Origin of the sequence: Paenibacillus sp. N3.4 (genome assembly GCF_008017805.1) — a bacterium.
Taxonomy (GTDB): domain Bacteria; phylum Bacillota; class Bacilli; order Paenibacillales; family NBRC-103111; genus Paenibacillus_E.
In genome coordinates this window covers 1-50,449 of the sequence record NZ_VRTT01000054.1, presented here as the reverse complement: position 1 = coordinate 50,449, position 50,449 = coordinate 1, and the positions used below count along the sequence as shown (strand labels likewise).

Below are 50,449 nucleotides of genomic sequence, written 5' to 3'. Positions count from 1 at the left end.
GGATCTTTGGTTGAAGACCAAAGTCACTCCTGTCTAACGCGGTTGCTCTTCAGTAAGAGAGTCAATGCTTGTTCCCAGAGACTCCAGCTTAAATCTAGCTACTTGCTCATCCAATACATAAGGTACATTTACAACCGTCTTGCCAAGTTTTTTATATTCGTCGTTTACATATTTCAGAGACATAGCTTGCAGAGCGAAAGTCATATCCATGATTTCAGCTGGATGACCGTCTCCTGCAGCTAAATTGACCAGACGTCCTTCGGCTAGGATATAAATTTTGCGGCCATCGGTCAATTGATACTCCTCAATGTTGCGACGAACGGTACGTTTGGAAGAAGATTGTGCCTCAAGCTCCGGTTTGTTAACTTCCACATCAAAGTGGCCGGCATTGGAAAGGATCGCACCATCCTTCATAACTTTATAATGCTCGCCGCGAATGACATCGCGGTTCCCTGTTACGGTAACGAAGAAATCGCCTAGTTTCGCTGCTTCAAGCATCGGCATAACGGAAAACCCATCCATATAAGCCTCGACACCTTTGATTGCATCAATTTCTGTGACAATGACATTTGCGCCTAAACCTTTTGCACGCATAGCTACACCTTTACCACACCAGCCGTACCCAACAACAACTACTGTTTTACCCGCAACTACTAAGTTTGTTGTCCGGTTAATGCCGTCCCATACGGATTGACCCGTTCCGTAACGGTTATCAAATAAATACTTACAGAACGCATCATTGACGGCAACCATAGGGAATTCAAGCTTTCCTTCTTTTTCCATGGCTTTTAGACGAAGGATTCCCGTTGTTGTTTCTTCCGCTCCACCGCGCACTTGCACAGCCAAATCTTTACGTTCGGAATGGAGAATAGATACCAAGTCCCCACCGTCATCAATAATCAGGTCAGGCTTCGTTTCCAACGCTTTAATAAGCAATTCCTTATACTCTTCTGGGCTGGGATTGTATTTAGCAAATACCGTGATACCATCTTCAACCAGCGCCGCGCAGACGTCGTCTTGCGTGGACAACGGGTTGCTTCCTGTGATGGTCACCTCAGCTCCACCGGCTTTTACAACCTTAGCCAGATAGGCTGTTTTAGCTTCCAAGTGTAAGGAAATAGCTACTTTTAACCCTTTGAAAGGTTGTTCCTTCTCGAATTGCTCTCGAATGCGGTTGAGAACAGGCATGTGCGCCTGTACCCAATCAATTTTCAAGTGACCCTCCGGGGCTAACGACATATCAGCTACTATACTTTTATCTACAATTGTCATTTTCTTCTTTCCCTCCTATAAATAATAAATGCGATGCATACCGTCTACGGGAATTGGGGTTTCGACTAATTCTCGAATCCAATCATCCCCATATCGATTCATATAAGCACACCAATTATACACTCTTTCTTGCGACTTTGCTAACGGTAGAATCGTGAGGCGAATTCGTTCAAGCTGTCTGATGGCTGAATCAAACTGTGTTTTATAAGCTTCGCCCGCCTTATTTTGCAAAAATTCAATTTGCTCCATAATTTTAATCAAGTTGGTGTCTCCCAAGTTCTTCACACCAGGGTTAATCGCAGCAAGCGATTCCACAAGGGGGGCATAGCTTTCACGGAATTCCAATTTCACAGCGTCAAAACGTTCTTTCAATTGGAGTGTGTCTTGCTCATCTAACCACGCTTGTTTTTTCAGTTCGAAACGTTCCAAAACATCTTCAAAGGTAAAGTCGTATTTATTCATTTGCTTATGAACCGTACCTTCAATCAAAGTGAATTCAAGCCGCGGTGAAAGAATCGGCATTTTCATTCCAAATTGTTCAAAAGCACGTTTGGTTAGCGCCCAATAAGCAATCTCGCTAGGGCCTAGGACAGTAGCAAGCACTGGGAAAAGAAACTCTTGCATGAGCGGACGCGACATGACATTATTACTTAAACTCTCCGGCGAAGTCACTGCTAGATCGTGGAGCTTCTCCGGCGAGAAAATAAATTCATGTTTTTTATCAACAAATTGTTGACCATCCCGATGTAAAAGCAAGCGCTGTCCGCCGGCATAAACGAACAAATTTGCGCCATCCTTACTAATATCAGCTTGAGCTTCATAACCAGCTTGCTCTACCTCAGCCTTTGACGTCAGCAATGAACCGGAAAGCTTCTCGTTCTGTACAACAAGCTGCTCAAACAAAGGAGCTTCCAGCGCACGCAGAGAGGGCTCATCCGAGTCAATAAAGACCAGGCCATACTCCCCGAACAATTCGACCATCCATTTTGCGAAAGCCTCGGAAAGCGTCTCCTTGTTGGCTGCAGTCCGCTGCAATTTGGCCAGCAAGGATGTCTTAAACTCCGAATCCATTAAAGATTGATCTAAAGCAAGCAGGGCTTCCTGCCAAGCTTCAGGCTCTATAGGCAGTCTGGCAACAGAAGTGCGCTGTCCTGTAGGATGCTCAATTTTAATCTTTTCGATTTGCTGAACTTGCGTTAACGCGTACAAATGGTTGGCTTCATCGAAATCGTGATCCTCGCCTGCAATCCAGAAAATCGGCACTACAGTCCGCTGCAGCTTGCCGCTCCATTCCCGTGCTAACTGAATAACCGTAATCGCTTTATAAAGGACAAGCAAAGGACCACCGAACAATCCAGCTTGTTGACCTCCGACAATCGTTAGAGCATCCTTTTGGGCTAATGCCCCGATATGATCAGCGGCTGCCTGCGAATTCCCGATTTTTTGGTTGTACGCATACAAAACGTCAACCAATCGTTTCCGATCCACTCGCAGAGCAGTTGATTCTCTATCTAACCATAGCGCTCGCGCCTCCCAATCAGATTGGTTAGCGTAATGATAAGGAAATAAAGCGTTGGCTCGATCATTTCGAGCTATGTAATCTTCAGTTAAAGTCTGATTTTTTTTCCAATGAAAAGTTTCCATTTGCATAGCGACTTGTGTCTCCTCTTCGCACCAAATAAAACAGCTATTCTTTGATTGTACACGGATGATCGGCAATCGTCAAAACTGTATATTTAAAAATTACAATTACCTCACAAAAAATGAGAAAAACCGCCCCAAAGGGACGGTTTTACAACTTAATACAAATGACAAGCAACAAAGTGATTCGGTTCCACTTCTTTGGTCGGCGGCATCGATTCTGCACATTTTGCCATTGCTTGCGGACAACGCGTACGGAACGGACATCCGCTTGGTGGGTTTAGCGGACTAGGTACGTCCCCTTGAAGAATGATCCGCTCACGCGTGCGCTCAATCTCCGGATCTGGAATGGGAATAGCAGAAAGCAAAGATTGGGTATACGGATGAAGCGGTTTGGCATACAAATCGTCCGAAGTCGTTACTTCTACGAGGTTACCCAAGTACATAACGCCAATTCGATCCGAAATATGTTTAACCATCGCTAAATCATGCGCAATAAACAGATATGTCAATCCGTGTTCTTTCTGTAATCTCTTAAACAGATTCACGACCTGAGCTTGTACGGAAACGTCTAATGCCGAGATCGGCTCATCTGCGATAATGAATTTTGGTTCAATCGCCAATGCCCGGGCAATCCCGATCCGCTGACGTTGTCCTCCGGAAAATTCATGCGGAAAGCGACTGGCATGCTCATCATTCAAACCAACCGCGCGAAGCAATTCCATTACGCGTTCCTTGCGTTTCGCACCTTTATAAAGACCGTGAATATCAATACCCTCGGCAATGATATTTCCTACAGTCATACGAGGGTTTAAAGAAGCGTAGGGATCTTGGAACACCATCTGCATATTACGGTTAAATTCTTTTAGCTTCTTGCCTTTTAACTTGTGAACATCCTCGCCTTCGAACAGGACTTCGCCTTCGGTTGCCTCATAAAGATTAATAATGGTTCTTCCCGCTGTGGACTTCCCACAACCGGATTCACCGACAAGGCCGAATGTTTCACCACGATTAATTTCTATAGAAAAATTGTCAACAGCTTTCAATATTTTGCCGTTGCCAAGATTAAAATGCTTTTTCATGTTGCTGATTTTTAAAATAGGTTGATTAGCCATGATGTGCACCTCCCACGCCTACTGGTCGTTCGACTTTTGGAGCATCCGGGTGCAGCAGCCAACAAGCTGAGCTGTGCGTCTCTGATAAAGTTGTATGGTCAGGATCTTCTCCTAAGCAAACTTGCATCGCATACGGACATCTTGCTGCAAACGCGCAGCCTTTTGGTGGCGCGAATAAATCAGGCGGCGTTCCCGGAATAGGAACCAATTCCTCATTACTTTTCGTATCCAGCCTTGGGACGGAACGCAACAACCCCCACGTATACGGATGCTGCGGATCATAGAAAATTTCGTCAACCGTTCCTTGCTCGACGATTTTCCCCGCGTACATAACGACCACACGGTCAGCCATATCGGCAACAACGCCAAGATCATGCGTGATTAAGATAATAGATGAATCCATTTTTTTGGAGATCGTCTTCATCAAATCAATAATTTGCGCTTGAATCGTCACATCGAGTGCTGTAGTCGGCTCATCCGCAATCAATAGTTTAGGCGAGCAAGCAAGCGCAATTGCAATCATAACCCGTTGACGCATGCCCCCGGAAAGTTCATGCGGATATTGATGAATACGCCCTTCAGGCGAGTTAATGCCTACTAATTTAAGAATTTCAATAGCTTTCTCTGTAGCCGCTTTTTTACTGAGGCCTTCGTGCTTAATTAAGCCTTCCGTAATTTGATCGCCCACTTTCATGGTCGGATTCAAGGAAGTCATCGGATCTTGGAAAATCATGCCCATTTCCGATCCACGAATTTTCTCCATCTGCTTGTTGGATAGCTTGGTAATATCCGTTTTTCCGTCAAACATAATCGAGCCACTCTTTATATAGCTGGGCGGTGAAGGAATTAAACGCATGAGCGTTTGTGCCGTTACAGATTTCCCGCAACCGGATTCACCCACAATCGCCAGTACTTCACCTTTTTCCAAAGTAAAGGAAACGCCGCGAACAGCTTGAACCTCTCCAGCATAGGTCTGGAAAGAAACTTTCAAATCTTTTACTTCTAGCAAATTTTTTATGGTGCTCATCATTATTCACCCCTTTACTTGCGCATTTTAGGATCAAGCGCATCACGAAGTCCATCACCCAGTTGATTAAAGCTTATGAGGATCAAACTAAATACAACAGTCGGAATAATTAGCCGATAAGCATATAACCGGATGTTGTTAGCCCCTTCAGATAATAAATTACCAAGTGAAGCAAGAGGCGGCTTAACGCCAAGACCAATAAAGCTTAGGAAAGCTTCTGTGAAAATGGCAGAAGGAACCACAAACGTAATTTGTACAATAATGATCCCAAGCGCATTCGGTATTAAGCTGCGCATAATAATTCTCATTGGGGAGGCGCCAAGCGTGCGGGAAGCAAGGACAAACTCTTGTTCTTTGAGCGTAAGCATTTGACCACGCACCAAACGCGCCATCGGAACCCAACCGGTAATACTATAAGCAATGATGATCGATGAAATACCGGATCCAATAACCATAATCAACAGGATCGCGATAAGCAGGAATGGGATGGCATAAACGATTTCAATGGAACGCTGCATCACTTCGTCTACTTTTCCGCCATAGTACGCAGAAATACCACCGTAAATAACACCGACAACCAAATCAATTAAAGCCGCTGTGATACCGATGAAAAGAGAAATACGTGTCCCCACCCATACCCTTGTCCAGATATCACGACCGAAATCATCTGTTCCAAACCAATGCTGTCCACTCGGCCAAGCATTTTTTATCTTCAAATTTTGCGTCTGATAATCGTAGCTTGAAACCAATGGCGCAATGATTGCAAGTACAATCAGAACAACCAATATAATTAAGCCAGCCATAGCCAGTCTATTTTTCTTAAGTCGTCTCCATGCGTCCTGCCAATAATTGAGCGAAGGCCTTACAATTCTTTCGCCAGTCAAAGCTGTACTTGCAACGGGAGCAAACTTGTTAGCTATCTCAGTTGCGTCTGTTTTAGTTTGCGTCATAATTATTTCCCGCCTTTCCCAAGACGAATTCTAGGGTCTACAAAACCATACAGTACATCGGTAATAAAAATCACCAGAATTAGAATACTCGAATAGAAAATCGTTAAACCAGAGATCATCGTATAGTCATTCGAATAAACAGCTTGCACAAAGTGCTTACCTAAACCAGGAACGGAGAAAATTTGTTCAATTACCAGTGTACCCGTGATGACGTTTACAAATATTGGTCCTATAATTGTGATAACAGGTAAGATCGCATTTCGTACGGTATGCTTAAAAACAACCGTCATATTGGTTAAACCCTTGGATTTAGCTGTTTTAATATAATCTTGATTCAATACGTCCAACATGGAAGTACGCATCAAGCGCGCCAAGATCGCCATTGTTCCAAACGAAAGAGCAAGCGCGGGCAGAATCCGATAACTCGGTCCTTTCCACAAACCAGCGGGAAGTATCCCCCACTTCACACCAACATAATAGGAGAGCAATGGACCAAGAACAAAGGATGGAATAGAAACACCGAGTATAGCAATAAACATTGCAGTATAATCGCCTGCTTTATTATGTTTCAAGGCGGCAATAATACCTAGTGTAAGCCCCACAATAATAGCGAAGACAATTGCTATTAAACCAAGTTCGAGAGAAGAAGGAAACGCTTGTTTAATAATATCTGTTACTTTATGAGCAGGGAATTGATAGGAAGCTCCTAGATCGCCATGGATAATATTGTTCATGAATGTCAAATATTGCTCCCATAAAGGCTTATCTAGACCGTATTGCTTCAACAACATCTCTTTCGTAGCTTTAGGAATCCGTTCTGAACCTTCTCCCAGCGGATCGCCCGGTAAGTTTTTCATCAATACGAATGTAAAAGATGCAATGAGCCATAACGTAATAAGCGCATATAAGAAACGGCGAAGAATGAACTTAACCATAATGCTCCTCCTTATTTGAAATTAAAAGCCGAGAAATTTAGAAGAGGCCGCTCCTAAGAGAAACGAACGGCCTCTTCTCATATACCACCTGTATGCGTCTTGCTATTACTTACTTAACAGTTACCCATTTCAGTTCCCATTCTTTCCCAAATGGAGGAAGAATCAAACCTTCGATATTAGGCTTTTTCAAATAAGCGGTTGTACGGAAGTAAAGCGGAGTCACACCTTGATCATCCATCAGAATTTTCTCAGCATCGACCATCGCTTTAGAACGTTTGGTAGCGTCAACTTCCGTTTGAGCTGATTTGATTAAAGCATCATATTGAGGATTGCTATAGTCGCCTTCATCAAACTCTCCACCAGTTATCCACATATCCAAGAACGTCATCGGATCGTTATAGTCCGCGCCCCATAGAGCAAGTGTGATATCAAAGTCATGCTTGGAACCCAACTCGACACGCAGTGCATGCGGAAGCGGGTTAGCTTCAGCAACGTAGCCGAGGTTTTGTTGCCATTGAGCAAGGATGAACTCCAATGATTTTTTAGCAGAGTCTGTGTCATCCGCATTGATTTTCATTTTAGGCAGTGCAGTTAAGCCCGCTTCTTTCAGACCTTCAGCAAGTAATTGTTTCGCTTTTGCTGCATCAAATGGCGCTTGTGTGTCGCCCGCTGTTTTACGGAACTCGCCGCCTGCACCATCTGAAGTTCCACCTGGCACAAGTCCTTTGGAAGCAACGGAACCATTAGCAAACACGGTATCTACATAAGCTTGACGATCAATGGCCATACCAAGGGCTTGACGAATCTTTTTGTTACCCAGAGCTGGAACCTTTTTCGTTTGATACATCAAGTAGGAATTTACCAATTCCGGTTTAGCTGCATTATCCGGTTTGCCCGCATACAATTTCAATTGATCACGAGTGATAATTGTCAAATCGGCCGCGTCTGTTTCGTAAAGGTTAAGACCTGTGTTAGGATCTTTAACGATATTGATAGTCGCTTTCGTTAATTTTACATTAGCGGCATCCCAATACTTTTCATTTTTTACAAGTTCAAGCGTTTGACCATGATCCCATTTGCTAAGAATGAAAGGTCCGGCACCGATGACTTTGTCCACTTCTGCGCCATACTTATCTCCTGCTTTAGTCACAACATCTTCTCTTTGTGGGAAAAATGTGTTGAAAGCAAGCAATTGCGTAAAGAAACCAATTGGTTTTTCAAGTTTAATTTCAAGTTGCTTGTCACTGATTGCTTTTACGCCTAGAGCGTCTTGTGCTGCTTTGATTGCCTCAGGTGTTTTCGCCTTTGTAACGGCTTCTCCGCCTTTGATCCAAGCAACCATGAAGCTGTATTGAGCTTTCGTATTGGGATCAAGCGTACGCTTGTAGGAATAGATGAAATCTTGAGCCTTAACTGGCTGACCGTCAGACCAAGTCGCGTTATCGCGAATATCAATGGTATAAGTTAAACCGTCTGGAGAAACTTTTGGGAAATCTTTAGCAAGAGCAGGAGTCGCTTTACCGTCTTTATCTGTGCGATACAAGCCTTCGTTAAATGCATTCATAATTGTAGATGCAGCATTCGCTGTATTTTTGGAAGTATCCATAATAGGCGGTTCTGCCGAGAAGTTGATTTTAATTTCTTGCGGTTTGTTAGAAGTTGCTGGAGCAGCCGATCCTTTAGCATCCCCTGGTGATGCAGATGGCTCCCCAGTTTTCGAACAACCGATAGCTACGCTCCCCATTAATGTAAGCGCTACCGCTGTTGTAACCCATTTTGTCGCTTTCATATAATTCCTCCTTTAAAATATGTATCTAATCATCTATGGCTAGGTGTTTTAGATAGTTTATTTTACATATACCTAACACCAAATACCCAATAAAACGAAAATCCCCATTAATGCGTAATATAATCTATCACAAATATATGGTAAGAAAATTTACTATACATTACGTAAGGAATTATAACATATAACGAAGTATTGTCCAGATTTAATTTACCATTGTTAAATTAATGTGAACAAAAAAAGGTGGTACGGTCTCTAATTATACAACCATCGGTCAATAAAATCTAGACGAATTTCATTGTTATTTTCTACAAATATCAAAAAAATATTACAAACAACTCATAAAAAATGATTTTCACCTAAATTAAAGATAGATTATGATGGAAAAAAATAGTTTTTTCCGATATGCAAAAGAAATAACACAATGTAAAGTCCTGAAAGTCCAAGAAAAGCAAGTCTCCAGACAACCCTCGCTACCTTGACGAGGTCCGCCTTTCCCTTAAGATGTGTCTGATAACCGCCGATCATGCCAAAGGCAATAAGCATAATAAGCATAATAAACCAAAACCCGAATGTGGTATGGAACAATCGATTCCACATCAACGATACCGAACCTAGCAGAAATACAGTTGTCACATCCATCGTTAATCGTGTCGTCATCTTCTTCTCTTTAAGAAACAAGTAAAAGAGAAACCAAAAAGCAACGAACGTAATAAAGGGAGCAACAGCAAATACGGCATATAGGGTTGATCCAATGTTTATCAGACTAGTCATCTTAACCATCACCTACTATTCAAGGGCTTTTACGAGTTGGTAGACCGTTGCATGTGTAGAGAGCTCAATGCCAAGCTCTCTCGCAATTTCCAACAAGCTTCCGTTCATGTAATCGATTTCTGTATATCTGGATTTCAAAATATCCTGCAGCATCGAGGAGTGATTTTGACTCGTGGCTTCACAAACCTTTATAATGGTGTCCCAAAGATCATCTTCGATAGGAACGCACTTCGCTTTGGCTACCTGTGCCGCTTCACAGTAAAGAGCATGCATCAGCGTACGGCTCCAGGAAGATTGCAATAACTTTCCATTGGGCACCCGTAAAATCGCGCTGAGCGGATTAATCACAGCATTAATGATCAGTTTATTCCAAATCCTTGTTTCCATATTTTTCGACACTTTTGTTCGAAATCCTGCCTCCTCTAACTGCTTGGCCAACAAAAAATGTTGCGCTTCAACAATTTCCTGCCCTTGAGCCGCGGTACCGATATAAGTGACTCCATTTCCAGTATGAGAAACTGTCGTAAGCCCCTCTTTTCTGGCCCCTTCTGTCGTTACGGCAAACAGCAATCGCGCCCAACCCAATTGTTTGGCCAGCTTCTCTTCGTGTCCAATTCCATTTTGGAAACATACTACAAGCGTTTGAGGAGACATATTGGCGTTCAAGAAAGCAATAAGTTTCGGTGTGATCGCGGTTTGCTTAACCATAAGAAAAATGTAATCAGGATTGCTCATTGGCAAACGTTCAGCACTGTCAGTTCCTTCTATATAATAATCATATTCTATCCGTCCATTATTTGTATGAAAATACCTTTGTTCATTCCCCGTTATTCCAATACCTTCCTCACATAGAGCAACTGCTTGTTTGTCTGTTCTTGTCACTACCGTCATTTGTTCACAGCGGGATGACAACATCGCAGCGAATAGGAGGCCTAAGGAGCCGGCACCCACGATCATGATCCTCATAACTACTCCCCCTTATATACAGAAACCATTATACAACAAAAAACCTCAGTCCAAAGATTTCTCTTTGTTCTGAAGCTTAAAGGTTTGAACACGAGGATAATAATTACTTATTCTACTCTTTCTAGATTACCGTTTGCGTCCATCTTGAACCGCGGCCGTTCCTCTTCTTCTTCTTCAACGAGAAAGGCCATTTTTCTTGCGCGATCCATAATTTGAATTAATGCTTTGTAGTCGTCATTCACGACACGATAATCAGTTTCAACAGCGTTGACCTGCTTGTTTAATTTATCATTTTCCCTGCCGATTCTATCTAATTCCTCTTCCTTGTCTTGCAGCTCTTTCTCCAAGCTTTTAATATGACGATTCATATCTTGGTATGTGCTGCGCCACTGTCTTAGAAAACGGATTACAGCATCAATCGAGAGCGTTTCTTCTGTAAATGTTTCTGTTTTTCCCAAACCAAGCTCAGGGCCATCAAGTAGACCAATGGATGAGCTCGAAATAGAAACCGCCGCGTGTTTCTTAAGCTGTGTCCGCTTCTGCCGCTGCGCTTTCGCTATTTGTATAGCAGCTTCATACTTCTTTCGAACAAAGCTATTCCAGCGAAATCCACAAGCTGCTGCTGTACGTCCAATGCGCTCTCCGACTTCCTCAAACGCAGATAATTGTGTACTTCCTTCTCGTATGTGACGCAGCGTCACCTCCGCCAAAATCAAATCGTCTTCATCGCTCCAAGCATCTTGTCTAATTGCCGACATAAGGTCAATCCTCCTAACGTAATGTGCAGATGCAGCTTTACGGAAAATCAGGCTTTAGTTCTCAAGCCCAGCCTCCGAATCATAAAGAGAATCAATTTCGAAGAGAGTTATAAATTGATTCGTACCATTATTACTATTTCTATGCCCATACTAGAGTTCATAGAATCTATTTGATACTAAATGGTATTGCCAAATTTTTTGACACTCATACATGGAATTCAGATAAAACGGCATACTAGCTCTATCTGATGAAATGTTTTCAATTTCGTCACCGTTTGACGGTTTACACTCATCACTTCAAAAGGTATAATGTGTTGTAGTTAAAGTGCAGCGTGGTACGAGAGGGGGATGTAACGAGAAATGGATCGCATGTTTCGGGTTCTAGGTTTTTGGACACTTGTTATTGCACTGATGAGCTTGGCTGGAGATATGATACCAATGTCTCTGATTTTCTTTTTCCAAACAGCCGTATTCGTCATTCTAGGCTATATGCGCTTGTCTGAACGTACTTACATATTGTTGTTCTGGGGATATATGATTATTTCCTTCGGTGGATTTACGTACTGGTCATTTTTCAAAATGTCTGTCTAGTCCCCATCAACCTAACAACAAACAAAAAGGTGAGCCGACTGTTAACCAGCCGATCACCTTTTTTTCGTTGCTATACATACTTTAAACAGCTCGCTCATTTGATCGCTTAGCAGCAATTGTCGAATAGCACGGTTTCTTTTGGACACTTCGCTGAAAGGATTTGGATCATAGTGGTCTTGAAGTTTTTGGAGAATACCTTGCTCCACCAGGAATTCACGTTGTGTTTGCAGCTTGCATACCGTAAAGCCATGATTTATGGCAGCATCCTGACAACCAGTGAAATTTACATGAGCAGTGATATCCTGTTCTCCTTGATAAACAAATGGGTTGTCGCCGGCTTGATGATTGCGATAGCACATCAGGGTACCTAACTGACGATGAGCCGCATACAATTCCTCTTCCACATCACCATAATCAATAATTAAACAGCTCCCGCTAAGGATTTGCCCCGCAATTTGACCCATCCACACTTCTGCTTCGAGATTTAGTTCGGCTATTTGGCCATTCATCCATTGAACTTCCGTTCGATCCAAGAAGTCTAATATACGTTCTGAGCGTATAGGCAGCCATATTTCTTGAAAACACTGCGTTTCTCCTTGCCAAACGACATAAGACTCATGAAATTGACCTGCTTCGTACCGAATGCGATGTACAGGAAAAGCGTCCAAAAGCTCATTCGCAAGAACATATATTTGTTCCACTGCCTGCTCAGCAAACCACATTGTATCATTTAAAAAACGAATGCGGTCAACATGACCTTCCAGTTTAGCTTGCTGTTGATTGCGATGATATGAGCTGGATTCTATAATCGTGTAAATCAAGCGTTCGTAAACTTCAGGTGCAGATCGTTGAATTTCATCAATCAGGTGCAGCGCAAGACTCCCGTTGCCCCCACCCCACTCTACGATGTGAACAGGTCCCTTTTCATCCGCGCTGCTTATTTGGGCATTAATCTCTTTGCAAATAAATGCCGCTACCATTTCACCCATTACAGTGCCGATAGAGGAACTTGTGTAGAAATCACCTTTTTTCCCAATTTTGGGATTTGCATTTCGATAGTAGCCATTCGGTTCGTTGTATAAGCAAATTTCCATATAGTCCCGAAATGAAATAGCCTGTTCCTCTTTGGTTTGAATTGCCTCTATTAATACATTGACGATATCAGGGTGGACAAGCTGCCTATTCATTAGACCCCTCCATTTCTTTACTTGAAGACAAAAGACTAGGAAACCTTTATAATGAAGATGGATTTATGGGAGGAGAGACAGAATCGCATGGCAAAAAAGTGGATAACCTTATCTATGGTAACGGCTGTTAGCTTAGTATCTCTGACAGCATGTACCGATAATACCAAAATTAAAGAAGCACTCGATCAGTCTTTGATTAAACAAAAAGAAATGAAATCTTATACCTTTGACGGAAGCACTACGCTTGCCATCAGTGACGCATGGATGAAATCTCCGAATCCGTTAACTAACGGGTTGTTATCTTTACTCCGAGAAAGCACAATAGATTGGAAGGGCATTAGCAATGTTGAACCACTTACGTTCCAAACGGACCTGAAAATAACGCCCAAGGGATCAACATCCCCTTTTGAGATTCCAATTCTCATTAAAGATAGCAAATTGTATTTTAACATGCCAGCATTAAATAAAACAGCTGACGAATACTATGCCGTTGATTTACAAAAAATGAGCCAAACAGGCAAAAGCCCACTGACCGTAGATAGCTTGAAAAATACATCTCAGTTATCAACAGCACTTGGCAGCCTCCTATTTGGAGGCATCGACGCCAAATGGTACAAGCAGGAGAAAGAGCCTTTTAAGTTAAAAGACGGTTCTGCAGCCAAAACAATCAGTGTTGAGCTTACCAGCAAAAATGAAAAAGAGATCAACACCCTACTTCAAACCAAACTGCCAGAGTTTCTTGGCATCTTACAAAACAATGGGTTTCTTGCTGCCGATAAGGTTGAGCAGTTAAAGACTTCAGGATCCATGTCCATTCAGCTCCACGCTCCTGGCAAAATGGCCGTAGCTATTGATGATCAAGGCTTTATCCGCGACCAAACGATTGATATGAACTTTTCACTAGCCGCCGTTGATGGCAAAAAACAGGACAATCACATCCTTCTTCATCAAACCTATGACGCTATTAACCAGTCCACCCCTTTAACAAAGGAAGTGCCGAAGAACGTCAAAAATTTTGATGACATTTTAAAGCTAATAACCCCAGCCAAAAAATAGATGTTAAGCTCGAATACTTACCTCTTCCCCAGAGGTAAGTATTTTTTTGTGCTTCTATTAATAGAAATATGATAATCTGTTCATAGGGGGAGAACTTGTTAAATGAAATATAAACTAACAGCTGCTGTATTGTCATTCCTACTTGCCGTACAATTAGCTTTACCCATTCAACGGGCATCTGCTGAAGAAAAGAATACACCACCAGACGAAACGAAAGCACTCATCCAAAAAGGGCTTACCATTTATGAAATTGATAAGGAAGTTGGCCGTTTGAATGAACAAGATGCTCAAATAGGCATTCAAATTAAACAAAATGAGCAAGATATTGTTAAACAAAACGGTCATGTGGACGATACTCGAAAACATGCAGGCAAAGTTCTGCGCGCCTACTACACAGGAGATCGCGATTCCATCTGGATGCTGCTGTTCACGGTCAACTCCTTTGCCGATGCTATGCGAATGTTTGAATATTTGCAAATGATTATCAGTAATGATCATCGCGCTTTGTCTACGTTCACGGAATCCTATAATAAATTAAAAAACTTGCGTACGGAATTAGAGTCTTCTAAAACCAAACTTCAAAAAACGAAAGACAACTATTTATTGCAGCGGGAGAAACTCGTTAAGCTTCAAGATGAATTAGACAAACAACTTGCCGTTAGCGCACAAGCTAAAGTGATTGAGTCACAAATTAAAAACTTAAATGACCAATGGCAGGAGCAAGGCATTCCTTTGTTCCGTGAATATTTAAACAATCTATCTACAGCTTTCCGAGAGCTTCCGCAATATGTAACCAAGGAAAATAAATTTATCGATTTATCCAATATTAAAAATCCCGTAATCACGATAACCGACGCGGACTTTAATACCTATATACATACCAAAAATGAACTATTGCAAAATCTCAATTTTGAGTTTACGGACAAAGCTATTATTGCAAAGGGGCAAAAAGGATCGGTTAACATGGTCATCCAAGGAAGATTTGTGTTAAAAGAAAACCCCACTATGAATGAAGTTCGCTTCATTGTGGATAAACTGGAATTCAACGGATTTCAGCTTCCGAACACCACCATTGATGATTTCATGAAAGAATTCCAACTCGGGTTCGTCCCAAAGAAAATAGTCAACTATCTCGATGTCGTGAGTGTTGAAATGAAAACAGGCACCGCTGTTGTCAAACTTAAATTATCTCTATAATCTTACATAGGACCACAAAAGAGAAGTGAGGAATATATCTATGGAACCCAAGATTGGTTTACTGATGGATCTGCCTGAAGGCAAATTACCCGGCTTTTACGCGCAAATTGTCAAAACTCTGGCCGGAAAAGCGGAGCTGTTTGATCGAGATAAGGAAATGCTTATTGTCAGCAATGAGGAGCAGCGCCTTGTCGTGCTGGACATTATGGCGGAATATAAGATCGAAACCGACACCATGAAGCTGAGCCTGCTGCCTGATGACGCAGATCTGACGGATTTGTTTAGCGATTACGGATTTACGAGTCGCGCTGAGCATAACTATTTATATGAAAAGATAGTCGTTCCGTTTCGCTTCACATCAGATAGTCCTGAGGCTGAAGTCGACCAAGCCGTCCTTCAGATTGAAGAACATTTAGTCGCTCAATACAAGGAACAAAATCGCGATATTTTCGTCGTAGACCGTCAGCTTGAAGAACTCATGCAAGGCATCGCCAAGGCATATCGGTGTAAAATCGAAATTTTGTAGCTTGCGATTACTTCTTCGTTATTTTGGCAGCAGAAAGAGCCCCCATCCATCGATGAGGGCTCTTCCCATTGCCTATTAGAGCAAGTCGGCTGCCAACTGCGCCAGGTGCGAACGCTCGCCGCGCTCCAGCGTAATATGACCGCTAATGCCTTCCTGTTTGAAACGTTCAACTACGTACGTCAAACCATTGCTGGACGCATCCAGATAAGGATGATCGATTTGATCCGGGTCACCGAGAAGTACAATTTTACTGCCTTCCCCTACACGCGAAACAATCGTTTTTACTTCGTGCTTGGATAAATTTTGCGCTTCATCAATAATGATGAATTGACCGGGGATGGAACGACCTCGAATATAGGTCAAGGCTTCTACTTGAATGCTGCCTAGACCTGCCAGTATTTTCTCAATATCACCCGGTTTTTTTGTATCAAACAAATATTCCAAATTATCATAGATCGGCTGCATCCAAGGACGCAGCTTTTCATCTTTTTCACCTGGCAGGTAACCAATATCCTTACCCATGGGCACAACAGGTCGAGCAATCAACAGCTTCTTATATTTTCGTTCATCTTCTATCTTCATAAGACCCGCAGCTAACGTGAGCAGCGTCTTTCCTGTTCCCGCTTTCCCTGTTAGGGTGACGAGCGGAATGTCGTCATTGAGCAATAGCTCAAGGGCCATGCGCTGTTGCGCATTGCGCGCTGCGATCCCCCAGATGGGATCATTGCTCATGTAGAGCGGTTCCAGCTTCTTCGCTTCGGCATTTACTTTCAATAAAGCGGATTTAGAAGAACCTAATTCATCCCGCAATATCACGAACTCATGGGGATGAAGCATGTAGCTCAAATTAAGCGAAGTTACGGTCAGAAAACGATAGGAGTAAAATTCATCAATAACTGACGGATGGACAAAAAGCGTGACATACCCCGTGTACATATCCGTCTGAGCGACAATGCGATCCGTTAAATAGTCTTGAGCTGTCAACCCAAGCACATCCGCCTTAATCCTAACCAATGTATCTTTACTCACAATAACCACAGGTCTTGGGTAGTCGCTGTCCTGTTCCTCCAGATGATAGTTTAGCGCTACAGCTAGAATGCGGTTATCATTCGTTAATTCAGCAAATGTTTCTTGCAGCTTGGCAAAGCTGCGATGATTGAGTTCTACTTTGATGCTGCCCCCTTGTTCAAGGGTTATCCCATCCGATAAATTGCCTTTCGTCCGCAAGCCATCCAGCAGTCTAGACACATGTCTTGCATTTCGGCCAATCTCATCTGCATTGCGCTTCTTCGAATCGATTTCTTCCAACACCACGGCGGGTATGACTACTTCATTATCTTCGAAGGCAAATAAAGCATTAGGGTCCTGAAGCAGTACATTCGTATCCAACACGTAAATTTTTTTCATTGGTGTGTCCCCTCCCAGATTTGGCGTTAGATCATTGGTTATATTTTTAATACATACAACCTAGCTATGCAGGACAAACTAAACGCGAGATGCAAGGAAAAGAAAGGAACGATTCTAATGAGACTATTCTGCGTATTTTCGTTGGTACTGATCCTCGTGACTGGCTGTAGTCAAGCGCCAAAAAATGGTGCCTCCCCTCAAAATACGAGTCAAAATCAGGTGAAAGTTCAACAAATCGCTCCGCAAAAACTCGAAATAAAAGACTCCAAAGCAGTTGCCGAACGTTTGGAAAACCTGGCTGCCAGCATTCCACAGGTCGAAAGCGCTCATTGCGTAGTCTTCGGCAATACGGCAGTCGTTGGCATCAACGTTAACAAAGAGATGGACCGATCCAGAGTCGGTACGGTGAAGTATTCCGTCGCAGAAGCTCTCAAAAAAGATCCTTACGGTGTTAATGCCATCGTGACAGCAGATATGGACTTAGATCAACGCTTACGCGACATTCGGGACAACATCAAAGAAGGAAGACCAATTACCGGTTTTGCAGAGCAAATGGCAGATATCATGGGCCGAATAATGCCTCAACTGCCTCGTGATATTCGTAATCCAACTATCAATTCAGGACCCAATGACACGAATCAGGTCGGAAATCCGAATCTCTAATCCGTGGAAAGATAACAAAAAGCCTGACTGCATGCATGCAGATCTAGGCTTTTTTTATCGCATCAAAAACTTGTCCGAATGGCTCTGAATCTGCTCGGTCAGCACAAGTTTTTTCATATTCAGGCTTGTTGATAAGATGGGCGCCATCAAGCAATTGCTCCGTTAAAACTGTAAAGTGTTCGGCCATATCGGTTGCGCCTCCTACTAGATGGTTGAAAACGCTGCTTACATTTACAGTATAGCATAGCGGGTGGCAAGCGTTCCACCCTTATTACCTTATTGTACGTCCATTTAAAAAAGTTATGTCGCAGGATGCGCAGTTATTGATTATTGTAGATCGGATTGGAATTAATATCATCGAGCAGCTTTTCAGCCGCTTCACGATCAAAGCTCATCTGTTTCATTGTTCCTTCTTGTTCATAGGCTATATTGATCTTCATCAGATCCACTTCATTGACAATGTGAAAATTACTAACGGCATGATCTTCACGTATTATCAGCGCAAAAAAATCGTATGTTTCTGAGGCAGCCTCATCTAGGGGTCTAGCTTCGTGAACAATATGCATTTGCAGCCAATTGAAAAAGGCGTCTTGAAGCTTCAAATCAACGTCCATCCTCTCTAAGTAAAATAACATCATAACCGGATTTCAGCCAATGATGCCATTGTTTTCTCCAAGCTTGCGCATTAGCCTGAGGAGTGAATTCGCTCAGATCCATGGATGAAACAAATTCAGATGCTTGTTGCGGCTTTAGCAAACGATCGAGAAAGGCTTCTGCGCAATGAGATAGATAATAAGGGTTACCGTTAAACACGATGGCCTTCTCGTCCAGTAAATCAAGTTCTGCGAGCTCTGAACCACATACATCTTCATCATCGCTGAGAAGCAGATTGGATTTAAACATGGGCAGCAGTCTGGGATGGCTTTTATGAGCTAGCTCACGAAATGCCTCCAGCTCCGACAAGGGCGCACACTCAATACGCTCGGCCCCAAGTGTAAACGGCGTGGTGTCTATGATGGGAGTTAACCAATAGCGTGCCATATGCCCCTCCTTGAACCTTCCATTATGTAGGCTTGTTACCGCTTCTTTTCTCAATAAAATAACGGATTCGCACAAGAAACATCAGTGAAATTGCTACAGCCAAACATAAAACAATGGGAAGTCCCACAACCTGAAAAACGAGCAGCATGACCGAACCAAGGGCCATAAGCAAATAAACGACAGCCGTCTTGAGAATCGGTAATTTTCGGGTACGGAATACTTTGTTATACACATAAGACATGAAAACAAAGATCAGCAAATAAGTCATGTAGATATGGTTACCAAACCATTCGTTCAAGGCAGTCAACGACATACACTCCATTTCATTCAAAAGTTAAGTCAAAGTCCATTATCCCTCATATGGAGAAATAAATAAAGGGAAATGCAGCACGAAGGCCAACATTTCCCTTATTGCGAAGACGATTAGAATTAAACGTTAGCTTCCGCAGTTTTGCGGTGTTTCTCCGCACGCTCGCGCTCGCTTTTGTTCAATAGTTTCTTACGAATACGAACCGATTTCGGTGTAATTTCACAATATTCATCATCGTTCAAATACTCTAGAGCTTGCTCTAAAGAGTACATGCGCGGTGTTTTCATTTTGACTGTTTCTTCTTTGTTCGCAGAACGGATATTGTTTACCGCTTTTTCTTTACAGATGTTAACGATAATATCATTGTCACGTGTGTGCTCACCAACAACCATACCTTCGTAAACTTCTGTTTGCGGGTGAACGAACAGAATACCGCGATCTTCGACTGAAAGAATGCCATAAAGCGTAGAAACGCCGGACTCACTGGCAACAAGTACACCTTCATGACGTCCGCCAACGCCCGCTCCTTGATATGGACCATAGCTGTCAAACGCATGGTTCATAATTCCGTAGCCGCGAGTTAGCGTCAAGAAGTTTGTTCTGTAACCGATCAAGCCACGTGCAGGAATCAGGAACTCAAGACGAACGTTACCGCTGCCGTTATTAATCATGTTGACCATCTCAGCTTTACGGGAACCCAAGCTTTCCATGACTGAACCCATGCTGTCTTCTGGGACATCGATAATCAAACGCTCAATAGGCTCCATCTTTTGCCCATCAATTTGACGAATGATAACTTCTGGCTTAGAAACTTGTAATTCAAAGCCTTCACGGCGCATGTTTTCAATCAAAATACCAAGGTGAAGCTCCCCGCGGCCTGATACGACGAATGCATCCGGGCTGTCCGTATCTTCCACGCGTAAGCTTACGTCTGTTTCTAACTCTTTGTACAGACGCTCACGAATTTTACGGGAAGTTACCCACTTACCTTCGCGACCAGCAAATGGCGAGTTGTTAACAACGAAAGTCATTTGCAGCGTTGGCTCATCAATTTTCAGAACTGGCAATGCTTCCGGATTAGCAGGATCTGCAACTGTTTCACCGATATTGATATCTTTGATACCGGCAATCGCAATAATATCGCCTGCTGCCGCTTCTTCAATCTCAATACGCTTCAAACCTGTGAAGCCGAACAATTTATCGATTCTTGCTTGCTTCATTCCGCCTTCACGCGTCATAACCGCAACGGTTTGACCTTGACGAATTTTACCACGGTTCACACGGCCAACGCCGATCCGACCCAGGTATTCATTATAATCCATCAATGTAACAAGGAACTGAAGCGGTTGATCAACATCTTCTGTAGGAGCCGGAATGTGGCTTACAATGGTTTCATAGATAGCTTCCATGTTCGCATCTTGTTTTTCTGCATCAAGGCTAGACGTACCTTGAAGCGCAGAAGCATAGACGACGTGGAAATCAAGCTGCTCGTCAGTTGCGCCAAGTTCAATGAACAGGTCAAGAACTTCATCCACAACTTCTTGAGGACGAGCGTTTGGACGGTCAATTTTGTTAACAACAACAACTGGGGAAAGATTGCTCTCAAGCGCTTTACGCAAAACGAACTTGGTTTGCGGCATTGTACCTTCGAAAGCATCTACAACAAGTAAAACACCGTCTACCATCTTCATGATACGCTCTACTTCGCCACCGAAGTCAGCATGTCCAGGGGTGTCAACGATGTTGATTAAATAATCTTTATAATTAATTGCCGTATTCTTTGCGAGAATAGTAATCCCACGTTCTCTTTCAAGATCATTGGAATCCATTGCTCTTTCTTGAACAGCCTCGTTGTCGCGGAATGTACCGGATTGTTGAAGCAATTTATCTACGAGTGTTGTTTTGCCATGGTCAACGTGCGCGATAATAGCAATATTGCGAATCTTGTCTCTTGCGTGCATGATGTCAAACCCTCTCTACCCTATAATTTTCGTCTCTGTTCATAAAACAAGCGTCGGACAAAAGCGCCGACGCTTGACATTTACACTTATTATACGCAGTTTCTCGACATTATGCAAGATAAAACCGAATCAACATAAAACTTTTACATATGACTGTCTTTACTTACCAAATATTTCGCCTGCGGTAAATCAATATAATACCAGCAAGTATGAGCAGTAAAGCGATGATATAAATACCCAATTTCAGCAATAGAGTTAACCCAAACAAAGCCAGAGAAACAATGCCTAATACCATTGCTGCGATTCGAACCCCAGGGTCTCCGGCACGATCGAATAGATAAAGTTCATATAAACCGATTGCCACACCCAGTATAAAGCCCGGCCATAAATAGCTCATGGCATGCCAGCCAAACACATTGCAGAAAAAGAACATCAGCCCATACGTGGTTAAAATACCACCTGGCACCAATACGCCTGACGGCAGCGTTCGATTGAAAAACAGAAACTGGAACAGCAGCCCGGGTACGAGCACAAATAGCGGCCAAAAAAAGGAAAGAACAAGATGGAAAAAGCCTAATTTCCCAAGTAGTAAAACAACGGCCAAACCAATCAATAGGATACCGATGGAGTAGCTATTTCTAGCCAAACGAACCCCCCCTAATTCAATCTGGAATAAGGTGTCCTCTTCGACAACCTTCTACAAATAGTGTATCGCAACTGTTCTAAAAATACTAGATCATATAGCTGCGCTATTTGCGGATTCTCCGTTTGGCTTCCAACAAACGGCTCATTGCATCCGGCGGCGTCTGCGCGGCAGCCGGAGGTGGCGAGGCAGCCGCGCTGCGCGCCGGCTGCTCGGCCTTTGGCCGCTGCAGCGCATCTGCGGCCGCGGGTACGGGCTGAGCGCCGCCTGCGGTCGCCGCTCAGCCTTGCGCTGCAGCTTATGCTCCGCAAGCTGCTTGCGCTCGCGGAGACGCGCCAGCGGCGTCTCCGCCTGCTGAGGCGGGACTGCCGAGGCAGCCCGCCGCAAAGCCCCGACCGACCGCGCCCACAGGCCGGTCGTCAAGGCAACACGCCGCACTGCGATATCCATCAGCAGCAGCGCGAGTGCAGCCATCAGCAGATACCTGCTGATGGGGGTCAATCGCTTCTGCGCAGCGGAAGCGAAGGCATAAACCTCTTCCGGATGCTCCAGAGATAGCATCCGGCCGCCCGTGAGCTCAGCAAGCTGCTTTAGCTTGCTGAGGCCTTGTCCATCCGTGATCCGATATTCCGGGGAATATGGAATAACGAAACCGGATGTCGAGCTGCCAATGACGCGTTCCTCCTTACTCGCTTCACTCTCCGGCGCAACCCATTCGGTCCTAGCCATATAGACGCCAGACTTATCCACAGATAACTGTGCTGTATATTCGCCTGGTGCTGTTGCTGTGAAACTGACGTCTTGTTTGCCCAAATCCTCATCTGTCACAATCGCTCGAAGCTCATATGGCTGAGCTTCACCCCCGCCATCCAAGCTGCCGTTTTTCGCTTCCAGCATCAATTCATTGCCGGCTAAATGCCCACTCAGTTCCAGCGGAGAAGACTGAAATTGCGGAAATGTCCATTTGATCATTTGGGTGATCACTTGTGAAAACGAAGGCCATGCTACCCATTGGGATGACCATGCGCCGGTCACATCGCTAGTCCAAGCTACAGAACGCCCTGCTCCATACTGCCATCTGGCCAGAATCGGATCCGGTTCTGGACTCGTAAGGATGACTTCAGCCGCTTCCTTCGGCGTTGTAGCAATATATCCATTCAAAGTCGGAAGGCCTTGTCCCAATATGCCCTGCCAATCAGTGCCTCCTTTTAAAAGAGGAACAAAAGGCTGATTAACCACATAGGTACGCGAAATCAAAACAGCTTCCCGACTGAAAATAGCCGGTATCGTCGTTTGATCAACCGCTGCATAATACCTCCCCTTCGCGAATTCCGCGAGCTGTTTCAGCAGAACCTGATCTGCATCCGTACCGATAGCCACGGTGGACATGGTCATATGTTCCTTTTGCATCTCGGCGGTCAGAGCTTCGTAACTCTGATTCGTTGCTGACTGACCGTCCGTTAATAAAATGATATGCTTGCGCTGGGCATCTACTTTTGCGAGTCTGTTGTAAGCTTCCTCAACTGCGGTATAGATCTCCGTTCCACCATCAGCCGGAATGGCATTAATCTTGTTGATAATCCCCGATTTGTCAGCCAGTTTTTGAGGTTCCACATACCAATGGGGGGAACTATCAAAACCGAGTACGCCCAAGGTATCCTTATCTCGCAACAAATCCACCGTCCGAGACGCGGCTTCCTGCGCCAGCTTCATTTTGTCTCCCGCCATGCTGCCTGATTTATCTATCACGAGCACAATGCCCAGAGAAGGAATTTCCCGTTTGCCGCGCAAATCCATGTATACAGGAAGCGCACGTTCAATCGGCGTTTTGAAATAACCGCCCAGACCATAGCTGTCCTCGCCGCCCAACATGACAAGTCCTACACGATAATCCCGAACCGCCTGTTCAATCATTTCCATTTTCCTTTGTGGCATCTGCGTTGCTGCCACATTATTCACTACGATGCTCTCATAACGGGTATAGTTAACAAAATCATTGGAGAGCATCTCCGGAGCTATCGTGTCATAGGGAATGAGCGCGGATTCGAGAGCCGCCTCAACGTTTTTGGAAATACCTGCTTTTCCTTCTACGATAAGTACTTTCGGAGGACCTTGCACTTTACTGAAAGCGTAATCCATATTATTGGCCGATTGCTCATCGCCTTCCAAAAAAATTTCGGCTCTGTACTTATGAAAGCCGGATTCTTTGGCAAGCGACTGAATGGCAAAGCGATTCTCGCCTTTATTTAGCGTAACCGTCTGTGCCGTTAGTTCCCGGTTATCTTCAAATATCCGCAGTTGTGCTGGTCCCGCAGCTGTAGAACGAATGACAACTTCAATGGTGTAGGCTTCCGCTTGGTATAAGTGCTCCGGAACCCTTAATGCTTCCACTGCGGCGTCTTTGCGTTCTTTGGCAGGAATGGGTACTACATCCACCTTCACACCACGATCACGCAATAACATTCCCTGCCGCATCAAATCCCCTACATTTTCCTCGCCATCGGACATTAATACGATCCGCCCTGAATTCCCCTGCGGTAAAAGACTGGATGCAAGCTGCAAACCCGATGCCACATCGGAGAAAAGCGGATTCAATTGTGAGTTAAATTGAAATCCGTCCATTATCCTGGTATCCAGCGGCTTTTCAATAGAAGCTTTGAGCCCCATGGAGACGACACCCGCTTCATCTTGATCCGTGGAGCGTCCTTTTACTGCATCACGAACCCACTCAGCTTCCTTCATATCCTGCTTGACACTATCTGAACGATCTACCGCGAAAACAACGCTTTTACGATGGAGCTGTGTAAACCATTGTGTGCCGGCTAAAGAAAGCACGAGTAAAATGAGCGCTGTACTGCGAAAAGCAACAGCCCATTGCTTACGTCCACTTTGGAGACGATACAATGTGCTCCACATCCACCAGATGTAAAAGGGAAACAAGAGCAAAACCCACAAAACGGATGGATGATCAAACTGCATGCCCACGTCGATACACCTCCCATTCCAGCAAAATGACCAAGAGCAGAATGACGATGATCCAAGGAATCAACGAAATATGACTTTGTTGTCCATCAAGACTGCTTTCTTCATGCGATAAAACACTTTTAATAAAAGTTAATTTACCGGCCATTTTCGCATTCACATTAGACTCCCGACCATCCATCACGACCTCAAGCCAGCGTGACTGCAGCAGAAGGCCATTTGCATTGTACTCCTTCAACTGATAGAGACCAGGACGTGCTGGCGCTGTCTGCAAATTCGCTAGTAAGCTTCCAGTGTGCTCAACCTGTTGCTCGCTGACACCCTCGATATCCGTTTGCCAAACAGCCTTGCTGGCTTCCGGATGGAACGCGATCTCTTTTCTTTCTCCGGCTGTGAAACGACCTAAGTTGCCGCCTTTATGTTCGGTCAACCAGCCCACGGCATTTTGAACTAAAATCGGAAATTCAGAACGCAGGGCCAGATCAGAATCCTGAAGCGAGAAAGCAAAGGTTAGTCGCGGCATCCCGTTTTCATCCCCTGCCATAAGGAGCGGCAGCGTTCCCGACGAAACAATCGGCTTTTCCCATGGCTCCATAGGCCGAGTTTTCACCTGTGCAACAGTCGCATCCAGCAAACGAACATACCGAGTGACGGGATGATCCGCTATCGTGAAAGGAGTAACCTCTGCTTCTTTACGATCCGATGAGGATGTCTTCGATGAAGCAGCAATTCTCCAAATTGGTGTTGAAGTCGCAAGCTTTCGCCACTGTACTGTTTGTAAGAAAGCTTCATTCACGCCATCTAGGATAAGAAGATCAGGTCTCTGTCCCAGTGGTACAGGATAAGTGCCATCTGGGCTTTTTTGAATATTCAGCACTTCTGTTTTAGCCAAAATCAGCGCTTTTTCCAGAAAAAGATTACCATCCCCTACATAAGCTACTTTTCGCTGTGCGCTGCCTTCCGGGAATGCGTACGCTGTATTGTCGGCTTCCAATGCATCCTTTTCCTCGATATGCATTTTATATACATCCGCATGAGCTAATTGATCTATATAGATCGACTTTTGCTCACCTGCCGCTAATTGTATGGAGTCCGTATGAATGAGCTGCGCATCTCCATAAAGGCTTGTTTGTATGGAAATCTGAGAAGAACCCCAATTTTTCAACACAGCTACTGCCTGGTACTTCGCCTCATTTTTAACGACTTTAACTCCAAATTGGCTGATACTGACATTCATCGCCGGAGCTGACTCTTGAGGCAAATTGAGGCTTACAGGAACAGAAAAATCAATTCCTTCCAGATGTTCTGACCACTGCGTATCGCTGTATAACCGTACTTCGGTCTGGGATTCATTCCTTGTTAATACAGCCGCTAAAGACAATGCTTCCTGGACCTTCGTCTTTCCATAAAAAGGAGACAGCTTATCTAATGCCGCTTGCAGCGCAGATAAATTTGGCTCCTGCTGCAAAAGAAGCTCTGGCTGGTCCTTCATGACCAATAGTGAGTAGGTGCTGCTTGGCGCTTCCTTACGCGCATAAGCAAGTATATCTTGCTTCGCTTCGTCCATCCGAGTGCCATAATCGGCAGTTGTCTGCATGCTTGCGGAGGCATCAATCACAAAAAACACATGAGATTTTGCGGCATGTTTCCCCCAAACAAAAGGCTGCATCAGAGCGAGAATAAATAAAACAGCCGCAAGCAGTTGAATCCAAAGGAGCAATTGCTGCCGCAGCCGCTGCCAGGGTCGGTTAGCCTCCTGCTCCCGAAGAACTCGCCGCCAGAGCAAATGGCTGGATACTTCTTTATCGATATAACGACGTTTCAATAAATAGAGAAGCACAATAAAAGGGATGGCTAAAGAAAACCAAAGCCCGCTTAATGATGCGAATTGCATACAAACTCACCTTTCCATGAACGAAGTATGCTCCGCTTGAGTCGTGTTTCGATTCCCAGTGCCCTGGGCATACTACGCGGGAAGTTCAATTCCCCCCCGTCTAACAGGTTTGCATATGTACAACTTAGGAGGTCACATGGCATATTCCCAAGCAGCCGACAACAAGAAGCAGAAGCCACTTTGGACAAAAGCTTTCTTGATCACGGCGCTTTCCAATTTATTGCTTTTTTTCAGTTTTCAAATGCTCATTCCTACTATCCCTGCTCATGTGTCTCAGTTAGGCGGCAGCGATTTGCAAGTAGGACTTGTCATCGGCATCTTTACTATCTCTTCGCTGATTACACGCCCATTCGCCGGAAAAGCGCTGGATTTGCTTGGCCGAAAACATGTCCTGCTTGTCGGTTTGGCGATTTGCGCACTAAGCATCGCTGGCTATTCTTACATGGCAGCTGTTGCTCTCATTCTGGCCGCTCGTTTCGTGCATGGCATTGGGTGGGGCATATCCACCACATCCCTAGGCACAGTCATAGCTGATATTATTCCATCTGAACGTCGGGGAGAAGGAATGGGATATTACGGTTTATCGAATACCTTTGCGATGGCGCTTGCTCCCCTCACAGGATTGTGGGTAATGCAAAATTTCGGATTTCCTCGCGTTCTTTTGCTTTCCACTTTACTTGCCCTTTTGTCGATATTCAGCTCATTGTTCATTACCTATTCCAAGCCATTGCCACTCGAAAAATCGGCTCCAAAACCGAAGTTCATGGATCTCTTATGGGAACGAACAGCATTGCTGCCTTCCGCTTTATTGCTGTGTACGGCTATTTGTTACGGAGGCATAGTCACGTTCATTACGTTGTTCGGTCACGAAGCCGGCATTTCGAATGTCGGTTGGTTCTTTTTGTGCAATGCCTCCATGGTGCTAATCGTAAGACCCGTGACAGGCATCCTATTTGATCGCAAGGGCCCCCAATGGGTGCTTTTTCCGGGCGCTTTGTTCACGATTGTTGGTTTGCTGCTGCTTTCTTACGCCCATTCCGAAACCAGTTTAGCCATTGCAGCACTATGCTATGGAGTTGGATTCGGCTCTTTGCAGCCAGCGCTTCAAGCTTGGACTATCGCCCGCGCTGCGCCGAATCGTCGTGGCGCGGCAAGCGGAACCTTTTTCTCAGCAAATGATCTCGGTATCGGATTGGGAGCCATGCTTCTTGGTGCCTTAGCAACCTTTAGCGGCAGCTACGCGCTCATGTATCGAATATCTTCTCTCCTCATCGTCGTATTTGTGCTCATTTACGGATGGTGCTTCTGGCAAGCAAAACGTCATATTCCGATGGCTAAACCTACCACTTAACCCTCAGCGATTAACGCGTTAAACCTCTTCGTCTTAACTCACCTAGCAGAAAATCTCCTGGTGGGACATCTGTTACCGCCAGTAGATAAGTAATTCCGCGTTCATAACAAAAAGCTTTTAACTGTTGCGTATAAGCCTGAACGGCGTCACGGTAAGCTTGTATGACCTTGCTGCTCATCGCTACCTCTCTCGCTTCTCCCGATTCACTGTCAATTAAGCGCAGTTCTCCCGCATATTTCGGGTCCAACTCCTCGGGTGAAACCACTTGCACTGCGACGACCTCTTGCTTCGCAGCGAGTAAATAGGTCAATGATTCCTCTACTCCTTGCTCAAATAAAAAATCAGAGAACACCCAAGTCATCCCCGCCTGACGGGGTAAGAGGGAAGGATTCCTAAAAACAGCCCCCATATCCCCTGTCTCCCCCGGCTGGCAGTTCGCCAGAAAATCGAAGAGTCTTAAGGCACTCCCCTTTCCGCGGAGCAGCTTCAGCTGTTTAGTCGCATGCGTTGTAAAAGCAGCCGCACTTACACGATCGTAACGGCTCAAGGACATGTAACCAATGCCAGCTGCCAATTGTCTCGCATATTCCCATTTCGTAAGCGAAGCGGCACCAGCGCCCTCTTGACTTCCGAAATCCATCGATTTAGATGCATCCAACCATAGATGGACCTGAAGCTCTTGCTCGTCCATAAAAAGCTTGATAAAGGGTTTGCCGGTTCGGCCATAAGCATGCCAATCCAGTTGACGGGTGTCATCACCAGGCGTGTAAAGTCGGTAATCGGCAAACTCCAAGGAAGATCCATGGTCTCTGGAGCGCCTTTTCCCCTGCATGGTGCCTGCGATCCGGCTTTTCGCCACTATGCTCATTTGCTCCAGTCTGCGCATAAGACCAGCATCCAGTAAATTGGCTCCTGCACTCATCGCTCTTTTTCCATGGCGCTTATGATAGACAGAATAATAGCATCCGGTGAAATCCCCATGGCTTGTCCTTCGAAATTTAGAAATAAGCGATGACGCAGAGCAGGAATGGCTACTGTGTTCAAGTCTTGCTTGGATACATGATAACGACCCGCAAGAAATGCTCGGACTTTAGAAGCCGCGATCATGGATTGAACTCCCCTCGGACCTGAGCCAAAACGCAAATACTTCTTGACTGCTTCAGGAGCTGATGCTTCTTCGGGATGGGTGTTCATTAACAGCTGAACCGCATAATCCAGAACATCGTCGGCAACCAATATTTCTTTCAAGCCGCTCTGAATATCCCGTAAAAGAGCGCTATCGGCTACTTTCTCCGCGATTTGCTGTCGGCCTGAAGTTGTGCGAAGCACGATTTCTTTTAGCTCTCTTTGAGTCGGATAGGTGACATGAATCTTTAGTAAAAAACGGTCCAGCTGCGCTTCGGGAAGCGGATAAGTCCCTTCTTGCTCCAACGGATTTTGCGTCGCAAGGACAAAAAACGGAGATGGCAACGGATACGTCTCCGAACCGACCGTGACCGTTTTTTCCTGCATGGCTTCTAGAAGCGCGCTTTGCGTCTTCGGCGTTGCACGGTTGATTTCATCCGCCAGTACGACATGGCCGAATAAAGGACCTTTTTGAAATTTATAGGAAGTTTCACCTTGAGTACCAAATTGAATGACATTCGTCCCTGTAATATCCGCCGGCATGAGATCAGGGGTAAATTGAATGCGTGCAAAGCTCAGATCTACCGTATCGGCGATTGTTTTCACCAGCATCGTTTTGCCAAGTCCCGGAATGCCTTCCAGAAGTGCATGGCCTCCAGCCAAGATGCACCATAGAAGCTGCTCTATAACCTCATCTTGACCTACGATTACACGGCCAATCTGTTCCTTCATCTGGCCTATAGCCAAGCCCCAAGCTTCTAATTGCGCTTTCGATTCGACCATGATCAACGCTTTCCCTTCTGAATTCCTTTCATTCCTACCGCTGTGGCTGGATTTCAAGGAAGTAGTCTCGCACTAAATTTTGCATATTCGCAGGCAGCTCAGAGCGATTCAACGCCTTCGAAGCTGCTGCCGCGTAATCGGCGTACACATCTTCATAAGGACGCGATGCTCCATCCAAGGCTGGTGCTGAACCGCTCTGGCTCACCTCTCCACCGCTGCCGTTCGTCGGGCCACCGTCAACATAGGTGCCACCAGTACCTGCGCGTTCACGCGGTGTGGCGACCAGCCCACGCGAGCCTGCGCCTGTGCCTCCCTGCGTACCGCCGGCACCGCTGCCGCCTTGCCCAGTGCCAGTGCCAGAACCTGCTCCGGCACCTGCGGCTGAGCCGCCTTGACCAGGGCTTGCGTTTGCCGTTGTGCCGCTTTGCCCAGGGCTTGCACCAGCGCTGCTTGGCGGTGTGCCACCGCTCGGCGCTGCGGGATCTCCAGCCGCAGCTAATTGCTCCGCGCGGCCGCCTGGCGCCCAAGCTTGACCGAGCGACGCGCCGCTCGCGGCAAGCTGGCGGGCCTGCGGCAGCGCACCGGCTGCGAGGCTGGCCGCAGCAGCGGCAGCCTGGGCCTGCTGCTGCGCGAGTGCTTGCTGATCCGCGCTGGCCGCAGCAAGGCCTGCTTGCAGCTGGGCAAGTGCAGCAGCATCATCGCCGCTGCGCAGCGAGCTGGCGGCCTGCTGGAGCTGTTCACGAAGCTGCTGCTCAGCCTCAGGCGAAACCGCAGCCGCCGATGCAGCAAGACGCTCAAGCTCGCTCGCGAGCTTCTCCTTCTGCTGCTGAGACATCTTCTGCACCTCCGCGCCCAGCTTCGCAGCTTCACCCTGAATATTGTCCGCGCTTTTCTGCTGCAAGGCTTTCGCCAGTTCGCGAAGCGCTTCCGTACGCTGCATCGACTCGGCCCATTGCGCAGAGCGCTGTTCCTGCTTCGCCAGTTCTCCCAAACCCAGCTCCATTTTCTTCAGTGTCTTTTCCAGTTCCTTCAAAGCTTCAGCCGTGGTTGGCGTTTGACCTAATCTGTTCGCAAGCTCATTCAGATCCGCTGCCATTTGCTTAATAGCCGGAAGTTGTGAAGGCTTCGCTTCGATCTCCTTCTTAAGCTCTTCCACCTTTTTCTTCTGTTCTTCTACCCATGCTTTATCTTGACTAGCCTGGAGCATATCAGCATCTTTGGGATTAGGCAGTAGCAGCAAGGAAGCGAAAACAACAAGGGCACAGACGCCTGGCAGCCACCTCTTCCATGACACTTTCCACGCAAGGACAATGTATAATCGCTCCTTGACGAACCCATTCCCTTTTTCCAACGCCTCCTGTCTTTGTAACACGGCCATTAGTGACGTTTGATCGATATAGGCAAGCGCTGTTGTCATCCTATCATCCAAGCCGTGTCGGTCAAGCAGCAGAGCGGCATCCACAAGCTTCGGTCGACGAATGAAAAACCATACAACGCCGACCAACAGCACACCAGTTAAACTGACAATAGCTGCATAGCGATAACCACTAATCAGAAAGAAGCGTCCTAGCAGCAGCCAGACACAAGCAGTTGCCAATCCCAAGGTCATACTCCATATGAAGGTGCGCAATCCCGTTTGCTTCCACAAACGAATTCGTACAGGTTTTAGCAGTTGATCAAGCTGGGCTAGCGGCATCGGCAGACAGCTCCTTTCTTCCTAATCTCACTTCCGCCACTTCTTAGTCGGTCTTAGATACCTCACGCTAAGCCAGAGCAAGACAATGGAAATTATCGTATAGGCAGCAATGAAAATATGCCACATTTGCAGCAGCTTATGTCCTTTAAATAGTTCCTTCGCAAAATCTGGAACCATCAGACTGATCAGGACAGCCATCGGATTAAAACTAAGAAAATAACCAAGTGTTTCTTGATTCATGCCATTCCTGCCGATATTACCGAAAAACAACCCTGCCAATGCAGTGAAACCAAATATAAAAAGCACAAAACCGTAAGTTGCTATAATTGAAATTACTGTCTTTTTCAAAATCGTGGAAAAGAAAATGCCCACGGTCCCAAACAACAACATCACGAACACATAAAAAACAAAGACAGCTAACAATTGCTTAGGGGACACACCGCCATATAAAAAAACAATACTATACAATGGCATCGAGGCTATGACGGTTAACAACATAAAGCTTAGAGAAGCAAATAACTTGCTTAAAATGATCGTTGCCGAGCTTTGCTGAGTCGTCAGCAGCATGTTTAAGGTTTGTTTTTCACGTTCCCCGCTAACCACACCAGCCGTCAGACCCGGTGTCATAAAAGCGATCAGAACCAACTGCGTTGCGCTGAGAAAATAGAAAAAATCGCTGCTTCTCGCCGTATTCAGTATGCCAGCCTGCTGATTGTTCATGTTAATGTAGGCGAATCCGAGGGCGATCAGTCCGATGGCCAATAAATACACCAGGATTGAGATCGGTGATCGAATCGTTCGCATGCGCAAACGAAACTCTTTTTCCATCACAGGATTAATCCAATTTAATTTGCTGCTCATCATGTGCGCCGCCCCCTTTCGTAATTTCGAGAAATACATCTTCCAAATTTGTTAAGGCTTCGCTAAATGAAAGGAGTGGATAACCATTCGCCACGAGTCGCGCTAGCAGTTGAGCTTGATCTTCGTCCGTGCCTCCGAAATGAACGTGTATGCCATTCTCATCATTCAACACCATGGTGACATGCGGCTGCTGTTCAAGGAAAGCGAATGCCTCTTCGGTCCTCGTTACCACGCGTACTTGCAGGACACGGTTGGCCTTCATCCGACTCTGTATATCCGCAACTTTGCCTTTGGCAATCAGCTTACCGTACTCGATGACCCCGATTTCATCCACCATTTCTGCAAGCTCTGGTAAAATATGCGACGAAATAATGATCGTTTTGCCCATCGCCTTAAGCTCTTTGAGAATTTCCCGCATCTCAATGCGCGCTCTTGGGTCAAGCCCCGACGCCGGCTCATCGAGAATAAGCACCTCGGGCTCATGGACCAAGCATCTGGCCAAGCAAAGCCGCTGCTTCATGCCTCTCGATAAGGAGTCTACATAAAAATCAGCCTTTTCCCTTAAGTTGACTAAATCAAGAAGCTGTGGGATCAGCTTCAACCGTTCTGCTCGTGGAATTCCGTAGCTAGCGCCATAGAAATCCAGGTACTCCGTAGCTTTAAAATTATCATAAACCCCAAAGAAGTCCGGCATATAGCCAATCAATTTACGAACCTCTTGCGGTTTCTCCGTCACATCGTACCCGCCAACCTTGGCCGTTCCTGAAGTAGGATTCAAGAGCGTAGCCAGAATGGACATCGTCGTTGATTTCCCCGCACCGTTCGGACCTACGAAACCAAACACCGTTCCTTTGTCAATCTGCATCGTTAACTGATCCAGCGCAGTAAAATTGCCATATCTTTTGGTTAGCTCCGTAATTTCAATCATGGCTTCACCGCTCCTTCCAGAGAGACTGCAGGAAGACGGAACATTGTATTATTTTGAACCGTCGTCACTTTCATTCGAATCGATTTTCCCTCCGACAAGTAAGGCTGGAGCTTATCCCCATCCCAAGTAAGATATGGCTTAAGCGTTAAAGGCTCCCAAACTTGAGTCTGATAATTCCACAATTCAGTCGTTACCTCCGGATTAACATCACTCGTCATCTCCATATGTTCATACTTTGCCCCTACCAGGTTCGGTAATTTGTAATCAAGCGTGACATCACCGCCCCCCATCTGCATGAATGCACCGTTCTGAAAATTAATAGAACTTACTTTCAAATGGTTGTCGATCAGGTCCGGCACTAGCATGGTGTTTGGAATGACAACTTTACCTTCAGGCGTTACAAAATCAATTTTCATATTCTGAACCATCAGCGTTAATTGATCCATCGGCAAGGTACCGCCAGAAGGCAGCGCTTGCGGTGTTTGTTCCCTGTACCATCCGAGAACCATCGGATCAAAGCTTCCGGATAGCTTCATCTTACGAAATAAATAAGTAGTCAATATGGACCGTTGGTGAAAACTTTCATCGATCCCATTATTCGGTACAGGATAAGGAAACGCCGTTCGCCCCACATCTTGTGCAAATGAAATCCCGATTCCGTTAGATGTATCGAAGCTGACAGTAGCACCTGCATGGACTGATCCAAGTTTAACATACCGTTGATTCACAATTACGGCAACGTCCGTCAAATCCTTTGACGTGTTATTCGTCACTTCCCCTTTGGCGTCTTTGGCAGACAACGCAGTAATGTGGTAATCAAGTTTGCCTGTCTTTACAGGGGTTTCTTCATCCACAGTTAGCTTGCTGATTGAAGAATAGGGAATATCTTTGAATCCGACGAATGCTGCCTTTTGATCTTGGCGAATGATGACTTCACTCTGCTCATGAAGATCCGAAGAAGCATAGTCTTGAAAAAAAGGAGATACCGCTAATTTTCCAGGTAGTTGCAAATCGAGATTGCCGCCTTTAGGCAGGAAAACGGACATCGTTGCATGTTTGACACCCGTACCTGTACCATTAAGCGTTATCGTATTAAACATCTGAGCGGCCAATTTACCTCGATTTGTTGCTCCAAACTGAAAAATTCCGATGCTTGTTACAATAGCAAGCATCGGAATCACGACCCATGCCCATTCTCTTCGATCCATTCGCCTTAAAATGACGTATAGCAAAGGACCAATTACAATCGCATATACAAGCAATACCCATGCCAAAACAGCTAGCTTCGGCGGTTGTAGCGTTGGATAATACTCCATTGCCCGATCCATTTCATAAAATGGATCATTGCCATAATGCATCTGATTCATATTATTGGCATTTATATCCTCCAGAGGACGCGACAATATTTGCTCCCATAGTCTCGTGTTGCCATTCCACGAAGCAAGCGGATTCAAAGATAAATCGTACGCAACATAAGTCACATAGCCGCTGCCATAAACGCCGCGCGCATAAAGCGGCATGGAGCCTTCAGCAACAAGCATTTCCGCGCCTTTAACCAAACCAGCTTGTGAAAGGGTGAATGGCTGTGAAAGAAGTAACTCCTTCTCCCCTATTTTGGCCAGTCCTGTAAGCTCCTTAACTGAAATGGTACTTTGATAACTGACAGGGGCGCCTTCAGCGAAAGGCGTCGCTGTTTTCTGATAACCTGCTCCACCCGCTAAGATCAGTGAACCGCCCCTCTGAGTCCATTGTTGAATCGCCTTTACTTGCTCTTGCGTTAATGTGTCTGATGCAAAATCATTCAACACCAAAACATCAAGCCCATCCAAACCTAACACGTTACCTGGTATATCCGTTTGTTTGAGATGAAGGACATTTATTTTTTTACCAGACTGAGTTAACAGCGTAAGGAAATTCATCGTATCTGCATCGCGCGCCAAGACGCCTACTTGCAGAGTCTCTTTGGGTATTTGAAAAGCATCCAGATAGGTCGTCCCATCCAAAGCAAGCTTCTTCCCATGATCAATCGATTTCTCATAAAAGGATATCTTATTATTGCTTTTCGCATATGCGTACCCAGGTACTTGCATAGAAATTACTTTTGTACTGCCTTTGGGGAGCTCCACATGTTGAATATATGTGAAATCCTTCCCACGATTGGGATTGGCGATCTGCACAGCAAGATCTCCGGACACGTCGGTGCCTGAATTGCGGAGTGTAAATGTTGCGGGGGTCCAGCGTCCCTGCTTAACATTAGATGCTCCAAAACCGACTTCCGACTGGATCTCAATCGTTGCAGCATCCGCCTTAGCCACACTGATAAATGGCTGCAGGATAACCACCCACGTAATAGCAAACATACAGCCTAGGAAGCAGGTGAGACGCAATAAATGTCTCCTATATGGTCTTAAATTCACGCTGTAAACTCCCTTCTCATCGTAACTAGCCCTATAAACTAGACGATAAAATTGGAAAAAAGTTTCATATTTTCTAGATAACCTGATCAATCACCCGAAGATTCCCTGTAAACACTTGTTTTCTTAAATTTCCAATTATGGTATTCTCTTTGTTTTTCGCAAAAAATACCACCAAGCTGATCCCCGATCAGCTTGGTGGTATTTTTTTATTGACTATTCGTTTCTCGTTTTCAGTTGGAACCCGCGCAGCCATTTGACCGTAAATCCAATGACTACAACGACGGACGAAGCAGCAATAGGAATCCAGACATGCAGGAATTCGTAGTCATGCAGCAGCCAATCGATCATTTTGTCATCTTTGACGAACATTTCTCCAGCAGTGTATCCGAGTATCCCTGCTCCAATAAAAATGAGTATGGGGAATTTTTGCAATAAATTCATCACGAGCGTACTGCCCCAAATAATGATCGGAATACTAAGTCCAATCCCCAGGATAATGACAGTGTTGTTCCCATTCCCTTTTGCGGCGATCGCAAGCACATTATCCAGACTCATCACAAAATCCGCAACAATAATCGTCCAAATAGCTTTACCTAGGGTTGAAGCTTCTCTGACATTGGCATGATTGTCATCATCCGTAAGGAGCTTGACAGCAATCCAGAACAACAGGATCGAGCCGCCGGCCTGAATAAAAGGGATACTGAGCAAGCTCACAGCAACTAGCGTAAGGACTAGCCGCAAAGCGATGGCACCGAAAGCTCCCCACCATACCGCCCGCTTTCGTTGATCAAGGGGAAGATTTTTACTCGCTAGCGCGATCACCACAGCATTATCACCGCTTAGGACAATATTGATCAACATAATTTGCAAAAACAACATGAGCGCATCAATCATGCTTAACGACCTCCGACGGCTTCTTGCCTTTTAAAATAGATGCTGTTCGGTAAGAGGCTTCTCTACGCTGCTGACGATGTGTATCGTTTCGGTTTTTTGAACAGCTTCTTCAATTAGGGCTGGTAAAAAAAGACATACTGTTTTCAATCTTCTCCACCATCCGTAAGTTAGGATTTGTACTTGGAGATGGAGGCAGAAATAAGGAACAGCAATCTTCATACGGTAAAATGGAGATCGGAAAGGTACCTATCGATTCCGCAATACGAATAATGTCTTGTTTGTCCATCATAATGAGCGGTTGTAAGAGCGGCAAGGTGACAACACGTCCAATGACATTCAAACTGGGCAGCGTTTGACTAGCTACCTGTCCTAAGCTCTCTCCCGTTACCAATGCACCCAATCCCTCTCGCTCTGCAACTTGCTCGGCAATACGATACATGGCTCGACGAATCAGGGTGACTAATAAATTATCCTGATATGCTTGATGAATTGATGTTTGCACGTTCGTAAAGGGCACCAAATGAAGCTTAATGGAATCTGAATACGCCGAAAGTTGACGCGCCAGCTCAATCACCTTATCCTTTGCCCGTTCGCTAGTATACGGATAACTGTGAAAGTGAATCGCTTCGATTTCCAATCCCTTGCGCATAGCCAGCCAGCCCGCGACAGGACTGTCAATACCCCCAGACAGCATGAGCAGCGCTCTCCCACTCGTTCCTAGCGGGAAACCTCCTGCCCCTTCAATAACTTCTGCATACAAGAGCGCCTTTTCCTCTCGCAATTCCACACGCAGTTCCACCTCAGGGTTATGCACATCCACCTGCAGCCCAGGACAAGCTTGCAAAACATAGCCTCCAACCAAATAATTCATGCGTTGTGAATCATGAGGAAATGCTTTATTCACGCGGCGGACTGTCACTTTGAATGTGGTCGGTTGTTTCGGCAATCCCTGCATCATGCGAAGTGCCATTTCCTGAATCGCTTCAAGCTCCAAAGGCGCATGATACGCCGGACTGAAAGAAGCAAGTCCAAAAACGCGCTGCAAAGCAACTGATGTCTCCTCGTAAGCAGCCCCCCCTAGCTCCACATATACGCGACCATATTCCGGAATATACCTTAAATCAGGAAAAGAACCTAAAACCTTACGAATTTGTGTCAAAACACTTTTTTCAAACCGCTTGCGGTTTCTTCCTTTAAGCGTTAACTCGCCCAAGCGTAAAATTAAACAATCCGGTTTCATCTTCGCTTCCCCCTTCGAATCGATGGTAATGCAATCATGGGAGCAAGCTCCTTCACGACATCCCGCAGAGCTGCTAGGAACTGCTCCGCATCTTCTTCCCTATGTTCCTCTGAAAAGCTGACTCGTAACCCACTGACCGCTTGCTCTCGGCTGCAGCCTAACGCTAACATTACCGAGCTTGGATCTGATTCGCCCGAAGCACAAGCCGATTTCGTGGAAATATATATATGGCGTTGTTCCAGAGCATGTACCACAACCTCTGCCTTCATACCAGCGAAGGCAAAATGTACGATATGAGGTGCCATCTCTTCTTCTATCTCCGAGCCTGTAAGCGTCAACTCTGGCATCCGGGATATGCCATCCACGATCTTTCTTCTGATCCAATATCTTTGCTCTATTTTGACTACCAAATGATCGAGTGATATCCTCAACGCCTTAGCCATTCCCACAATAAGCGGAACATTTTCCGTCCCTGAGCGTGCCCCTTGTTCTTGAGCGCCGCCAGCAAACAGCGGCTTGATCTGCACACCTTCCCTCCGGTATAAAAACCCTACACCCTTAGGCCCACGAAATTTATGCGCTGAGGCACTGCAAAGATCGACTCCCCAAGCTTTTGGTTTGAAGGGCACCTTGGCTATTCCTTGTATCGCATCCACATGGAAAAAAATTTTCGGATATTTAGCTAGCAATTGACCAATTTCATAGATGGGTTGAATCGTCCCCACTTCATTATTTACGAACATGATACTTACGAGTGTCGTTTCCTCGCAGATTGCCTCCTGAAGAGCATCTAGATTTACTAGCCCCTTGCGATCTACAGGTAAATAAGTAACCCGAAAACCCTCACGCTCAAGCTGAAGAAACACTTCGCTTACCGAAGGATGTTCGATTTGAGTCGTGATCAGATGCTTCCCACGGTTTTGATAGCTATAAGCTACCCCCTTAATTGCCAAATTGTTACTTTCCGTTCCACCTGAAGTACATATAATTTCACTCTGCATCACACCCAAAGCACCGGCAATAACCTCTTTGGAGCTTTGTAGAAGTTTGTCTGCTTGAACCCCTAATCGGTGAATCGAAGATGGGTTCCCGTAATGTTCCCTCATGACTTCCGCAATTGTATCAATGACCTCTTCGTAGGGTGGCGTTGTCGCCGCGTAATCCAGATAAAGCATATCTTGCTGATTCTCCTTTAACTTGCATCCACATTTCTATTTTAATAGTACCTTCTCATTAAAACGTATAACAAAGGATAACTCAAGCCTGCTCCGCAGCACAAAAAGCTGATCCCCGCATCTCGCATGCGAAAATCAGCTTCTTAAACATTTTGTTAGATGGAAAAAGTCGTCTTATGACCAAGCACCTTACTCACATAAGCTTGTGTCTCTTTGGGAAGCAGGTGAAGCTTGTTGGCTAAATCCTGATCATTCTGTATGCCTAATCGATCTACACGGCCAGGTCCGGCATTGTAAGCCGCCAGAGCGACTCCTTCATTCCCGTTGTATTTCTTGATCAGATGACTAAGGAAATGCGTCCCTGCATCCACATTTTGCTTAGGATCGAAAGGATTAGTCACACCGTATCCACTTCCGGTCCCATCCATTAGCTGCATTAAGCCTTTGGCCCCCGCTGATGAAACCGCTTGGTGATTAAACTCGGATTCCTGCTGAATCACGGCTTTGACGAGAGAAGAATCTACCCCGTACTTGCGGCTTGCCTCTTGAATAAGACCGTCGTATTGCGATAAGGAGGAAGCCCTGTTCGCGGTTTGAAGCGGTGTATAAGCTCTGCCCAAGGCGTTCAAAGAACTGGGAATACTATTCACAGATGCAGAACCTAATAGTGAAGCCATGGGATCTTTTCCTGTCATTGTCGATCCTGAGGCTTGACCCATAACGGTTTCCAGCAGTGCGCTAAAATCACCTGAATCATCCGTACTTGATGTCGATGTGCCACCGGATAGCAAACTCATTTTATTGAGCAGCTGCAGCTGGAGCAACTCTTTCATCAATCTAGGATCTATGCTGTTCGTGCTGTTCATCCGTCAGTCCTCGTTTCTATCACGCTTATTGTTGTCTTTATTGTACACGTTTTGAGCCCTGACGACTATCCCCTATTTTTTATTTCGCACACTTACCCAGCAATAGAAGTTCATCGAAATTCCCTTCTATGCAAAAAGAAGAACAGTCTTAATCGACTGCTCTTCCAGCTTTTCATGATATATTTTGTTGAAGCATTTCATTTGGCTCTGGCAGCTTTCTGACAGTGACGCGCGAAATTCGTAAATGGTCCGTCTCTTCCACAATAAACATATATTCGTCATTATAGATGACCTGCTGATTTTTACTAGGCGGAATCTCTGTTTGTGAGTAAATCCAGCCACCAATGGTATCATAGTCGTCCGATACAATATCGACGCCGAAATAGTCGTTAACTTCGTCTATGAGCAGCAAACCGTCAATAGAGAAAGAAAATTCGTCTTTGATTTCAATGGTTGGACGCTCTTCGTCAAACTCATCCTGAATTTCGCCAACAATTTCTTCCATAATGTCTTCCAACGTCACAAGCCCTGAGGTACCGCCATATTCATCGATGAGCAGCGCCATTTGGCTTTTTCTTTTCTGCATCATTTTGAGCAAATCACTAATATGAATGGAGTCCGGAACCGTTGTAATCGGTCGAATGATTTTTTTGATGCCTCTTAGGTTTGCATCCGGTTTAAGTAAATCCTTGATATGAACGAAACCAATAATATTGTCTTTGTCGGGATCACATACCGGATAGCGTGTGCGCATTTCTTTAATTGCGATAGCTAAGTTCTCGGAGTAAGAAAGTCCAGCGTACAAAACTTCCATCTCTGTTCTTGGAATCATAATTTCTCGTGCGGTCGTTTCTGCGAATTCGAATATATTATCAACAAGCGTAAGCTCTGTGTTATCGATATGTCCGCTTCTGTGGCTTTCTTTCATGAGGACACGAATTTCTTCCTCCGTATGGGCTGACTCGTGCTCAGTAGTGGGTTCAATCCCGACACGTCGCAGCATCCAGTTGGATATTCCGTTTAATATCCAAATAAAGGGTACATTACTTTGTAAAACAAGACCATGGGGCCTGAGGAAAACAACGTCATTTGTTCGGCTTTACGAATCGCATACGTTTTAGGAAATTGCTCGCCTAAGGTAATATGCAAAATCGTCATTAAGGAAAAAGCAATGATAAAGGTTATTGTGTGAAACACCGTTTCAGGCAAATGCAGCGGTGCGAACAGCGGCTCCAAAATTTTGGCGAAAGTTGGCTCCCCGACATAACCGAGTCCCAAAGAAGTAAGCGTAATACCAAGCTGACATGCCCCTAAATAAGCATCCAGATTGTTCATAATCCCTTGAGCGAACTTTGCATTACGGCTGCCCTCTTCAACAAGCGAATCAATTCGGCTGCCTCTTACTTTCACCATCGCGAATTCTGCAGCGACAAAAAAACCATTTAACAATACTAATCCAAACATTAACACAAAACTAATTAACGTTCCGGGCAAAGGATCTTCCAATACCTTACCTATCCCCTATAAAGTGCGTTTCGGCACCAAGGAGAATAGGTACACCTCCCTTAATTTCGATTTGAATTTGAAATATCACTTTTTATTATATAATAATACTGTAAGCATTCAAAGGTGCAAATATGACTCCCCTGACCAAATAGTACGAGTAAATGGGAGTATAAGCATTAATTTGATGCTCTAACGAGCCTTTACCCGCTAATTATGCCCTTCAAACGCGAATAACCTGTTTTTTTGCGAAATAAAAGAAAAACAAGCCGATTTCTCGGCTTGCTCTTATTGCGTTCAGGCATAATAGGGAACTAACAAAAAATAAGCGACGACGGCAATAAAACCAAGTGCAATTGACCAAGACCCAAGGATTTTGTTCCCCATAACAAAAGCAATAATCCCTAAAACAATACCAGATACCCCCATCAAAACAGGCCAAACAAAGAGTGAAGCCAACGCAACGAACAGCGCGACATAACCTACTGCTTTGTTGCGAGTAACAACTTCCACCAATTCCTGAACTTCCTCATCGGAAACTTCAGAGCTGGCTTCCACTTTCTCTGGTTTGCCAGGACGATAAGGACTCACGGCATTCAAAGCGCTTAAGGGAGCTGCAATTTCCGCCGCGTACTCTTCTTTGTGTTGAAATCCGCTTTCTCTGCGAATTTGTTCCAGCTGGTACCGTTCCTTGGTAGCTTTGTCCATAAAGACTTCGTCATTATTCATGCTGCCTCCATGTTATGCAACCTTAATGCTTGTTCTTGGCTTTAAAAGTGTGACAACAGGTGTTGGCCGCTTTAGCAGCTGCATCTTGATGCTCCGAATCAAAGGATTCCCCTGCAAACTCTTCATTGTAACTAGCGTTCGCATGCTGATCGACTTCAATCATGATGGTTCCTGCGTTACAGTTGTTGCCTTGCGTCCAAAATTCGCAATTCGCAACTGCACATTTGACATCCGGCATAATCATCACCCCCCTATCAATTTGCCCGTCATAAGGGTGAGGTATGCTTATTTCAGGCTGTCAGATAGCACCAAGTACATAGCTTGCGACCAAAGCAGTGGAAGTGCAGGTTCGCCCAATTTGGCTACCCAATCTGGATAAACCGCTGCATCTCTCATATGATCAGGAACTTGCTCCGGCAGTCTTCCTAAAGCATCAGCTTTACTCATAACCCAATCCAAACACCGCTGCCCCTCTTCTCGGTTACCCAGCTTAGCTTGATACCACCCGTACCAAGCCGTAAGCAGCACCCATTCTCCCCCTCCATAGTAGCGGTCGTCTACATAGCGTTGAATACCACCGTGTTTAAGGTCAGCCTCGATCGCTTGAACCGTCTTTTGCATGATCGGATCATTGGGCTCGCATACACCGAAAGGTGCGCACAGCCAAAGTAAACTGGCATCAACAGCGGGCAACGCAGGCTGCCATATCTCATCCACGCAATGAATGGACTTGACGAAACGGCCTTCGTGCACACTGTGGGCATAAATAAAGGTTTTAATATCTTCCGCTTTCTGCAACAACTCAGAACGTTTCTCTATGTCACCAAGATTCTTGAGACCGCCATACACACAAGCTAATGTCGCCGGATGTACGAAGTCAGGGAACTCTTCCCAACAATCGAAATTAGGATAGTGCCAGAATGTTTTCAAGTAATCAACCGTAATCTCGATACTTTCACGAAATTCCTCTAGCAATGTTGTGCAACCCGTAACTCGAATATGCTCCGTTAGTCCCCATAGCCAAGCGCCATAACCGTCTAACTGAAAATGGCCCCATTCGGATTGATCGTCACGCCCGTCTAAATGATAGCGAGTCCCTAAAAACTCTGAACGGTCAATCCACTCCTTTCGCTCATGTTTGCCAATAAGCGTATCGACAATAGAGCGCTTATCTTTAAGGACATAATGAACCCATCTATAGAACTGTTCCGCACTTTCCGTTTCACCGACCCGATCCATCGCATAAGCAATAAAGGTACCGTCTCTCAACCAACTATACGAATAAGGAGGAAAGAGGGGCGAGGCCACATAACCACCGCGAGGATGTTGATTCAGCTTAATAATCGAAATACTGCTTTTGACTAAGGAATCATGTTCCATGCACCATTCTCCTATCAAAAAATGAAGGGATGCGTTCTATTCGCATCCCTTCATTTGTTTTATTGTCAATTATTCGAAAATTTATACTTTTTCGCCCTGCATGCGGCGCTGAGTGATGTAATCTGTTTCGTAATAAGAAAGATCTTCACGAAGTTCTTCGAACACTTTGGATAGTTCAATCGTTAAGTCGCGAACTTCGCGTGAAGGTTTTTTGCGGAAACGGATAGCATCTTGTCCCGTATAAGCATATCGACCATCTTCGGAATAGCATTCGTTTTTAGGATAGAAAAATGTGTTTACACATGTATGATACACTTCATAAAGTACTTTTTCTGAGAAATCCACATTAAAAGTCGGACGTCTTAAGCTAACGCCCAGTTTTTCATAAGCTACTTCGCAAAATACTAGCAAATGGCGCGTATCCTGTAAATACCCGCGGTAAAATTCATCCATAGCCGGATCATTCTCAACATTTAACTGGGAAAGCGAATGTTGATTCAAAAACAGCTCCATTTTGGCAGTTGTTTCTTTAAGCTTCGTACGTGTTGAATCACAAACATTTTTTACATTAAAAACAGTCCATCTATGAAGACCTCCTCTAATTGCGCTATTCCTATCCTACCATAAATTAACGTGAAAGGGTATATCCAAAACGCCATTTTCCATGCATAAAACAAACCTCCGATTCCAAACCTATCTGAGATGAAACCGTTCGTGCACTTAAGGACGTTTAAGCAAGCACAAAAGGAGGTTGTTTATGTGGCGGTATTTTACTTCTATTGCTCTTGTTCTTGGATTAGGCATTATCTTGTTTCCACAGCATCCGAGTCACCCCAAACAACCAGGGCCCGAGGTTTACAGCGTGAAGTACGAAACTACAGCCAAAAAAGCTCTTTTAGACCAGGATGTTAAATTAACAGACGATCTCTGCCGAAGTCAATGCTCGATTGATTATGCGAAAATGCTCAGTAGAATCGATACTGGTGAACCCGCTCAGCAAGTTCTTGCCGAAATGAAAACTGCACATGAGAAAATGGACATGCTTATTTGGTCCAAACGCAATCAACCTTTTGAACAAGGAATTAAAGTAGGTGAACTGCCAACTTCCTCTCTGGAACAGGCAACTGATTACTTAAAAGCTGCAAAATCAGCCACTGACGCAGGTCAACACTATCAATCTCCTAAATTTGGTGAAGGGAAGCACATTTATTTTGTGCAAGGCTTACCCTCAGCCGTAAGTGGCAGTACCTTAATTGGCGTTATTCATCAAGACATTCTCTATCAAGTAACCGATCATCAAATGAAAAACTTGCGATTGGAAGCCTTATCCGAGCGAAAACCGTTATAAAGTAGAGTCCGTGCATACGGATACCTTGCAAGATAAAGTTGTCGATCACCCCGAAGACAACCAGGGAACAAGCCATTATCATCAAAATGAAGTTGTAGTTCGATTTAATCAGGACCCTAGCGAAGCTGACTTAGCACAAATCAAAACTGAAATCAAAGCAAATTCCGTACAAAAATTAGGATATACGTATGTATTCCGTACGGAAGCCATGGAAGCAAAAGCCTTAATGGCTTATTTCAAAAAATGGTCGGTGGCCTATGTAGAACCTCATTTCTTATATTTGACCAATGACTATTATGATGATCAAGAAAATAGAGATACAAGTTCCAGTGATACTTATGATGCAACCAAAGATAGTGGACTTAATCAACAAACATCGAACCTGTCACCTAATTTTATACCCAATGATAATTTGTATAGCAAGTATCAGTGGAATCTTCCACTGATTGAAACTGTCCAGGGCTGGCAAGTGAATCGCGGAGCCAAAGATATCATTGTAGCAGTGGTAGACACAGGGGCGGATTTACAGCATCAGGATTTAAAAGGCCAACTGTTGCCAGGGTATAATGTCATCAGCAGTTCGGACTCCCCACAAGATGATGTTGGGCATGGAACACATGTCGCAGGTGTCATTGCCGCGATTGTAAATAACAACCTCGGTGTTGCAGGTATGACCTGGTACAACAAAGTGATGCCCGTGAAAGTATTAGATCAAACAGGAGCGGGAAGCACATATTCCGTTGCGCAAGGTATAATTTGGGCGGCAGATCATGGTGCCAAAGTAATGAACCTTAGCTTAGGCAACTATGCGGATTCCAGCTTTCTGCATGATGCAATCAAATATGCGTATGACAAAGATGTGGCGATTATCGCGGCGAGCGGCAATGACAATACGGAAAGACCTGGCTATCCTGCCGCATATACCGAAGTATTCGCCGTAGCCGCCAGCGATTCGGAGAATAAAAAAGCACCTTTCTCCAACTACGGCGATTATATTGATGTGACAGCACCGGGCGTAAGCATTGCTAGTACGTATCCGAACAATCAATATGCAGCCTTATCAGGTACATCCATGGCAAGTCCTCATGTGACTGCTTTGGCAGCTCTCATTCGCTCCACAAATCCGGCGTTGAAAAATACCGAGGTGTACGAGATCATGAGAAAATCGGCGCAAGACTTAGGCACACCTGGCCGAGATAAATATTTCGGTTTTGGCCTTATTGATGTGGTCAAAGCTGTAGAATGGCTAAACAGGCAACAACTTTAAGCTCCATATGGCCACAACAATTATTTCGTCAGCTGAATCTGATTACTCAAAAATATAGATATTAAACATTTGATGGGCCAAGCATTTGCCGCTTGGCCCATCTTTACTGTTATTTCATATTGCTTAAATATCCTGTGATTTTATTCGCATAAACGTCTTTAGATTGCAAGCCAACTAGCTTATCTAAGGCTTCTCCATTAGTAAAGAAGATGACAGTTGGCATCGACATCACACTATACAATCTCGCCGTTTGTTGCGATTCATCCACATTCACCTTCAAAATAGAAATTTCGCCTTCATATTCCCTATCTAACTCCTCTAGAATCGGCAATAACGTTTTACAAGGAGGACACCAGGGCGCACCAAAATCAACCACTGTAACACCTTGAACTCGAATGGCTTCCGCAAAAGTTCGATCCGTTACCTCTAATAACGCCAACTACTTCAACCTCCCGCAAAAAGCCAAGACTAGCTCTCAAAAGTCGAATCAATTCCTTTGCGTCTTGCTCACCGAGATGTTCCGCTAATTCTTTAAATACATGGAAGAAGTGTGCTTCTGTTTCTTTTATTTGTTCCTCCCCTTTTGCCGTTGTTCGCACGAGAACAATTCTTCGATCGTTGGGGTCCGACAGTCGCTCCAAATAACCTATTTCCTCAAGGGCATCCACCAAATGTGTAGCTCCAGCCGGCGTTACATCTAGAGATCGACTAAGCTCAGAAATCTTGATTCCTTCAGCATTCGCGCCGGTATAATAAGAAACAGTTGTCAGCAGGGTAAACTCACTTTGTCGCAGTCCTTTAAAAGATCGACTCTTGTTACTTGATCTTGCTAATTGACCAAACGTACGAGCTAACTCTTGAACAAGAAATGATGAATCAGATGAATCTGTCATTTTAGAAGCCTCCTTTGGATTTTACAGTCCAATGCATAATAAAGAGCTGCAGTTAAATGTTTACTAACTAAATGTTTATAACTTAAATATTTAGTTAGTAAACATTTAACAATTTAATTATTAAGTAATTTAACTGGAATGTCAATACTTACTACTGAGCCGTTATTGGGGCTCCTCTCTCTGTAACACTGGAAACCGCGTTACAATGTACTTTCCGCTGGCTGACTGCCTTTTCGACCTCTGTAAGTCGGTTTTTCCTTCTTACAGAGTAGTTGCCTAGCTTGGTTCCTTCTGTAACACTGGAAAACCGCGTTACAACCAAGCTTCCGGCTGGCTGACTGCCTTTACCCTACCAGCTTTGTTGCTGCTTTTTTACGACAAAGCCATTAATGATCCGGACTTATATCCCACTAAAACAGATGGACAACATAAATACCCGCAAGGCATAAGCCTTGCGGGTAACCGACAGTATGGAAAGTTTGCCGTAAGCCGGGTTCTGTACTTCCAGTGGTCGTAACGGGCGTCTGCTCCCCTGCCACCATTGAAGCGACAATCATCTATCTAGGCCATACATTGCTGCACAGCTCAAGCGACCAACCCGAACGCGTCTCAGGCGAAGACTGCTGCCTCGAAAGCAGCTTGCGTTCCACTAGGCCTTGCTCCAAGTGGGGTTTACCAGGATCTATGTCACCATAGAACCTCGTGGTCTCTTACACCACGGTTCCACCCTTGCCTGTGCTCATCTCACGTAAAACTTACGCTACGAGTTTCGCTAATGCCAAACTCTCGAGCCATCGGCGGTCCATTTCTGTGGCCCTATCCTTCAACTCGCGTTGACTGGACGTTATCCAGCACCCTGCCATATGGAGCCCGGACTTTCCTCTCGCTGTGGCTTACCCACAGCCAGCGATTGTCTGTCAAACTTTCCGACGCATTTGCTAGTATACAAGGAATGCACCCAAAATACAACCACCCAAGATGAACAAAACATTTCCTAGGCTAATCATTCCAGTACAAAGAATTGAGAAAAGCCTAAAGAAATTGAAATGGCTCTGTGTTAATCTCGGATGCCAGCACTTGGGTATCCGACTTCTTAAGCTGCTCAGCGAGATAATCAGCAACACCGCGCTTCATGACTTTCTCGACGTTATGCCCGACGTCGATGAGAGCAAGGCCCGCCGCTAACGCATCGTGCGCTGTGTGGTAGTCGATGTCGCCGGTGACGAGCACATCTGCGCCGGCGAACAAGGCATGCCGCGTATAGCGGCCGCCAGAGCCTCCGAGCACGGCCACCTTGCGGATGGGCCGTGCGAGATCGCCAACGACGCGCACCGTCGGCACGTCGTATACCTGCTTAGCGAGCTCCGTCAGCTCGCCAAGTGTCACAGCCGCGGGCAGCTTGCCCACGCGGCCCAAACCAAACGCTCTACCCTTGAGGTCCATCGGGTAGAGGTCATAGGCCACCTCCTCATAGGGGTGAGCCTTCAGCATAGCTTGAACCGCCTTGCGCTGCACGCTGGCGGTCACAATCGTCTCTACGCGTACTTCCTGTACGCGTTCGAGCTTGCCGACCTCCCCGATATACGGATGCGTCCCTTCCTGCGGCAGGAACGTCCCCGTTCCGGGGATGTTGAAGCTGCAGTGGCTGTACTGCCCGATTCCACCCGCTCCGGCGTTGAATAGGGCATCCAGTACACTTTGGTGATGGGTCTCAGGGACAAAAACAACCAGCTTCTGAAGTTTTTCTGTATGTACATCCTCCAGATGCGTAAGGTCCGTCAAACCGAGTTTTTCGGCGAGCAAATCATTGATGCCACCTTCAGCAACGTCCAGATTCGTATGCGCAATATAAACAGCGATATCCTGCTTAATCAATTTTTCATATAAACGACCCGCTGGCGAATCTGTCTGCAAGTGAGCCAGTGGGCGAAAGATAATCGCATGATGCGCGATAATCAGATTAGCCCCGACTTGAATGGCTTCCTCTACCACTTCGTCCGTCACATCAAGGGCAACAAGAACCTTCTTGATTTCTTTTTGCAATGAGCCTAGTTGAAGACCAATCTTATCATCCGGCATCGCATAATGTTTGGGTGCCAGCTGTTCAAATAGCTGTATTACGGTTTGACCTTTTGCAAACAAGCCAGCACCTCCCTGATTTCTCGTATCTCTTGTCCGACTTGCTCCGCTTTCAGCTTAGAAGCTTCAGCGTCAGAACGCTTGAGCTGCCCCTCAATCATTTCCAGTTTCTTCAGTTCACTTTCCCATTTGCGAAACCATACCTCGCTAGGTTCATTAATCAAATAAGGCCCCAACTGAAGAAGCCTATTTGTATTGATCTTGATATTACTCGGCAATAAACGTTCCGCATACAGCTCATTCAATGACTCGTTAGCATCTTCCGCCACCGAAACAGCCGTTAAAATTTCGTAAATCTTACCGTCTTCCTCCAAAATCGCCTCGGATTCCAACTTCCATCCCTGCTCCAGCAGCCAGCGGCGCACATGATCTTCGCCTACATTCGGCTGTAAAACAAGATGAGTAACCCCCTGGAGCTTACTTTTTCCTGCATCCAAAATACTTGCCATCAAGCTCCCGCCCATTCCGGCGATGGTTATCACATTCACTTCGCCGGCTTCGATAACCGCAAGACCATCTCCGGATCTGACGCTAATTGTTTTGGCTAAACCACTTTCCAATACTTGTCGTTTAGCTGCCTCATAAGGACCTGGATTCACTTCACCCGCAACAGCAAACACAATTACACCTCGCTGCGCCAAGTAAGTTGGCAGCAAAGCGTGGTCTGAACCTATGTCAGCCAGCTTAGATCCTGCCGGAACACGATCTGCAATCATTTGCAGTCTTTTTGATAATTTCACCATATGTTATATAACCCACTCTACCCATTTTTTGCGTAACAGAAATAAAGCCAATCCGACAGAAACAAACTTACCGGTAAACAATAATTGAATGACTTGTGTGCTGACATCAACATCGATCAGGAATGTCGTTGCCTCTGGAGCAAACCAAACCATACAGCCAACCAAAAGAAGCATACTTGCTGCCTGCTTATTGGTATGATGCGCAAGCCAAGCAATCCATATCAGTATAACACTAACCGGAACCCACCTTATTTCAAGCGGGAACCAACCCGGAGTTACTAGCTTATGCAGTAATAACCAGCCATACGTACCAACTAAACCCATCCACCCACAGAATTGGAAAATAGCCATTCGTCCAGCAAGACCATTAAATAACCAAACAACACTGCAAAAAGCCAAATAACCAACATAAGAACTGGAAGAATGAAC

Annotated in this window: 44 protein-coding genes, 1 other RNA gene and 3 pseudogenes; 7 read left to right on the top strand and 41 right to left on the bottom strand. The window is 45.2% G+C overall.

Features of this window, described 5'->3' with window-relative positions; translation table 11 throughout:
• Positions 1-33: 33 nt before the first annotated feature.
• From FU659_RS23745 to FU659_RS23700, 10 genes are all read right to left on the bottom strand, one after another.
• A complete protein-coding gene (locus FU659_RS23745; RefSeq protein ID WP_147949822.1) occupies positions 34-1,272 on the bottom strand; it encodes an adenosylhomocysteinase in 1,239 nt (412 codons plus the stop codon).
• A 15-nt stretch (positions 1,273-1,287) separates the two neighbouring features.
• Entirely contained in the window at positions 1,288-2,922 is a 1,635-nt protein-coding gene (bshC, locus tag FU659_RS23740; RefSeq protein ID WP_147949821.1) for a bacillithiol biosynthesis cysteine-adding enzyme BshC, read from the bottom strand.
• Between the two features lie 149 nt (positions 2,923-3,071).
• Positions 3,072-4,028: an ABC transporter ATP-binding protein gene (locus FU659_RS23735; protein ID WP_147949820.1), complete on the bottom strand. Its 957-nt coding sequence runs from the start codon at positions 4,026-4,028 to the stop codon at positions 3,072-3,074.
• Positions 4,021-5,055 (bottom strand): ABC transporter ATP-binding protein, encoded by a 1,035-nt coding sequence (locus tag FU659_RS23730; RefSeq protein WP_147949825.1) that lies wholly within the window; start codon positions 5,053-5,055, stop codon positions 4,021-4,023. Before FU659_RS23730 ends, FU659_RS23735 begins: the two co-directional genes overlap by 8 nt.
• Before the next feature lie 14 nt (positions 5,056-5,069).
• Positions 5,070-6,005, bottom strand: coding sequence for an ABC transporter permease (locus FU659_RS23725; RefSeq protein ID WP_147949819.1), 936 nt, complete (start codon positions 6,003-6,005; stop codon positions 5,070-5,072).
• Positions 6,006-6,007: 2 nt separating this feature from the next.
• The gene (locus tag FU659_RS23720; protein WP_147949818.1) at positions 6,008-6,940 is read right to left on the bottom strand and encodes an ABC transporter permease; all 933 of its coding nucleotides are present in this window, start codon (positions 6,938-6,940) and stop codon (positions 6,008-6,010) included.
• A gap of 109 nt (positions 6,941-7,049) precedes the next feature.
• Entirely contained in the window at positions 7,050-8,729 is a 1,680-nt protein-coding gene (locus tag FU659_RS23715; RefSeq protein ID WP_147949817.1) for a peptide ABC transporter substrate-binding protein, read from the bottom strand.
• 372 nt (positions 8,730-9,101) lie between these two features.
• Positions 9,102-9,500 (bottom strand): DUF3397 domain-containing protein, encoded by a 399-nt coding sequence (locus FU659_RS23710; RefSeq protein ID WP_261808001.1) that lies wholly within the window; start codon positions 9,498-9,500, stop codon positions 9,102-9,104.
• Positions 9,501-9,515: 15 nt separating this feature from the next.
• A complete protein-coding gene (locus tag FU659_RS23705) occupies positions 9,516-10,466 on the bottom strand; it encodes a ketopantoate reductase family protein (RefSeq protein ID WP_147949815.1) in 951 nt (316 codons plus the stop codon).
• 107 nt (positions 10,467-10,573) lie between these two features.
• Positions 10,574-11,224 carry an RsfA family transcriptional regulator gene (locus tag FU659_RS23700; protein ID WP_147949814.1) on the bottom strand — a complete coding sequence of 217 codons (651 nt, stop codon included), beginning with the start codon at positions 11,222-11,224 and terminating at the stop codon, positions 10,574-10,576.
• Positions 11,225-11,584: 360 nt separating this feature from the next.
• Between FU659_RS23700 and FU659_RS23695 the strand changes: the two genes are divergently transcribed.
• Positions 11,585-11,815: a DUF2626 domain-containing protein gene (locus FU659_RS23695; protein WP_147949813.1), complete on the top strand. Its 231-nt coding sequence runs from the start codon at positions 11,585-11,587 to the stop codon at positions 11,813-11,815.
• Positions 11,816-11,868: 53 nt separating this feature from the next.
• Here FU659_RS23695 and FU659_RS23690 read toward each other — a convergent pair whose 3' ends face one another.
• The gene (locus FU659_RS23690) at positions 11,869-13,002 is read right to left on the bottom strand and encodes a class I SAM-dependent methyltransferase (RefSeq protein WP_147949812.1); all 1,134 of its coding nucleotides are present in this window, start codon (positions 13,000-13,002) and stop codon (positions 11,869-11,871) included.
• An 87-nt stretch (positions 13,003-13,089) separates the two neighbouring features.
• On the opposite strand from FU659_RS23690, the gene FU659_RS23685 reads away from it, so the two are divergent.
• The 3 genes from FU659_RS23685 to FU659_RS23675 all read left to right on the top strand — a co-directional run bounded on the left by FU659_RS23685 (position 13,090) and on the right by FU659_RS23675 (position 15,781).
• Complete coding sequence (locus tag FU659_RS23685) at positions 13,090-14,058, top strand: hypothetical protein (RefSeq protein WP_147949811.1); 969 nt, start codon at positions 13,090-13,092, stop codon at positions 14,056-14,058.
• A gap of 102 nt (positions 14,059-14,160) precedes the next feature.
• Entirely contained in the window at positions 14,161-15,255 is a 1,095-nt protein-coding gene (locus FU659_RS23680) for a coiled-coil domain-containing protein (protein WP_147949810.1), read from the top strand.
• 40 nt (positions 15,256-15,295) lie between these two features.
• Complete coding sequence (locus FU659_RS23675) at positions 15,296-15,781, top strand: hypothetical protein (RefSeq protein ID WP_147949809.1); 486 nt, start codon at positions 15,296-15,298, stop codon at positions 15,779-15,781.
• Positions 15,782-15,856: 75 nt separating this feature from the next.
• Here FU659_RS23675 and FU659_RS23670 read toward each other — a convergent pair whose 3' ends face one another.
• The gene (locus FU659_RS23670; protein WP_147949808.1) at positions 15,857-17,188 is read right to left on the bottom strand and encodes a PhoH family protein; all 1,332 of its coding nucleotides are present in this window, start codon (positions 17,186-17,188) and stop codon (positions 15,857-15,859) included.
• A gap of 66 nt (positions 17,189-17,254) precedes the next feature.
• Here FU659_RS23670 and FU659_RS23665 point away from each other — a divergent pair, with 66 nt between their 5' ends.
• The gene (locus FU659_RS23665; RefSeq protein WP_397356379.1) at positions 17,255-17,851 is read left to right on the top strand and encodes a YhcN/YlaJ family sporulation lipoprotein; all 597 of its coding nucleotides are present in this window, start codon (positions 17,255-17,257) and stop codon (positions 17,849-17,851) included.
• 43 nt (positions 17,852-17,894) lie between these two features.
• Here FU659_RS23665 and FU659_RS35760 read toward each other — a convergent pair whose 3' ends face one another.
• The 8 genes from FU659_RS35760 to FU659_RS23630 form a co-directional block, all read right to left on the bottom strand.
• Complete coding sequence (locus tag FU659_RS35760; RefSeq protein ID WP_187274350.1) at positions 17,895-18,038, bottom strand: hypothetical protein; 144 nt, start codon at positions 18,036-18,038, stop codon at positions 17,895-17,897.
• A 133-nt stretch (positions 18,039-18,171) separates the two neighbouring features.
• Positions 18,172-18,453, bottom strand: a complete 282-nt coding sequence (locus FU659_RS23660) for a hypothetical protein (RefSeq protein ID WP_147949806.1) — start codon at positions 18,451-18,453, stop codon at positions 18,172-18,174.
• A gap of 1 nt (position 18,454) precedes the next feature.
• Positions 18,455-18,892, bottom strand: coding sequence for a hypothetical protein (locus FU659_RS23655; protein ID WP_147949805.1), 438 nt, complete (start codon positions 18,890-18,892; stop codon positions 18,455-18,457).
• A gap of 22 nt (positions 18,893-18,914) precedes the next feature.
• Positions 18,915-19,190 (bottom strand): YlaH-like family protein, encoded by a 276-nt coding sequence (locus FU659_RS23650; RefSeq protein ID WP_147949824.1) that lies wholly within the window; start codon positions 19,188-19,190, stop codon positions 18,915-18,917.
• 131 nt (positions 19,191-19,321) lie between these two features.
• The gene (gene typA, locus FU659_RS23645) at positions 19,322-21,163 is read right to left on the bottom strand and encodes a translational GTPase TypA (RefSeq protein ID WP_147949804.1); all 1,842 of its coding nucleotides are present in this window, start codon (positions 21,161-21,163) and stop codon (positions 19,322-19,324) included.
• A 163-nt stretch (positions 21,164-21,326) separates the two neighbouring features.
• The gene (locus FU659_RS23640; RefSeq protein ID WP_147949803.1) at positions 21,327-21,809 is read right to left on the bottom strand and encodes a hypothetical protein; all 483 of its coding nucleotides are present in this window, start codon (positions 21,807-21,809) and stop codon (positions 21,327-21,329) included.
• 141 nt (positions 21,810-21,950) lie between these two features.
• Positions 21,951-24,785 carry a VWA domain-containing protein gene (locus FU659_RS23635; RefSeq protein WP_261808002.1) on the bottom strand — a complete coding sequence of 945 codons (2,835 nt, stop codon included), beginning with the start codon at positions 24,783-24,785 and terminating at the stop codon, positions 21,951-21,953.
• A complete protein-coding gene (locus FU659_RS23630) occupies positions 24,775-26,682 on the bottom strand; it encodes a vWA domain-containing protein (protein WP_147949801.1) in 1,908 nt (635 codons plus the stop codon). Before FU659_RS23630 ends, FU659_RS23635 begins: the two co-directional genes overlap by 11 nt.
• A 136-nt stretch (positions 26,683-26,818) precedes the next feature.
• Here FU659_RS23630 and FU659_RS23625 point away from each other — a divergent pair, with 136 nt between their 5' ends.
• A complete protein-coding gene (locus FU659_RS23625; RefSeq protein ID WP_147949800.1) occupies positions 26,819-28,033 on the top strand; it encodes an MFS transporter in 1,215 nt (404 codons plus the stop codon).
• Between the two features lie 10 nt (positions 28,034-28,043).
• On the opposite strand, the gene FU659_RS23620 is transcribed toward FU659_RS23625, so the two are convergent.
• The 15 genes and pseudogenes from FU659_RS23620 to FU659_RS23550 all read right to left on the bottom strand — a co-directional run bounded on the left by FU659_RS23620 (position 28,044) and on the right by FU659_RS23550 (position 44,233).
• Entirely contained in the window at positions 28,044-28,955 is a 912-nt protein-coding gene (locus tag FU659_RS23620; protein ID WP_147949799.1) for a DUF58 domain-containing protein, read from the bottom strand.
• The gene (locus tag FU659_RS23615) at positions 28,952-29,941 is read right to left on the bottom strand and encodes an AAA family ATPase (protein ID WP_147949798.1); all 990 of its coding nucleotides are present in this window, start codon (positions 29,939-29,941) and stop codon (positions 28,952-28,954) included. The genes FU659_RS23620 and FU659_RS23615 overlap by 4 nt, the downstream gene beginning before the upstream one ends.
• Positions 29,942-29,975: 34 nt before the next feature.
• A complete protein-coding gene (locus FU659_RS23610; protein WP_147949797.1) occupies positions 29,976-31,637 on the bottom strand; it encodes a hypothetical protein in 1,662 nt (553 codons plus the stop codon).
• 27 nt (positions 31,638-31,664) lie between these two features.
• Positions 31,665-32,501, bottom strand: coding sequence for an ABC transporter permease (locus FU659_RS23605; protein WP_261808000.1), 837 nt, complete (start codon positions 32,499-32,501; stop codon positions 31,665-31,667).
• Entirely contained in the window at positions 32,473-33,426 is a 954-nt protein-coding gene (locus FU659_RS23600; RefSeq protein ID WP_147949796.1) for an ABC transporter ATP-binding protein, read from the bottom strand. Before FU659_RS23600 ends, FU659_RS23605 begins: the two co-directional genes overlap by 29 nt.
• Positions 33,423-35,786: a DUF7408 domain-containing protein gene (locus tag FU659_RS23595; RefSeq protein WP_222708614.1), complete on the bottom strand. Its 2,364-nt coding sequence runs from the start codon at positions 35,784-35,786 to the stop codon at positions 33,423-33,425. Before FU659_RS23595 ends, FU659_RS23600 begins: the two co-directional genes overlap by 4 nt.
• A 270-nt stretch (positions 35,787-36,056) precedes the next feature.
• Positions 36,057-36,737 (bottom strand): TerC family protein, encoded by a 681-nt coding sequence (locus FU659_RS23590; protein ID WP_147949794.1) that lies wholly within the window; start codon positions 36,735-36,737, stop codon positions 36,057-36,059.
• Between the two features lie 109 nt (positions 36,738-36,846).
• Positions 36,847-37,977, bottom strand: a complete 1,131-nt coding sequence (gene thiI, locus FU659_RS23585) for a tRNA uracil 4-sulfurtransferase ThiI (protein ID WP_315971351.1) — start codon at positions 37,975-37,977, stop codon at positions 36,847-36,849.
• Positions 37,974-39,152 carry a cysteine desulfurase family protein gene (locus FU659_RS23580; RefSeq protein WP_147949793.1) on the bottom strand — a complete coding sequence of 393 codons (1,179 nt, stop codon included), beginning with the start codon at positions 39,150-39,152 and terminating at the stop codon, positions 37,974-37,976. The genes thiI and FU659_RS23580 overlap by 4 nt, the downstream gene beginning before the upstream one ends.
• Before the next feature lie 155 nt (positions 39,153-39,307).
• Complete coding sequence (locus FU659_RS23575) at positions 39,308-40,018, bottom strand: lytic transglycosylase domain-containing protein (protein WP_147949792.1); 711 nt, start codon at positions 40,016-40,018, stop codon at positions 39,308-39,310.
• A 172-nt stretch (positions 40,019-40,190) separates the two neighbouring features.
• Positions 40,191-41,482: pseudogene (locus FU659_RS23570) on the bottom strand (hemolysin family protein).
• Between the two features lie 336 nt (positions 41,483-41,818).
• Positions 41,819-42,250 carry a fatty acid desaturase family protein gene (locus tag FU659_RS23565; RefSeq protein WP_147949791.1) on the bottom strand — a complete coding sequence of 144 codons (432 nt, stop codon included), beginning with the start codon at positions 42,248-42,250 and terminating at the stop codon, positions 41,819-41,821.
• A 22-nt stretch (positions 42,251-42,272) separates the two neighbouring features.
• Positions 42,273-42,488, bottom strand: coding sequence for a DUF1540 domain-containing protein (locus FU659_RS23560; RefSeq protein ID WP_147949790.1), 216 nt, complete (start codon positions 42,486-42,488; stop codon positions 42,273-42,275).
• 47 nt (positions 42,489-42,535) lie between these two features.
• Positions 42,536-43,630: a glycoside hydrolase family 15 protein gene (locus tag FU659_RS23555; protein ID WP_147949789.1), complete on the bottom strand. Its 1,095-nt coding sequence runs from the start codon at positions 43,628-43,630 to the stop codon at positions 42,536-42,538.
• Between the two features lie 81 nt (positions 43,631-43,711).
• The gene (locus tag FU659_RS23550; protein WP_147949788.1) at positions 43,712-44,233 is read right to left on the bottom strand and encodes a YpuI family protein; all 522 of its coding nucleotides are present in this window, start codon (positions 44,231-44,233) and stop codon (positions 43,712-43,714) included.
• A 154-nt stretch (positions 44,234-44,387) separates the two neighbouring features.
• On the opposite strand from FU659_RS23550, the pseudogene FU659_RS39365 reads away from it, so the two are divergent.
• Positions 44,388-46,233: pseudogene (locus FU659_RS39365) on the top strand (S8 family peptidase); the annotation flags it as partial.
• 121 nt (positions 46,234-46,354) lie between these two features.
• Here FU659_RS39365 and FU659_RS23540 read toward each other — a convergent pair.
• The 6 genes and pseudogenes from FU659_RS23540 to FU659_RS35755 form a co-directional block, all read right to left on the bottom strand.
• Positions 46,355-46,621, bottom strand: a complete 267-nt coding sequence (locus tag FU659_RS23540) for a thioredoxin family protein (protein ID WP_397356384.1) — start codon at positions 46,619-46,621, stop codon at positions 46,355-46,357.
• Positions 46,614-47,138, bottom strand: coding sequence for a MarR family winged helix-turn-helix transcriptional regulator (locus FU659_RS23535; RefSeq protein ID WP_147949786.1), 525 nt, complete (start codon positions 47,136-47,138; stop codon positions 46,614-46,616). The genes FU659_RS23540 and FU659_RS23535 overlap by 8 nt, the downstream gene beginning before the upstream one ends.
• A 470-nt stretch (positions 47,139-47,608) precedes the next feature.
• An RNA gene (rnpB, locus tag FU659_RS23530) (RNase P RNA component class A) lies at positions 47,609-48,064 on the bottom strand.
• A 106-nt stretch (positions 48,065-48,170) separates the two neighbouring features.
• Positions 48,171-49,280 (bottom strand): Nif3-like dinuclear metal center hexameric protein, encoded by a 1,110-nt coding sequence (locus FU659_RS23525; protein ID WP_147949785.1) that lies wholly within the window; start codon positions 49,278-49,280, stop codon positions 48,171-48,173.
• Positions 49,256-50,020 (bottom strand): tRNA (adenine(22)-N(1))-methyltransferase, encoded by a 765-nt coding sequence (locus tag FU659_RS23520; protein WP_147949784.1) that lies wholly within the window; start codon positions 50,018-50,020, stop codon positions 49,256-49,258. The genes FU659_RS23525 and FU659_RS23520 overlap by 25 nt, the downstream gene beginning before the upstream one ends.
• Before the next feature lie 3 nt (positions 50,021-50,023).
• Positions 50,024-50,449, bottom strand: a pseudogene (locus FU659_RS35755) (hypothetical protein); the annotation flags it as partial.

What these genes read in the sequence shown, in the direction of transcription:
- FU659_RS23745 (WP_147949822.1), bottom strand. Translation starts at nt 1,272, where the DNA reads ATGACAATTGTAGATAAAAGTATAGTAGCTGATATGTCGTTAGCCCCG.
- bshC (WP_147949821.1), bottom strand. Translation starts at nt 2,922, where the DNA reads ATGCAAATGGAAACTTTTCATTGGAAAAAAAATCAGACTTTAACTGAA.
- FU659_RS23735 (WP_147949820.1), bottom strand. Translation starts at nt 4,028, where the DNA reads ATGGCTAATCAACCTATTTTAAAAATCAGCAACATGAAAAAGCATTTT.
- FU659_RS23730 (WP_147949825.1), bottom strand. Translation starts at nt 5,055, where the DNA reads ATGAGCACCATAAAAAATTTGCTAGAAGTAAAAGATTTGAAAGTTTCT.
- FU659_RS23725 (WP_147949819.1), bottom strand. Translation starts at nt 6,005, where the DNA reads ATGACGCAAACTAAAACAGACGCAACTGAGATAGCTAACAAGTTTGCT.
- FU659_RS23720 (WP_147949818.1), bottom strand. Translation starts at nt 6,940, where the DNA reads ATGGTTAAGTTCATTCTTCGCCGTTTCTTATATGCGCTTATTACGTTA.
- FU659_RS23715 (WP_147949817.1), bottom strand. Translation starts at nt 8,729, where the DNA reads ATGAAAGCGACAAAATGGGTTACAACAGCGGTAGCGCTTACATTAATG.
- FU659_RS23710 (WP_261808001.1), bottom strand. Translation starts at nt 9,500, where the DNA reads ATGACTAGTCTGATAAACATTGGATCAACCCTATATGCCGTATTTGCT.
- FU659_RS23705 (WP_147949815.1), bottom strand. Translation starts at nt 10,466, where the DNA reads ATGAGGATCATGATCGTGGGTGCCGGCTCCTTAGGCCTCCTATTCGCT.
- FU659_RS23700 (WP_147949814.1), bottom strand. Translation starts at nt 11,224, where the DNA reads ATGTCGGCAATTAGACAAGATGCTTGGAGCGATGAAGACGATTTGATT.
- FU659_RS23695 (WP_147949813.1), top strand. Translation starts at nt 11,585, where the DNA reads ATGGATCGCATGTTTCGGGTTCTAGGTTTTTGGACACTTGTTATTGCA.
- FU659_RS23690 (WP_147949812.1), bottom strand. Translation starts at nt 13,002, where the DNA reads ATGAATAGGCAGCTTGTCCACCCTGATATCGTCAATGTATTAATAGAG.
- FU659_RS23685 (WP_147949811.1), top strand. Translation starts at nt 13,090, where the DNA reads ATGGCAAAAAAGTGGATAACCTTATCTATGGTAACGGCTGTTAGCTTA.
- FU659_RS23680 (WP_147949810.1), top strand. Translation starts at nt 14,161, where the DNA reads ATGAAATATAAACTAACAGCTGCTGTATTGTCATTCCTACTTGCCGTA.
- FU659_RS23675 (WP_147949809.1), top strand. Translation starts at nt 15,296, where the DNA reads ATGGAACCCAAGATTGGTTTACTGATGGATCTGCCTGAAGGCAAATTA.
- FU659_RS23670 (WP_147949808.1), bottom strand. Translation starts at nt 17,188, where the DNA reads ATGAAAAAAATTTACGTGTTGGATACGAATGTACTGCTTCAGGACCCT.
- FU659_RS23665 (WP_397356379.1), top strand. Translation starts at nt 17,255, where the DNA reads ATGCAGGACAAACTAAACGCGAGATGCAAGGAAAAGAAAGGAACGATT.
- FU659_RS35760 (WP_187274350.1), bottom strand. Translation starts at nt 18,038, where the DNA reads ATGGCCGAACACTTTACAGTTTTAACGGAGCAATTGCTTGATGGCGCC.
- FU659_RS23655 (WP_147949805.1), bottom strand. Translation starts at nt 18,892, where the DNA reads ATGGCACGCTATTGGTTAACTCCCATCATAGACACCACGCCGTTTACA.
- typA (WP_147949804.1), bottom strand. Translation starts at nt 21,163, where the DNA reads ATGCACGCAAGAGACAAGATTCGCAATATTGCTATTATCGCGCACGTT.
- FU659_RS23635 (WP_261808002.1), bottom strand. Translation starts at nt 24,785, where the DNA reads ATGCAGTTTGATCATCCATCCGTTTTGTGGGTTTTGCTCTTGTTTCCC.
- FU659_RS23630 (WP_147949801.1), bottom strand. Translation starts at nt 26,682, where the DNA reads ATGCAATTCGCATCATTAAGCGGGCTTTGGTTTTCTTTAGCCATCCCT.
- FU659_RS23625 (WP_147949800.1), top strand. Translation starts at nt 26,819, where the DNA reads ATGGCATATTCCCAAGCAGCCGACAACAAGAAGCAGAAGCCACTTTGG.
- FU659_RS23620 (WP_147949799.1), bottom strand. Translation starts at nt 28,955, where the DNA reads ATGAGTGCAGGAGCCAATTTACTGGATGCTGGTCTTATGCGCAGACTG.
- FU659_RS23615 (WP_147949798.1), bottom strand. Translation starts at nt 29,941, where the DNA reads ATGGTCGAATCGAAAGCGCAATTAGAAGCTTGGGGCTTGGCTATAGGC.
- FU659_RS23610 (WP_147949797.1), bottom strand. Translation starts at nt 31,637, where the DNA reads ATGCCGCTAGCCCAGCTTGATCAACTGCTAAAACCTGTACGAATTCGT.
- FU659_RS23605 (WP_261808000.1), bottom strand. Translation starts at nt 32,501, where the DNA reads ATGATGAGCAGCAAATTAAATTGGATTAATCCTGTGATGGAAAAAGAG.
- FU659_RS23600 (WP_147949796.1), bottom strand. Translation starts at nt 33,426, where the DNA reads ATGATTGAAATTACGGAGCTAACCAAAAGATATGGCAATTTTACTGCG.
- FU659_RS23595 (WP_222708614.1), bottom strand. Translation starts at nt 35,786, where the DNA reads ATGTTTGCTATTACGTGGGTGGTTATCCTGCAGCCATTTATCAGTGTG.
- FU659_RS23590 (WP_147949794.1), bottom strand. Translation starts at nt 36,737, where the DNA reads ATGATTGATGCGCTCATGTTGTTTTTGCAAATTATGTTGATCAATATT.
- thiI (WP_315971351.1), bottom strand. Translation starts at nt 37,977, where the DNA reads ATGAAACCGGATTGTTTAATTTTACGCTTGGGCGAGTTAACGCTTAAA.
- FU659_RS23580 (WP_147949793.1), bottom strand. Translation starts at nt 39,152, where the DNA reads ATGCTTTATCTGGATTACGCGGCGACAACGCCACCCTACGAAGAGGTC.
- FU659_RS23575 (WP_147949792.1), bottom strand. Translation starts at nt 40,018, where the DNA reads ATGAACAGCACGAACAGCATAGATCCTAGATTGATGAAAGAGTTGCTC.
- FU659_RS23565 (WP_147949791.1), bottom strand. Translation starts at nt 42,250, where the DNA reads ATGAATAATGACGAAGTCTTTATGGACAAAGCTACCAAGGAACGGTAC.
- FU659_RS23560 (WP_147949790.1), bottom strand. Translation starts at nt 42,488, where the DNA reads ATGCCGGATGTCAAATGTGCAGTTGCGAATTGCGAATTTTGGACGCAA.
- FU659_RS23555 (WP_147949789.1), bottom strand. Translation starts at nt 43,630, where the DNA reads ATGGAACATGATTCCTTAGTCAAAAGCAGTATTTCGATTATTAAGCTG.
- FU659_RS23535 (WP_147949786.1), bottom strand. Translation starts at nt 47,138, where the DNA reads ATGACAGATTCATCTGATTCATCATTTCTTGTTCAAGAGTTAGCTCGT.
- FU659_RS23520 (WP_147949784.1), bottom strand. Translation starts at nt 50,020, where the DNA reads ATGGTGAAATTATCAAAAAGACTGCAAATGATTGCAGATCGTGTTCCG.